At 61.1% G+C, this 57,671-nt stretch carries 45 protein-coding genes, 1 tRNA gene and 2 pseudogenes (2 of these 48 cut by a window edge); 28 read left to right on the top strand and 20 right to left on the bottom strand.

The features are described from left to right. A protein-coding gene (locus ACODSN_RS07585; RefSeq protein WP_489054339.1) for a zinc-binding dehydrogenase crosses the window boundary here: on the bottom strand, nt 1-718 show its 5' portion. Its footprint begins 398 nt before the window's first position; the window shows 718 of its 1,116 coding nt (coding positions 1-718); it begins with the start codon at nt 716-718; its stop codon lies beyond the left edge, outside the window. After that, nucleotides 703-954, bottom strand: coding sequence for a hypothetical protein (locus ACODSN_RS07580; RefSeq protein WP_489054338.1), 252 nt, complete (start codon nt 952-954; stop codon nt 703-705). Before ACODSN_RS07580 ends, ACODSN_RS07585 begins: the two co-directional genes overlap by 16 nt. On the opposite strand from ACODSN_RS07580, the gene ACODSN_RS07575 reads away from it, so the two are divergent. From ACODSN_RS07575 to ACODSN_RS07555, 5 genes are all read left to right on the top strand, one after another. Continuing rightward, on the top strand, nt 953-3,847 hold the full coding sequence (locus ACODSN_RS07575) for a TonB-dependent receptor plug domain-containing protein (protein WP_489054336.1): 2,895 nt from the start codon (nt 953-955) through the stop codon (nt 3,845-3,847). The genes ACODSN_RS07580 and ACODSN_RS07575 overlap by 2 nt on opposite strands. 30 nt (nt 3,848-3,877) lie before the next feature. Continuing rightward, complete coding sequence (locus ACODSN_RS07570; protein ID WP_489054335.1) at nt 3,878-4,756, top strand: crotonase/enoyl-CoA hydratase family protein; 879 nt, start codon at nt 3,878-3,880, stop codon at nt 4,754-4,756. A 141-nt stretch (nt 4,757-4,897) separates the two neighbouring features. Then, on the top strand, nt 4,898-5,647 hold the full coding sequence (locus ACODSN_RS07565) for an SDR family NAD(P)-dependent oxidoreductase (RefSeq protein ID WP_489054334.1): 750 nt from the start codon (nt 4,898-4,900) through the stop codon (nt 5,645-5,647). 374 nt (nt 5,648-6,021) lie between these two features. After that, complete coding sequence (locus tag ACODSN_RS07560) at nt 6,022-7,143, top strand: cytochrome P450 (RefSeq protein ID WP_489054333.1); 1,122 nt, start codon at nt 6,022-6,024, stop codon at nt 7,141-7,143. A 30-nt stretch (nt 7,144-7,173) separates the two neighbouring features. Further along, a complete protein-coding gene (locus ACODSN_RS07555) occupies nt 7,174-7,821 on the top strand; it encodes a peroxidase-related enzyme (RefSeq protein ID WP_489054331.1) in 648 nt (215 codons plus the stop codon). Between the two features lie 157 nt (nt 7,822-7,978). On the opposite strand, the gene ACODSN_RS07550 is transcribed toward ACODSN_RS07555, so the two are convergent. From ACODSN_RS07550 to ACODSN_RS07540, 3 genes are all read right to left on the bottom strand, one after another. Continuing rightward, nucleotides 7,979-8,944: an acyl-CoA dehydrogenase family protein gene (locus ACODSN_RS07550; RefSeq protein WP_489054329.1), complete on the bottom strand. Its 966-nt coding sequence runs from the start codon at nt 8,942-8,944 to the stop codon at nt 7,979-7,981. Nucleotides 8,945-8,957: 13 nt separating this feature from the next. Further along, complete coding sequence (locus tag ACODSN_RS07545) at nt 8,958-10,103, bottom strand: acyl-CoA dehydrogenase family protein (protein WP_489054327.1); 1,146 nt, start codon at nt 10,101-10,103, stop codon at nt 8,958-8,960. Between the two features lie 117 nt (nt 10,104-10,220). Then, on the bottom strand, nt 10,221-11,120 hold the full coding sequence (locus tag ACODSN_RS07540; protein WP_489054326.1) for a LysR substrate-binding domain-containing protein: 900 nt from the start codon (nt 11,118-11,120) through the stop codon (nt 10,221-10,223). Between the two features lie 141 nt (nt 11,121-11,261). On the opposite strand from ACODSN_RS07540, the gene ACODSN_RS07535 reads away from it, so the two are divergent. Beyond that, nucleotides 11,262-12,068 carry a crotonase/enoyl-CoA hydratase family protein gene (locus ACODSN_RS07535; protein WP_489054324.1) on the top strand — a complete coding sequence of 269 codons (807 nt, stop codon included), beginning with the start codon at nt 11,262-11,264 and terminating at the stop codon, nt 12,066-12,068. Between the two features lie 122 nt (nt 12,069-12,190). Beyond that, nucleotides 12,191-12,991 (top strand): IclR family transcriptional regulator, encoded by an 801-nt coding sequence (locus ACODSN_RS07530; protein ID WP_489054323.1) that lies wholly within the window; start codon nt 12,191-12,193, stop codon nt 12,989-12,991. A 60-nt stretch (nt 12,992-13,051) separates the two neighbouring features. Here the strand turns inward: ACODSN_RS07530 and ACODSN_RS07525 are convergent, their stop codons facing one another. Both ACODSN_RS07525 and ACODSN_RS07520 read right to left on the bottom strand, forming a co-directional pair. Next, nucleotides 13,052-14,212 carry an acetyl-CoA C-acetyltransferase gene (locus tag ACODSN_RS07525; RefSeq protein ID WP_489054322.1) on the bottom strand — a complete coding sequence of 387 codons (1,161 nt, stop codon included), beginning with the start codon at nt 14,210-14,212 and terminating at the stop codon, nt 13,052-13,054. 31 nt (nt 14,213-14,243) lie between these two features. After that, on the bottom strand, nt 14,244-15,161 hold the full coding sequence (locus tag ACODSN_RS07520; protein ID WP_489054320.1) for an HpcH/HpaI aldolase/citrate lyase family protein: 918 nt from the start codon (nt 15,159-15,161) through the stop codon (nt 14,244-14,246). Between the two features lie 322 nt (nt 15,162-15,483). Between ACODSN_RS07520 and ACODSN_RS07515 the strand changes: the two genes are divergently transcribed. Then, complete coding sequence (locus ACODSN_RS07515) at nt 15,484-16,347, top strand: enoyl-CoA hydratase/isomerase family protein (protein ID WP_489054319.1); 864 nt, start codon at nt 15,484-15,486, stop codon at nt 16,345-16,347. Here ACODSN_RS07515 and ACODSN_RS07510 read toward each other — a convergent pair. Both ACODSN_RS07510 and ACODSN_RS07505 read right to left on the bottom strand, forming a co-directional pair. After that, the gene (locus ACODSN_RS07510; protein ID WP_489054317.1) at nt 16,296-16,664 is read right to left on the bottom strand and encodes a VOC family protein; all 369 of its coding nucleotides are present in this window, start codon (nt 16,662-16,664) and stop codon (nt 16,296-16,298) included. The genes ACODSN_RS07515 and ACODSN_RS07510 overlap by 52 nt on opposite strands. Before the next feature lie 94 nt (nt 16,665-16,758). Continuing rightward, nucleotides 16,759-18,837 (bottom strand): TonB-dependent receptor, encoded by a 2,079-nt coding sequence (locus ACODSN_RS07505; protein ID WP_489054315.1) that lies wholly within the window; start codon nt 18,835-18,837, stop codon nt 16,759-16,761. Nucleotides 18,838-19,297: 460 nt separating this feature from the next. Between ACODSN_RS07505 and ACODSN_RS07500 the strand changes: the two genes are divergently transcribed. The 4 genes from ACODSN_RS07500 to ACODSN_RS07485 all read left to right on the top strand — a co-directional run bounded on the left by ACODSN_RS07500 (nt 19,298) and on the right by ACODSN_RS07485 (nt 24,952). Continuing rightward, entirely contained in the window at nt 19,298-20,659 is a 1,362-nt protein-coding gene (locus tag ACODSN_RS07500) for an MmgE/PrpD family protein (protein ID WP_489054314.1), read from the top strand. 38 nt (nt 20,660-20,697) lie between these two features. After that, nucleotides 20,698-21,036 (top strand): molybdopterin dinucleotide binding domain-containing protein, encoded by a 339-nt coding sequence (locus ACODSN_RS07495; protein WP_489054313.1) that lies wholly within the window; start codon nt 20,698-20,700, stop codon nt 21,034-21,036. A gap of 281 nt (nt 21,037-21,317) precedes the next feature. Next, nucleotides 21,318-23,702 carry a TonB-dependent receptor gene (locus ACODSN_RS07490; protein WP_489054312.1) on the top strand — a complete coding sequence of 795 codons (2,385 nt, stop codon included), beginning with the start codon at nt 21,318-21,320 and terminating at the stop codon, nt 23,700-23,702. Nucleotides 23,703-23,863: 161 nt separating this feature from the next. After that, nucleotides 23,864-24,952: an LLM class flavin-dependent oxidoreductase gene (locus ACODSN_RS07485; protein ID WP_489054311.1), complete on the top strand. Its 1,089-nt coding sequence runs from the start codon at nt 23,864-23,866 to the stop codon at nt 24,950-24,952. 107 nt (nt 24,953-25,059) lie between these two features. On the opposite strand, the pseudogene ACODSN_RS07480 reads toward ACODSN_RS07485, so the two are convergent. From ACODSN_RS07480 to ACODSN_RS07470, 3 genes and pseudogenes are all read right to left on the bottom strand, one after another. Then, a pseudogene (locus ACODSN_RS07480) lies at nt 25,060-26,652 on the bottom strand (FdhF/YdeP family oxidoreductase); the annotation flags it as partial. Between the two features lie 75 nt (nt 26,653-26,727). Continuing rightward, complete coding sequence (locus ACODSN_RS07475) at nt 26,728-26,976, bottom strand: hypothetical protein (protein WP_489054309.1); 249 nt, start codon at nt 26,974-26,976, stop codon at nt 26,728-26,730. 16 nt (nt 26,977-26,992) lie between these two features. Next, nucleotides 26,993-27,243: pseudogene (locus tag ACODSN_RS07470) on the bottom strand (transposase); the annotation flags it as partial. A 235-nt stretch (nt 27,244-27,478) separates the two neighbouring features. On the opposite strand from ACODSN_RS07470, the gene ACODSN_RS07465 reads away from it, so the two are divergent. The 3 genes from ACODSN_RS07465 (at nt 27,479) to ACODSN_RS07455 (ending at nt 31,091) form a co-directional block, all read left to right on the top strand. Next, entirely contained in the window at nt 27,479-28,309 is an 831-nt protein-coding gene (locus ACODSN_RS07465) for a 23S rRNA (adenine(2030)-N(6))-methyltransferase RlmJ (protein WP_489054308.1), read from the top strand. Nucleotides 28,310-28,444: 135 nt separating this feature from the next. Next, a complete protein-coding gene (locus ACODSN_RS07460; protein WP_489054306.1) occupies nt 28,445-28,765 on the top strand; it encodes a hypothetical protein in 321 nt (106 codons plus the stop codon). 640 nt (nt 28,766-29,405) lie between these two features. Continuing rightward, nucleotides 29,406-31,091 (top strand): carboxylesterase/lipase family protein, encoded by a 1,686-nt coding sequence (locus ACODSN_RS07455; RefSeq protein ID WP_489054305.1) that lies wholly within the window; start codon nt 29,406-29,408, stop codon nt 31,089-31,091. 66 nt (nt 31,092-31,157) lie between these two features. On the opposite strand, the gene ACODSN_RS07450 is transcribed toward ACODSN_RS07455, so the two are convergent. From ACODSN_RS07450 to ACODSN_RS07440, 3 genes are all read right to left on the bottom strand, one after another. Further along, nucleotides 31,158-33,317, bottom strand: coding sequence for a beta-glucosidase family protein (locus ACODSN_RS07450; RefSeq protein WP_489054304.1), 2,160 nt, complete (start codon nt 33,315-33,317; stop codon nt 31,158-31,160). 12 nt (nt 33,318-33,329) lie between these two features. After that, nucleotides 33,330-34,601 (bottom strand): sugar MFS transporter, encoded by a 1,272-nt coding sequence (locus ACODSN_RS07445; RefSeq protein ID WP_489054302.1) that lies wholly within the window; start codon nt 34,599-34,601, stop codon nt 33,330-33,332. 94 nt (nt 34,602-34,695) lie between these two features. Beyond that, nucleotides 34,696-36,960, bottom strand: a complete 2,265-nt coding sequence (locus ACODSN_RS07440) for a TonB-dependent receptor (RefSeq protein ID WP_489054301.1) — start codon at nt 36,958-36,960, stop codon at nt 34,696-34,698. A gap of 139 nt (nt 36,961-37,099) precedes the next feature. Between ACODSN_RS07440 and ACODSN_RS07435 the strand changes: the two genes are divergently transcribed. Then, nucleotides 37,100-38,092, top strand: a complete 993-nt coding sequence (locus tag ACODSN_RS07435) for a LacI family DNA-binding transcriptional regulator (protein WP_489054300.1) — start codon at nt 37,100-37,102, stop codon at nt 38,090-38,092. An 810-nt stretch (nt 38,093-38,902) separates the two neighbouring features. Further along, complete coding sequence (locus ACODSN_RS07430; protein WP_489054298.1) at nt 38,903-39,874, top strand: diguanylate cyclase; 972 nt, start codon at nt 38,903-38,905, stop codon at nt 39,872-39,874. A gap of 144 nt (nt 39,875-40,018) precedes the next feature. Here the strand turns inward: ACODSN_RS07430 and ACODSN_RS07425 are convergent, their stop codons facing one another. Further along, nucleotides 40,019-40,627, bottom strand: coding sequence for a TetR/AcrR family transcriptional regulator (locus tag ACODSN_RS07425; RefSeq protein WP_489054296.1), 609 nt, complete (start codon nt 40,625-40,627; stop codon nt 40,019-40,021). 180 nt (nt 40,628-40,807) lie between these two features. Here ACODSN_RS07425 and ACODSN_RS07420 point away from each other — a divergent pair, with 180 nt between their 5' ends. The 5 genes from ACODSN_RS07420 (at nt 40,808) to ACODSN_RS07400 (ending at nt 45,153) form a co-directional block, all read left to right on the top strand. Beyond that, nucleotides 40,808-42,310 (top strand): phosphotransferase family protein, encoded by a 1,503-nt coding sequence (locus ACODSN_RS07420; RefSeq protein WP_489054294.1) that lies wholly within the window; start codon nt 40,808-40,810, stop codon nt 42,308-42,310. Between the two features lie 48 nt (nt 42,311-42,358). Continuing rightward, nucleotides 42,359-43,471, top strand: coding sequence for an Rv3169 family protein (locus ACODSN_RS07415; protein ID WP_489054292.1), 1,113 nt, complete (start codon nt 42,359-42,361; stop codon nt 43,469-43,471). 80 nt (nt 43,472-43,551) lie between these two features. Beyond that, a complete protein-coding gene (locus tag ACODSN_RS07410) occupies nt 43,552-44,121 on the top strand; it encodes a cytochrome c oxidase subunit 3 (protein WP_489054291.1) in 570 nt (189 codons plus the stop codon). After that, complete coding sequence (locus ACODSN_RS07405; protein WP_489054289.1) at nt 44,118-44,384, top strand: cytochrome C oxidase subunit IV family protein; 267 nt, start codon at nt 44,118-44,120, stop codon at nt 44,382-44,384. The genes ACODSN_RS07410 and ACODSN_RS07405 overlap by 4 nt, the downstream gene beginning before the upstream one ends. A 64-nt stretch (nt 44,385-44,448) precedes the next feature. Then, nucleotides 44,449-45,153, top strand: coding sequence for a hypothetical protein (locus ACODSN_RS07400; RefSeq protein WP_489054288.1), 705 nt, complete (start codon nt 44,449-44,451; stop codon nt 45,151-45,153). A gap of 756 nt (nt 45,154-45,909) precedes the next feature. On the opposite strand, the gene ACODSN_RS07395 is transcribed toward ACODSN_RS07400, so the two are convergent. Continuing rightward, nucleotides 45,910-45,983, bottom strand: a tRNA-Cys gene (locus ACODSN_RS07395). Between the two features lie 215 nt (nt 45,984-46,198). Here ACODSN_RS07395 and ACODSN_RS07390 point away from each other — a divergent pair. The 5 genes from ACODSN_RS07390 to ACODSN_RS07370 all read left to right on the top strand — a co-directional run bounded on the left by ACODSN_RS07390 (nt 46,199) and on the right by ACODSN_RS07370 (nt 53,239). After that, a complete protein-coding gene (locus ACODSN_RS07390; protein WP_489054287.1) occupies nt 46,199-46,831 on the top strand; it encodes a protein-L-isoaspartate O-methyltransferase family protein in 633 nt (210 codons plus the stop codon). Nucleotides 46,832-46,841: 10 nt separating this feature from the next. After that, nucleotides 46,842-48,284 carry a TolC family outer membrane protein gene (locus ACODSN_RS07385; RefSeq protein WP_489054286.1) on the top strand — a complete coding sequence of 481 codons (1,443 nt, stop codon included), beginning with the start codon at nt 46,842-46,844 and terminating at the stop codon, nt 48,282-48,284. Between the two features lie 91 nt (nt 48,285-48,375). Further along, nucleotides 48,376-48,894, top strand: a complete 519-nt coding sequence (locus ACODSN_RS07380; protein ID WP_489054285.1) for a DUF2497 domain-containing protein — start codon at nt 48,376-48,378, stop codon at nt 48,892-48,894. Between the two features lie 100 nt (nt 48,895-48,994). Continuing rightward, nucleotides 48,995-51,754, top strand: coding sequence for a valine--tRNA ligase (locus ACODSN_RS07375; protein WP_489054284.1), 2,760 nt, complete (start codon nt 48,995-48,997; stop codon nt 51,752-51,754). A gap of 33 nt (nt 51,755-51,787) precedes the next feature. Then, on the top strand, nt 51,788-53,239 hold the full coding sequence (locus ACODSN_RS07370; RefSeq protein WP_489054283.1) for an MATE family efflux transporter: 1,452 nt from the start codon (nt 51,788-51,790) through the stop codon (nt 53,237-53,239). On the opposite strand, the gene ACODSN_RS07365 is transcribed toward ACODSN_RS07370, so the two are convergent. Next, a complete protein-coding gene (locus ACODSN_RS07365; RefSeq protein ID WP_489054281.1) occupies nt 53,240-54,898 on the bottom strand; it encodes an ATP-binding protein in 1,659 nt (552 codons plus the stop codon). A gap of 227 nt (nt 54,899-55,125) precedes the next feature. Here ACODSN_RS07365 and ACODSN_RS07360 point away from each other — a divergent pair, with 227 nt between their 5' ends. Further along, the gene (locus ACODSN_RS07360) at nt 55,126-56,205 is read left to right on the top strand and encodes an acyltransferase family protein (RefSeq protein WP_489054279.1); all 1,080 of its coding nucleotides are present in this window, start codon (nt 55,126-55,128) and stop codon (nt 56,203-56,205) included. A 15-nt stretch (nt 56,206-56,220) separates the two neighbouring features. On the opposite strand, the gene ACODSN_RS07355 is transcribed toward ACODSN_RS07360, so the two are convergent. Then, nucleotides 56,221-57,225 carry an LLM class flavin-dependent oxidoreductase gene (locus tag ACODSN_RS07355; RefSeq protein WP_489054278.1) on the bottom strand — a complete coding sequence of 335 codons (1,005 nt, stop codon included), beginning with the start codon at nt 57,223-57,225 and terminating at the stop codon, nt 56,221-56,223. A gap of 55 nt (nt 57,226-57,280) precedes the next feature. Continuing rightward, a protein-coding gene (locus ACODSN_RS07350; protein WP_489054277.1) for an Hpt domain-containing protein crosses the window boundary here: on the bottom strand, nt 57,281-57,671 show its 3' portion. The gene runs 50 nt beyond the window's last position; the window shows 391 of its 441 coding nt (coding positions 51-441); its start codon lies off the right edge, out of view; it ends in the stop codon at nt 57,281-57,283.

Raw genomic sequence — 57,671 nt, 5'->3', positions numbered from 1 at the left:
CGACCGCGCTCACCTGTGATGAATCGATGACGTCCGTTGCGCCAAATTTCCGGGCGAGGTCGAGCTTCGCCTGCTGGATATCAACGCCAATGATTGTGGTCGCACCCGCCAGTTTCGCGGCCTGAATCGCGTTCAGCCCGACGCCGCCGCAGCCAAACACGACCACGGATTGGCCGGGTGCAACCTTGGCGGCGTTGAACACCGCACCACAACCGGTCACGACCGCGCAGCCGATGATCGACGCCTGCGGGAAGGGCATGGACTTGTCGATCGCAACCAACTGGTTCTCGTGGATCAGTGCCTGCTCGGCGAAGCCGCCAAGGCCCTGCAACTGGCCCAGGCATCCGCAATCATCATGCAATCTGCACTCGGCGGCCGAAGCATCGCGGTCGAGCGCGCCGGGGTTGGAACAGGCGTTGAGATTGCCGCGAAGGCAGGCCGGGCAGTGGCCGCAGGGCTGCAGTGCAGCGGCGACGACATGGTCCCCGATCTGAATGCGCGTAACGAGAGGACCAACCGCTTTCACGACGCCCGCAATCTCGTGGCCAAGGACGATCGGAGTGGACACGCCCATGCCGGTTTTCGCGACGGTGATGTCGCTATGGCACAATCCCGAAGCACGCACTTCGACAAGCACTTCCCGGCCCACCGGATTGGACAGCGTGACCTGTGCTATTTCAAATGGTTCGCCAATTTCCCGGATCACTGCTGCGCGCACGATGTTGCCTCTCCTTGTCCATGCTCAAAGGCATTTCGAACGATATGAAACAGCACCCGTGCCATTGATAGATCAATGGCGGGATCGCGATCAGATATTTGACCAGTATTGCATACGTAATCTTGAAAAGCGGGATATTGCTGCAAATCCAAAACAGGATCAATTGAAAAGAACAGGCCGCGACTAAACAGGGCGCCGCAAAAATTCAAATATAAATCACTGGAGGGGATCGTCATGAACCGCAAGGTCGCTTTTTCTATTGGTTCGCTCGCAGCAATTATAGCAAGTCCAGCTCTGCTATTCGCTCAGGAACCATCTGGGTCGCAAGTGGAGTCGCCCGCCCAGAATAAAACCCCGGTAGATGTTCCGGACATCATCGTTACCGGCACGCGCATCATAAGAGACGGGTCGCAGGCTCCCTCTCCGATGACTGTTTCAGCAGCGGAGGATCTCAACAAGGTCGCGCCAACATCCCTGATAGCAGGTCTCACCCAGTTGCCGCAATTCAGCGGATCGCTGACCAACACCAGCGCGCGATCGATCGCGGCGATCGTCGGCAATCATGGGGACTTCGTGAATCTGCACGCCATCGGCGCGGTGCGGACCCTTGTCCTGCAGGATGGTCGACGCCTTGCACCGACCACGTTTTCGGGACTGGTCGATACCTCCATCATCCCGCAGCTTCTCGTCAAACGGGTCGAGGTCGTGACCGCCGGCGCCTCTGCCACCTATGGTTCCGACGCGGTGTCGGGCGTCGTCAATTTCATCCTCGATGACAAGTTCAAAGGTCTCAAGGGCGTCGTTCAGGGTTCCATCGCCTCACGCGGCGACAATGCGAATTACCGGGTGGCGCTCGCCTATGGCGCGCAGCTGGGCGACAGGATTAATATCGTGGCATCGGTCGAGCGCTATCAGACCGGCGGCTTCAAATTCCAGGATCGCCCGCCCTACGGCAATTATAATATTCCGGTCGGCAGCGTTCCGGGGGGTGGCACGCCAGGACTCGCGGCCAACCCGCTCGTCGACGGCCGCAACATCCGCTTCGCCCTTGCGACGGCTGGCGGGAACATCCTCAGCGGGCCTTTCGCCAACTATGTGTTCACGACCCCGGGTGTCTATCGCCCGATCGACGTTGGAACCAGAACGGGAAGTCCCGGCTTGTTCACGGGGGGCGATTACCATAAATGGGACGGTCAGTGGCAGGCCGTTCCGGCCACCACCAACACGGCGTTTTTGCGGGTCAATTTCGAAGCCAGCGATGATATCACGGCGTTTGTTCAGGTGAACGGAGCCAGGACGAAGCAACGTTATGCCGATGGCGACGGACGGGTTGGTCAGGGCCAGACTCTTTATCCGCTCAACAGGACCTATTTTACCGAAAATCCCTTTCTTCCCCCGGCAATGGCTGCTGGCCTCGGCACCGCGGGCCAGTCGTCGTTCAAGATGAGCCGCATGATCCTTGAAACGGCTGACAATGGCACGCATGACAATAACGACTATTATAATGCCGCTATCGGCGTGAAAGGGAATTTCGGCCAGTTTCGATGGGATCTGACCTATCAGCATTCCTGGTCGAAATATCGCAGCCGGAGCATGGATATGCGGCAGGACAGGCTTGCGGCCGCCACCGATGCGGTCCTCAGCCCGTCTGGCCAGATCGTCTGCCGACCCACGCTGGACCCCGATCCGGCGGTGCGGGCAAGATTTTCCGGTTGCGCCCCGCTCAACCTCTTCGGTCAGGGCGCTCCTTCTGCCGACGCGCTGGCCTATGTTCGCGACGTGTCGGAATATGCCGCGGTTACGAAGCTGGACAATATCGCCGCCAACATCACTGGCGATCTGTTCAACCTGCCCGCAGGTCCGGTGTCGGTGGCGGTCGGCGCGGAATATCGCAAGTCCAGCCTGAACATAACGAGCAATTCCAATCCGCTCATACTCGCCGATCCGACGGGGCTGCGTAATCTGCCGGCCGGTGCCGCGCGGTTCCTGCTCAACAATTTCGCCACGGCGAACGGCTCCTACAATGTGAAGGAAGCCTACGGAGAAATCGCGATCCCGATCTTCAAGGATCAGCCTTTCGCCAAATCTCTGGAATTGAACGGCGCAGCGCGCATCACCGACTATTCCACCAGTGGCACGGTGACGACCTGGAAGGGCGGCGCGGTTTGGGAGGTCATGGACGGCCTGCGTTTCCGCGCCACGCGGTCCCGCGATATTCGCGCGCCCACCCTGTTCGATCTCTATAATCGCGGCGCGGCGATCGATGCCACTTTCTTCGATCCGCATCTACAAAAGCAGATCGTCGTATCGCGCGTCACTCGCGGTAATCCGGGCCTCAACCCCGAAGTCGCCAATACCCTGAGTCTTGGTTTCGTAGTGCAGCCCCGCGCGGTGCCTGGCTTCACCCTTTCGGTCGATTATTATGACGTCAGGTTGAAGGGGGCGATCCAGACGCTAAACACCGATCTCGCCGCAAGAACTTGCGAGGCCAGTGGCGGCACCAGCCCGCTCTGCGCGCTGATCGTGCGCAATCCGGCCTTGCCATATAGCGACAGGACGGATGCCAATGCCGCCAGGGCGATCATCAATACGCCCGCCAATCTGGCAGGCATCAAGACGAGGGGCTTCGATATCGAGGCGAGTTATCGGCATCCGCTTTTCGGCGGCGACCTATCCACCCGCCTGTTCGTGACCTATGTAGACCGTTACACCATCCAGGACAGCGCGTTGCAGGCGCCGGTAGAATTGGCCGGCTGGACCGAAGGCATTATCTCATCCGTTGGAGCCTCGGTTCCCAAGGTGCGCGCCAGCCTCCAGACTACATTTTCTACCGATCGTTTCAGCGTGACCGCGCAGGAACGCATGGTCGGGCGCATGAAGCGCGGGCCGATCAACATCTGGGCCGAGCGCGATCTGCCGGCGGTATTCTACACCGATCTCACCCTGTCCTATCAACTGGCCGAAAATCGCGGGGGAAGCGAATTGTTCGTTACAGCGAACAACCTGTTCGACCGCAAACCGCCGTTCATCGCGACGGGACCCAGCCCAGGCTTGTATATGGCCACTTTGACGGACGTCTATGATACGGTCGGCCTGGCTTTCACTGCGGGCGTCCGGTTCAAATTCTGAGGACTGGACGCGGAAAGGCGAGGATGAAGGATGAAGCCGTTCGAAACGCTGGGTTACGAAGTCGAAGATGCCATCGCGACCATAACGCTCAACCGGCCCGATCGGATGAATGCGCTGACCAGTGAAATGGCCAATGAACTCATCGCCGCATTCGATGCGACCGATGCGGACGACGCCGTCAGGGCGGTAATCGTCACGGGCGCCGGGGACCGGGCGTTCTGCGCAGGCGCCGATATCGGGCAGGGCCGTGCGCTGTTCGATTATAGCCAGCGCGAGGATGCGCATGTCAGGCCGGTCGTCAACGGGGTTTATCTGGACATGGGCGGCCGGGTGGCGCTGCGCATCTTCGGTAGTCTCAAGCCCGTGATCGGCGCGGTGAATGGCGCTGCGGTAGGGTTCGGGGCCAGTATCCTGCTGCCGATGGACGTGCGGATCGCGACGGACGCCGCGCGGTTCGGCTTCGTCTTTGCACGGCGAGGCATCGTGCCGGAATCCGCCTCGTCCTGGTTCCTTCCCCGCATAGTGGGCATCTCGACCGCGTTGGAATGGTGCTATTCGGGGCGGGTATTCACCGCTGGCGAGGCGCTTGAACGGGGGTTGCTCCGCTCAATGCACGCGCCGGACCAGTTGATGGCCGTTGCACGCCATTTGGCCCATGATTTTATTGATGATTCAGCGCCAGTATCCCTGGCCATGACGCGGCAGATGATGTGGAAGATGCTGACCGCCGATCATCCCATGGACGCGCACCAAATCGACAGCCGGGGTGTGATGGAGCGGGGCCGCTCTGCTGACGCGCTGGAGGGCATCACTGCTTTCCGTGAGAAACGAAAGGCACGCTTTTCGGACAGGGTGTCGGCGGACATGCCGTCCTTCTTCCCATGGTGGGATGACCGCCCGTTCGAATGAAGCCGAAGCGAACGGGCCACTATTGCACATATGATAAAGCGCCCGTCGGGCGATTTACCGCGTTGCCACCCCTGTTTGGGAGCGGCAGCTTCTGACACGATGGTCGCAACCATGAGGCTATGACGAAATGAGAGGATGAACATGACGGGACGGGTCGAAGGCAAGATCGCGATCATTACAGGGGCTGCTTCGGGCATGGGGGCAGCGGTCGCGCGACTCATGTATGCGAACGGCGCCTCTCTTGTCATGGCGGATATCTCCGACAACGTGATCCGGCTCGCCGCGGAACTGGGCGACCGTGCGGTCGGCATCGTCGGGAATGTCGGCGCCAGCGCGGACGCGATTGCGATGGTGGACCTTGCCGTGTCCAGCTTCGGCGGGGTCGACATTCTGTGCAATATCGCTGGCTATACTGGCGATAATCGCGGGACGCTGGTCGATTGCAGCGACGAGAATTTCGACACGCTCGTCGCCGTCAATTTCCGTGGTCCTTTCATGACAATGAAAGCCGCCATCCCCCATATGATCGCGCGGGGCGGCGGTTCCATCGTGAATGTCGCGTCTACGGCGGCGCTCAAGGGATATCCTTCGCTCGTCGCCTATGGCGGGGCGAAGGCGGGCCTCGTCGCTCTGTCGCGCGGCGCGGCGGTCGAATTTGCCGCGCACAATATTCGCGTCAACACGATCTGTCCGGGGCCGCATGAAACGCCGATGCTGCTGGCGGCGATCGAGGCAAATCCGGCGTCGAGGGAAAAGATCATCGGCAGTGTTCCAATGCGGCGCCTAGGGAAAGCGGAGGAAATAGCGCAGGCGATTTATTTCTATGCCAGTGATGCGTCCGCTTTCGTGACCGGCACCGTGCTCCCGGTCGAAGGAGGGCAGACGGCTTGAGAGTCGCGCCGGGCGCCTCTCGGCGGCTTCACATTACATACGTACTAAGGCCTTGCCGTAAATCCTGAATGCTGGATCGTCCCAGGATTCAACCTTATCATGCTCGTCCTGCCAGATGTCGGGTCGCAGCGATTGGCGGCACGCGGATTGCTATAAAGAGCGACGAAATACGTCTGAAATTCGAGCGGAGAGTAGAGATGGATACGAAAACATTGCCGGACCGTTTTGGTGAACCGGCTATACTCAAAGCTCCATATGACTATTATTCGCAGCTTCGCGACGAGGAGGAAGTATTTTTTTCCAAGGCGCTGAATGCGTACGTCGTATCCAGATTTGCGGACAGCGAAGCGGTTCTCAAGAATATAGCCGTTTTCGTGAACACTCCGCCCACCAATCAGGCGACCGCTATGGCCGCCTACACCGAGCGCTATTTCAAACTCTACGACGAGGCTGGTGTACCCCGTCGCGTCCCTGTGCTGGCCATGACGGACGGCAATCTTCACCTTCGCTACCGCGAGCTTATCAACCCGCGCTTCATGCCGTCCGCGATCAAGCGCATGGATGATGCGCTTGTCGGCGTTGTGGATGGGCTGATCGACAGCTTCATCGAGCGCGGCGCGGACGGCGATGGCTCGGTCGAACTTTACCGGGAATTTGCGCTGCTGGTCCCGCTTTATTTCTTCTGTGATACGCTTGGCGTGCCCCGTACGCATATCCAATTGATGCAGGACGCAGGCGCCGCCTCCATCGCGCTCGTGACCGGCGGTCTGCTGGACGAGGATGGACGGGTCGCGGCGCATCTCAAGCTGATTGAATTTGCGAAGTTCATCCAGGAGAATATCCAGCGGCTGCGCGCAGCACCTGACGACAGCCTGCTCAGTCACATGATCCACAGCGAAACGCGCGACGGAGATCGCCTGAGCGAACAGGAGGTCATATCGATGTGCGCCACCCTGAACACCGGGGGTAATGAAACCACGACCAACGGGCTTGGCAATACGCTTTATGCGGCGATCAAGGATCGTGAGATACTGCAACGGCTCGCCGACAATCGCGATCTGATTCCGAAGTTCATCGAAGAGGTAATGCGCTTCGACAGCCCTATCGCCGCCGCCACGCGCTGGGCCAGTGAAGATGCGGTGATCGGCGAAACGCGCATCCCCAAAGGTAGCTGCGTGCATGTCCGCCTGGCGTCGGGCAATCGTGACGAGGCGAAATACAGCCATGCCAGTGAGTTCGACCCCGAGCGCAGCAATGTGCGCAATCATCTGGGTTTCGGGCATGGCATCCACTATTGCGTGGGGGTCCACCTGTCGCGATCGGAGATTAGAATAGGGCTGAGCCGGCTGCTTGATCGGCTGGAGGATATGCGCCTCGATACCAGCAAAGGACCCATCGAATATGCCGAGGCGGGCATGGTCCATGGATTGCAGGCCCTGCCGATCACATTCCGCAAGCGCCCGGACCGACCAGTAACTGATCCGGCGTCCAATTGATCGTGATGAACGCGAATAACGAGGGGTATTATGCCAGATAATAATGGGTGCCCGGCATCGGACAGCAGGTCGAGCGATCCCAATTCGACATTGGCGCCGGATTTCAAGTCCAGCGATCCATATTGTTGGTTGCCGGGCGATCCCGCCTATCAGCTCCCCCAGGAATGGCTGGAGAGTCCTGTACCCGAAAAGCACTCGATACGAATTCTCGCCTCATATGAAGAGGCCGGCTTCAACCGAATGGCGGCCTTCATGGGGCCGGCGTTCAGGGATCCGTCCTACGGAGAACTCAGCCTTGCCGAGCGAGAGTTCATCGGAGTTGTCGTTTCCTCGATAAATCATTGCGTTACATGCCTCATCATCCATCAGCACCTGCTAGGCGATTATATCGGAGACCATGGTCGGGCGAAGCGCATCGCCATCAATTATAGGGTGGTCGCGCTTTCCAAACAGGAACGCGCAATTGCGGATTTCTGCGTGAAAATCACCGAGCAGCCTGGCAGAATGGAGCCGGTCGATTTGCAGAAATTGCGCGATGTGGGCATCAGCGACCGGAAAATATATTATATTGTCGAGATGGCCTCGATGTTTAACATGACGAACAGGCTCACGTCAGGCTTCGGTCAACGTCCCGATGACGAGTTCATGGACGAAATCGCGCCAGCGGCATCTGAATAATCCCCAAAGCTTTGGGGCATGCCGTCGTTGGCGAAGTCGCCAATTCTCGGCATGCCATGCCCTCTGGAAAGGGTTCGTCTCAAATCTGTCGAACGGCTGACGATGGAACGCTGGCTGCGGCTGACCGTTGCCAGCGTCGCGATAGGTGAGGCGATCCTCAGGCGAAGATTTCAGTACGGACCCAATCGACGGTTACATCGGGCGAGGCCAGCCGTGCAGCCCCAAGCAATTTTTCCCAATAACCTTCCGACCCGTCGGCCAGACGCCATTCATGCAGTCGGCGCGTGAGCAGCTGAAGATCATATTCCTCGCTGATACCGATAGCGCCATGGACCGCGTGAGCGGCTGCCGCGATACGCGCCGCCGCCGCCGATGCGGTCACCTTTGCCGTCGCCGCGACCGCCAATGGTACTTCCAACCCCTTCGAGAGGCCGACCTGCGCGGCAATGCGGCAGGCGATCATGTCTTCACCCATGACCGCCAGCATGTGCTGTAACGATTGCTGACGTCCGATTGGCTTGCCGAACTGGACCCGTTCATTTGCGAACAGGGTCGAGATGTGCGTCAGCCGTTCAGCCGCGCCGGCGATCAGGGCAGCGCGCACGACCGCGGCGATCGGGCGAAGGCCGTTGACGGGGCGGGGGAGGGGCACGCCCGACGCCGTGCCCGTCAGGCGCATGGAGAGTGAATGATGCGCGCCGGTTGGCACGGGGGATAGTGCATCCATGGGGGTAAGGCGCAACAGTTCGCCATCGTCGATCAGCGCATGGGAGGCAACGGCTGCACAGGGTACAGGCTGAGCCGCGCTTGTCACCAATATGATGGGACCTTCCGGTCTTTCCACGGATGCTTTGGCGAGCAATGCCCGCGCAACCATCGTTTCCGCAACGGGCAAGGGCACCGGCTGCGCGCCAATCGCCTGAAACAATGGCTCGACCTCGGCAGGCGCCAGCCCGGCGCCGCCATGCTCCTCATCGACAAGCGCGTCCAGAAAACCAGAATCCAAGAAGGACTGCCACATCTGGTCGGGTGCCCCGCCGGACTCGATCGCGCGAAGAGCCGCCGGCGGAGCTGCAACTTCCAGAAGGCGTTTGAAAGGTTCGAGCAGTTCAATCATGTCCATGGTCATTCCCTTCTCAACGCAGGCCCATGCCACGCGCGATGATGCCGCGGAGGATTTCGCGCGTGCCGCCGCGCAGGCTGAAACTGGGGGCTATGTGCGTCACATAGGTCAAGGTGCGGTACAGATCGCTGCTTACGGCTTCGTCGGGATGGGACGCCAAATCGTCACCGATGACGACTGGCAGCAACTGTTCGAAGCCGGTGCCGCGATCCTTGACGATGCTGGCTTCCAGCACCGGGCTTTCGCCCGCCGCAAGCCTTGCTGTGCAGGCGATGGACATGGCGCGAAGAATCGCAAGCTCTGCTGTCAGTCTTCCGACCAGTCGCGATGAATCGTCGCGTCCGGCGGTTTGCAGATGTTGCACCCAGGCATCGAGCAGGATGACGCTGGAATAAATCCGCTCAGGCCCCGAACGCTCGAAGGCGAGTTCGGCCGTGACCTGTTTCCAGCCGTCGCCCTCATTCCCGATCAGCGCATCCTCACCCAGCGCGACATTGTCGAAGAACACTTCGCAAAAATGCGCGTCGCCCGTCAGATCTACGATTGGCCGCACGGTGACGCCCGGTGCTTTCAGATCGACGATTAGTTGCGACAGGCCGCCCTGCCGATCCGCCGGTGTTCCCGATGTGCGCACCAGCGCGATCATATAGTCGGAATGAACGGCATTGGTGGTCCAGATTTTCTGTCCGTTCAGCAGCCATCCGTTGGCGGTTCGTTCCGCACGAGTGCGAACGCCGGCAAGATCCGATCCGGCGCCCGGCTCGCTCATCCCGATACAGAACAAGGCTTCGCCTCGGCAGATGCGCGGAATGTAAAATTGCCGTTGCGCTTGCGTGCCATAGTTGAGGATGAGCGGCGCGCTCTGCCGGTCGGCGATCCAGTGCGCGGCTACCGGCGCGCCTGCGCTCAGCAGTTCCTCCACCACCACGAAGCGCGCGAAGGGGCCGCGATTCCGTCCGCCATAATGTTCAGGCAGAGTCAGGCCCAAAAATCCTTCCGCGCCCAGCATCCGGCTGAATTCCGCGCTGAACCCCTGCCAAGACCGGGCGCGCCGGTCGACCGGCATGCTGGCGGTGTAGCGGGTAATCAGGTCGCGCACCGCCGGACGTAGCGCCTCATCGGCTTCCGGCAGGGACGCCATGGAAAATGTATCGAACATGCCGGCTTGGCTCTCCTCTCCATCATGGCGCTGTCGTGGCGTCCACGCCGCGCCTTGCCATGATCGACGGTCATGGGAACGGAAGAGGTAAGCCGGCCAGCCGTTCGATTCAAATATTCAATCGTCGGAAAGCGATAGCAAATGAATATCGTGCGCTTCTCGCGCGGTGGCCACGAAATTGCGGGCTAGCGGACCCATGTCGCGAGCATAGGCCATACCCAGCTCGATCGGGATCGGCTCCGCCAGACGGACTAGGCGCAGGCGATCGCTGGTCAAGCGAGCGCTGCGTCCGGGCACCAGCGCCACGCCCAGCCCGGCTTCGACCAGGCTGAGCAATGTCTGGACCTGCGTCGCCTGCTGCTGGATGCGGGGCGTAAAGCCCGCGCGTTGACAGGCGATATGGGTGATGGCGTTCAGGATGCTGATGGGATTGAACAGGATGAACGGCCGGTCGGCCAGTTCAGCCAGCGCAATGCTTTTCTGCCCAGCGAGCGGATCGGTGGCTTGCAGCGCCACGACCAGCTCATCACGCTCGATCACCTCGACGCTGACGGGCGCGGTGTCGATTACGGGCAAGCGGATAAAGCCCACATCGATCCTCTGGGCAGTGATGGCCTGAACGATTTCCACGCTCGTCATTTCTTCCAGCGCCAGTTCGACATCCGGAAAAGCCTTGCAAAAGGGCGGGACCACGCGCGGCAGGAGATCGTTGATCGCCGAGCCGATGATCCCCAGCCGCAGGCGTCCCCGCAAGCCCGACGCGCCTTCGCGCACGACCTCGCGAAGCTGCTCGGCCGCCGCGATCGCCTCGCGCGCGCGCGGGAGGGCGGCCCGCCCGGCGGGTGTCAGCGTCACGCCCCTTGAATCGCGCAGAAACAGCAGTTCTCCAAGTTCGCTTTCCAGCTTGCGGATCGCGACGGTAATAGGCGGCTGAGAGACGTTCAGCCGTTCGGCCGCCCGGTGGAAATTCCGCGTTTCCGCGACGGCGACGAAGTAGCGCAGCTGGCGCAAATCCATGATATATGACGCCTATCGCTATAAGTGGAATCAATATTAGAGCATATTGGTGAAACGCACTAGATCATTGCGCAAAGCGACCCATCGCGGAAAGTCAGTCTCCGCGCAGAATGATGGGGCGCCATGGCAGAGGATTGTCCCATGAATGAAACGCCTTTCCTGCTTGTCGAAAGAGACGGGTCCGTGGTCATCGCCACGCTCAACCGGCCCGAAACCCGCAACGCCATCACCGAAACGGCGCATAGTGACGAGATCGCGGATTTCTGCGCCCGGATGACCCGCGATATATCGGTCCGCGCCGTCGTCCTGACCGGTGCCGGGTCGGCGTTCTGCGCCGGCGGCAATGTGAAGCATATGCATGAGAAGAAGGGGATGTTCGAAGGCTCTCCGCAGACGTTGCGCAATGCCTATCGCACCGGCATCCAGCGTATTCCGACAGCACTGTATGAGCTGGAAGTGCCTGTGATCGCCGCCATCAATGGCCCGGCCATTGGTGCGGGTCTCGACCTCGGTTGCATGTGCGATGTCCGCATCGCGTCCTCCGCCGCGCTGTTTGCCGAAAGTTTCGTGAAGCTGGGCATCGTTCCGGGCGATGGCGGTGCATGGCTGCTGCCCCGCATCGTCGGTATGGCCCGTGCGACGCTGATGACGCTGACCGGCGATACGATCGACGCAGCCAAGGCACTGGACTATGGGCTTGTCGGCGAAGTCGTGCCGCCCGAGCAGGTGCTGTCTCGTGCGCTGGCGGTTGCCCACTCCATCGCGGCCAATCCCGGTCACGCCACCCGTCTGGCGAAGCGGCTGCTGCGCGAAGGCCAGGATATGAAATTGGGGCCGCTGCTGGAACTCTCCGCCGCCTATCAGGCGTTGGCGCATCATACGCAGGACCATGACGAAGCCGTTGCAGCCTTCCTGGAAAAGCGCGCGCCGTCCTTTGAAGACCGCTAGCTGCCGGACGGGCGATGGCACGGTGAGCGACGACCGGGCTTGCCAAGCGGGATGATTGCCTATGTTATGGCCTTATGGTCCGGGGGCGGATCGATAACCGGATTTGAGACGAGGCGAGAGGAATGGCTCTGCGTTCCATAAAATCGGCGGAGCGGACGCTGGCGCTGTTCGAACTGTTTTCGGCGAAGCAGCGGCCGTTGACAGTGGGCGAAATTTCGCGGTTTCTGGCGGTGCCCCAACCCAGTGTGACGATGCTGGTGCAGAATCTCGTCGCCCTGGGCTATCTCGATCAGGATCGCTACGCCCGCACCTACGCTCCGACGATCCGCATCGCCCTGATCGGCAGCTGGATTCATCAGACTTATGTGCAGGATCGCCAGCTGGAATGGCGGCTGGATAATCTGTTCAACGCCGTACAGGAAACGACGTTCATCGGCATCCAGAACGGCGTGCATGTTCAATATATCCTGTTCATCAAGGCAGAAACGCCGCAGCGTTTCGACGTGCAGGCGCGCATGGCGCGCCCGCTCGCCACATCGGCGGTCGGAAAGGCGCTGCTTAGCCTGAAGCCTGATGACGTAGTGCGCAGTCTGGTGCACCGTGCGAATGATGAAGCGGTCGATCCGCGTCACAAGATGAGCCCGCACCAGATCATCGCTGAAATGGAGGAGGTGCGGAAGAATGGTTATGCCGAAACAAGCGGTAATGTTCTGGACGGCATCGCGGTAATCGCCATGCCGATCCGGCCGCTGCTCGGGCAGTCCCCGATCGCGGTGGCGGTCGGTGGCCAGGTCGATCGTATGAAAAGCAAGAAGGCCCTCATTCTTGAGGAACTCAGGAAATTCTCCACTGCCTTGTCGGCCGATGAAAATATCCGCCAATCGGCCGCTCTCGCCGGTCCGGAGCCTGACGGCGACGGGTGATCCGCATCACATCGCCGCCGCCTCGACCATCAGCAGGCGTGATGGCCATATCCCTTAGGGTCAGAGCCGCTCCACGATCGTCACATTGGCCATGCCGCCGCCCTCGCACATGGTCTGCAAGCCATAGCGCTTGCCGCGCACTTGCAAAGCATGGATCAGCGTCGCCATCAGTTTCGTTCCGCTCGCCCCCAATGGATGGCCGAGCGCGATCGCGCCGCCATTGACATTGAGGCGGGCCGGATCAGCATGATGATGTTGCAGCCAAGCCATCGGCACCGATGCGAAGGCTTCGTTGACCTCGTACAGGTCGATATCCTCGATACGCAGGCCGGCGCGTTTCAGCGCTTTTTCGGTCGCGAACAGCGGCTCTTCCAGCATGATGACCGGATCGCCCCCGGTGATGGTCAGATTGACGATCCGCGCGGATGGAACGAGGCCATGATCCTTGAGCGCGCGTTCGGACACGATCAGCGCGGCGCTGGCGCCATCGCAAATCTGGCTCGAAGTCGCGGCCGTGATCGCGCCGCCGGGCGCGAGCGGTTGCAGGCCGGCCATTGACTCGGGCGTCGAATCATACCGGATACCTTCGTCGCGGATGTGCATTTCGGTCGTGCCGTCGGGCAGGGTGATTTCGATCGGGATGATTTCATCGGCGAACGCGCCCGCTTGCGTCGCTGCAACGGCGCGCCGGTGGCTCTCAAGCCCGAACGCATCCATCTGCTCGCGCGTGAAGCCCCATTTGGCCGCAATCATTTCCGCTCCCTCGAACTGGCTGAACCGTTCGATGCCGAATTTGGCGAGCACGCCCGGCGTACGTGGATTGCCGCTCTCGGCCGGAACGCTCAGGCCCAGTGCGGCACGGGTCATGCTTTCCACGCCAGCGGCGACGACGACGTCCTGCGTGCCGGACATGACGGCCTGCGCCGCGAATTGCAGCGCCTGCTGGGACGAGCCGCACTGGCGATCGATCGTCACCGCCGGCACACTCCGGGGCAGGCGCGATTCCAGGATGGCGTGACGCCCGATATTGAGCGCCTGCTCCCCCGCCTGGGTGACGCATCCCATGATGACGTCCTCGATGGCGGACGGATCGATTTTCGTGCGATCGACCAGTCCGTTCAAGGTCTCGGCTGCCAGCAGCGCCGGATGCATGCCCGCCAGTCGTCCACGGCGACGCCCGCCCGCAGTCCTGAATGCGTTTACGATATAGGCCTCAGCCATATGCCTCTCCTTTATGCCGCGATGCGGGTCTTTACATCCCGATCAGATCGGCCTTGATCAGCGTGTTGCGGACCAGCCGGACGGTGGCGGCGTCGATCATCGCGCCATCGACCTGGGCCGCGCCCAGCCCCTGCGCTTCGGCCTCGCGATAGGCGGCTTCCAGCTTGCGGGCATGGGCCACCGCTTCGGGCGCGGGCGTGAAGGCGTCGAGCGCCCAGTCGATTTGCGCGGGATGGATCGCCCACTTGCCGACCATGCCCAGCGACCGCGCCTGCACGGCCTGCTCGCGATAGGCCTGCTCGTTCCTGAAATTGCCGAACGGACCATCGACCGCGTCGATGCCGATGGCGCGGGCCGCCATCGTGACCCGGAACCGCGCATAGTGGAAAATGTCGCCCGGATAGGCGCCGCCTTCGCCGATCGCCCGCGTGTCGATCCCTTGTGAGGCCGAATAATCGCCCATGCCGAAGATCAGGCATTCCATGCGGTCGGTGCAGGACGCGATCTCCTCGACATTCTGGAGCGCCTCGACTTCCTCGATCAATACTTCGATGCCGATGCTGCGCTCCAGTTTCAATTTCTGTTCCAGCTGGCACAGCATATGGTGGAGGAACAGCACGTCCCCGGCATTGCGCGGCTTGGTGAGCATGATCGTGTCGATGTTGCGCCCCGCTTTTTCGACCAGCGTGATGATGTCGTCATGGCACCATGGCGTCGTAACGTCATTGATGCGCACGCAGCGCGTCTTGCGGCCCCAATCGAGTTCATTCAGCGCATGGGCGATCAAATCCCGCGCGCCAACCTTGGCGGAAGGCGCGACGGCATCCTCCAGGTCACAGAACACATGGTCCGCATGGGACGCCGCGGCCTTGGCCAGCATCTTCTCGCTGCTCCCCGGCACGGAAAGCTGCACTCGGCGCAGACGGGCGGGACGGATATAGTTGCTCACTGAAATTCCCCACATTACATTGTATTCGGCTCGTGAAACCCTGCGATCGAAACGAGGCGGGTCTGTCCGAGAAGATTGCCTTGATACGGTGCCGCCGCGCAATTTTCACGGCGGATTCCCGCTTATCGGCGGAGGCATTACAAGGGGAATATCATGGGAGGATCGATGCTGTGTGCCGCTCCCGGCTCACCCGACCCCACTCGCTCCAAGCCAATTCACATGTAATGCATTGCCGCCGGACAATGTCTCACATTGTCATTCATCAAGTATTAGCCGCATTCTGTCGCCGACCATAAATGCATGAAGAGGTTCGCAAGACGCCATGAGCGACATCCTGCTGGAAAAGCGTGACGGTGGCGCGTTCGTGACTTTCAACCGTCCCGAAGCCCGCAATGCCCTTAATCCTGACATGCTGCTCGCGATGCGTCATTTCGTCGATGGTATCCGGGACGATCCGCAGGTGCGCTATCTCGTGCTTGCGGGCGCGGGCGGCCATTTCAGCGCGGGCGGGGATCTTGCCGTCTATGCTGAGACGCTTTCGCTCCCGGCGGCTGAACGCCGCGCGTTTTTCGAAGCGCGCGTCGGCGGGAATGGAGCGTGCTTCCTTAGTCTGGAGGCATTGACACTCCCGGTCATTTCGCTGGTTAGAGGCGCGGCGGCAGGGGCGGGGTTAAGCTTCCTGCTCGCGTCCGACTATGTCCTTGCGAGCGAGGACACAACGCTGGTTTTCGCCCAGACCCGCGTCGGATTGCCGCTCGACCTGTCCCTGACCTACTATCTGCCGCGCGTGGTCGGCGTCAGGAAGGCGCGGCAACTGGCCTTCACCGGCGCGAGCCTGAACGCCGATCAGGCACGGGAGATCGGCATCATCGACGAGGTTCATGCCGCAGACGCGCTGGATGGGGCTTTGACGGCTCTTGTCCGATCGTTCGCTGCCACGGCGCCGGCGGCGGCGGCGCGTACGAAACATCTCATCAACGGCAGTAGCCGCTTCGGGCTTGCGGAACAGATGGATCGAGAGGTGATGGCCGTCGGCCAATGCGTGACCGAACCGGATTTCCGCGAGGGGGTGGAAGCCTTTCTGGCCAAGCGCCGCGCGGTGTTCACGGGGGCCGCGAAGCCTGATCCCGGTTCTCAATCCATCACGAAGGCGTTGAGCTTGTTGCCGTCGGGATCGCGAAAATAGGCGGCGTAAAATCCTTCCACGCGCGGGCCGGGCGCGCCTTCGTCGCTTGCGCCATTGGCCATTGCGATCTCGTAAATCCGCCGGACCTGTTCATGGTCCCTGGCTTTGAAGCCCACCATCACGCCATTGCCGACCGTCGCCGGTTCCTTGTTATAAGGCTTGGTTATAGTAAGCCCCGGCCAGACGCCATTGGCTGCCCAGACGATCCCCGTCTCCATTTCGATCATCCGCGCCGCGCCCAGTTCCGCACAAATCTTGTCGTAAAAGGCGACCGCGCGCGGCAGGTCGTTGGTGCCCAGGGTGACATAACCGATCATCGTTCGTCTTGCTCCTTGATCGAGCGGAAGTAAAATGTCGAAAATCCTCCCGCAGCGCATGTAGCCGCTGCGGGAGGCTGTGTCGAAGAGAGGTTTAGAACTTCACCGTCGCCTCCGCGCCAAATGTACGCGGCGGTGCATATTGGCCGGTATCCTGGCGAATCGCCGAGAAGAAAAGATAGCCGCTTTTATAAGCCTTATTCGTGATATTCTTGACGAACGCCCGCAGGACATAGCGGTCATTGGGGCTGGTGTATGTCAGGAAGGCGTTCTGAAGGCTGTAGGCCTTCTGCTGCGATCCCGCCGTCGGGAATTCGCTATAGTCCACCCGGCCGCTGAAAACGGACTCGCCACGGACGAGAAATTTGCCGTCATTGTTCAGCATCACATCATATTCCAGCCCGACATTAGCCGAATAGGGCGGCGCGCGATTGAGCCTGTTGCCCGAAGCATCCGACAGGCGATCAGCATCGGATCTGGGATCGAAGGCTCCACATGCGCCAATGAACAGCTTTTCATTACAATTGAAAAACTCGTCATATTTCGCCGACTGGATCATTCCCGACGCATCCAGCCGCAAATGTGTCGCCAATTGCGCGCTCAGCGATGCTTCCACGCCATATACTTTGGCGCGCGCTGCATTCTCGATCAATAGCGTTCCCGCATCGATCACCTTTTGCACCTGCAGGTCCTTGATGCGGTAACTATAGCCGGCGATATTGAACCGGACCCGATTGTCGAAGAATTTCGCCTTCAGGCCAACTTCCACGCCGCTGATTTTTTCGGGGTCGAACTCATCCATGCAACTCGACGCCGCAAAGCCACCTGCCTTGAACCCTTTGCTATATTGCGCATAGAGCATCGAACTGTCGGTGACGTCATATTGAACGCCGACGCGCGGTGTCCAGCTATTCCATGACTTGGATGCGGACGGCGCGGGGCACACATCGACGCCGTCGAACAGGACGTTGGTCGCCGCGGACTTCTTGTCATGATTGAAGCGAATGCCGGCCTGGAGGCGCAGGCGGTCCGTCACGGAATAGGTGTGGTCGGTGAACGCAGAATAGGATTCGCCGTGGATGGGACCTTCAACCGAAAAAATGAACAGCGGATTGCCAAAAAAGGCCAGGTTGAACGGCGAATCGCCCTGATGATTGAACTTGTCATTATAATAGAAGGCCCCGAATATCGACTTCAACTTGCCGTCGAAAAGGGAGGCGTTAAGGTTGAGTTCCTGACTGAACGTATCGCTGCGAAACCGGATGTCGCTTTCGACGACCAGGGTCCCGCTGGCGTCGCCGTCGAGTCTCAGATGGTTGCGGAAGCGCTGATATCCGGTGATCGATTTCAGGCTGACATCATCGGACAGCGGAACATTGATCGTCCCGATCAACTGGAGATATTTGGTGCGATCCAGCGACCTGTAGTTGGTATATACCTCGCGTGGATTGAATGACTGCGGGTTCAGCGCGGCCTGAATGAAGCCCTCCTGCGACGGGCCGAAAGCAAGGGTGGTCGGGGTATATTTGCTGTCCAGATAGATCGCATCCAGCTCGATCCCCGCGCCACCCGGAAGATCGATGTCCAGCGCGGCTCGCCCGCCGGCGACGCGGCTGGTCTGCAAGCGCGACTGCGGCGCGCCTGGCTGAAGATTTTTCGTAAAGCCCTTGTCGCGATTCTCGAACACGCCGGAAGCCAGCAAGCGGACATTGTCCGACAGCGGGCCGCTCACCCGGCCCCTGACGCCCAATGTTTCGTAATTGCCGACGCTGCCCGTCACTTCGCCCTGAAAGCTGCTCGATGGCCGCTTGAGGATATAGTTGATGACGCCGGCCGTCGCGTTGCGTCCGTAGAGCGTACCTTGCGGGCCGGACAAAACTTCCACGCGATCGAGATCCACCAGCGCGGAATCGATCGTGCGCGATCGCGGCTGATATACGCCGTTAATGTGGGTCGCGACGGACGGGTCCTCGGCCCCGGACGTTACCCCGGTGCTGATCCCGCGTAGCGCGATCAGGGTCGCGCCGAAGGTTTCACCCACGACGAGGCCGGGCACTTGCGATTGCAATGCTGCCACATCATTGATCTGGCGCGTTTCCAGTGCTTCGGAACCGAGCGCTGTGATAGTCGCGGGAACCTTCTGAATACTTTCCGCTCGCTTCTGCGCTGTCACGACAATTTCAGGAATGCCGGCAGAAGATGCTGAATCCACAGCTGCGGGCTGCTGAGCCTGGGCAACGCTCGGGACCATCATGATCATCCCGATCGAGCCATATAACAAAGCTATTTTGGTCGTCATCTCACTCCCCTTTGAGGTGCCCGTCCGTTCGCTGCGGACATCTGTTTTCCAGGCCCGAATATTATGCCGTTGTCTGACGCGTCGGCAAGTCATCCACAAAGGCATTACATTTGTATTTGGGTCCTAGGTGCTGACCGGTCGGATCGCTTCATTACTCATGCAATCGGAATACAGGTCACGGCGATTAGGCTTGCTAATCGACCCCGCCGCATCCCTAGAGTGGCAAATCTGATAATAGCCATCTATGTGGAGAGCGACTGTGTCCGAGATGCAAGTTAGGCCCTTGCGCCCGCATCCCATCCCAGGCCTGCTTGAAGGAGGCGGGGTTGACGATATGGGCAGCGGCAGTCAACCGGCACCGCCCAATGCGGGCCTCACAAGGCTCCTGGCTCGAACGGCGCTCGGCTATCACTCTGCCGCCATGCCCGCTGACGCCCTGATGGTCGCCAAGCAGTGCATTCTGGACTGGTTTGCCGTCGCCTTGCCCGGCGCGCGGGAAGACAGCGCCGTGCTGCTGGTTGACGAGCTGGAATCGGATGGCGGAGGCCCATGCACAGTAATCGGCCGACGCTGCCGCCTGTCGGCACGAGATGCGGCACTCGCCAATGGCGTGGCGTCACACGCGCTTGATTTCGATGACGTCAACCGCACGATGCAGGGACATCCGACCGTGGCGACATTTCCGGCTGCCCTCGCCGTATCGGAGGCTGAGGGCAAGAGTGGTCGGGATTTGCTAACCGCCTACATTGCCGGCTATGAGATCGCCTGCATCGTCGGCGCCCAGATGGCCCCATCCCATTATGGCATGGGGTTTCACGCGACGGGCACGATCGGTGCCATTGGCGCGACCGTGGCCGCTGGCCTGCTGCTCGAACTGGATGAGACGCAGATGGCACACGCGATCGGCCTGGCGGCGACGCAGAGTGCCGGACTGAAAGCGATGTTCGGCAGTATGGCCAAGCCACTCCATGCCGGGAAGGCCGCCGCCAATGGTGTGTTCGCGGCAAGACTGGCCTCGAGGGGGTTCACGGCGCATCCTGGCGCACTGGAGGCGGATCAGGGGTTCATCTCGACCTTCAGCCTGGAGCCGTCTCGCTCCCCCATGATTCCTCCGCCAGGCACTGAGATCGTCAAGACGCTCTTCAAATACCACGCAGCCTGTTACATGACTCATTCGACCATAGATTGCCTTATCAAATTGCGAGAGCAGGAAAATTTTTCGTCGGACGCCGTGGTGGCTGTCGATATTCATGTTGCGCCGGGTCACCTTGCGGCGTGTAACATTCCCGATCCGGCTAATGGTCTTGAGGCCAAATTCAGTCTCAGGCACGCGGCCGCTCTCACACTTTGCCGACGGGACAGCTCGGCCCTTGAGACTTTTTCGGACGAAAGCGCTTCCGATCCCGAGCTTGTCGCCATGCGGCAGCGCGTGTCAGTTCACGGGGACATGCCTGCGGGTGGCGCGGTTCGGGTGATCGTCCAGACGAATGCCGGCGCCCGGCACGAGGCTGATCATGATACCGGCGTCGTCGAGGGCGATCTCTTCCGCCAAGGGGAGAGGATCGAGTCCAAGTTCATGAGCCTGGCAGTTCCCGTGATTGGGACCGACGCCGCCAAAAGGCTTCTCAGGGGCGTTTCTGATCTCGACCAAAGCGTTGCCCTGAGCGATCTGCTTCGCGAGGTCGGGGCAGAATAGTTAAGCCCTCGCCTGAGCTGTTGTGGGATAATGCCGGGTTGCACAATGTTCCCTCGCTGGTGAGTGATCGCCGCCGACATTATGCGCATATCAACCCCGAAGATGCGAAATCATTGAATATCGAGGATGGTGAGATGGTTAGCATTTCATCCCGTGCAGGACAGGTTTATGTCCCAGCTAAATATTCGCCTCACATGAAAACCGGGAACGTCGCATTGCCGCATGGCTGGGGTCATAAGGGCCGCTGGAAGCGCGCAAACAATCCGGGGCGACGTAAACTCCGATATATTGACGGGCAGGGAATGGATGACATGGAATTGCTCGCCGGGATGTCGACCCTCAACGCCATCCCGATACGAACTGACAAGATATCGTGACCGTTCCGACGCCAGTGTAAACTCATCGCAGGGTCTCTATTTGACAACGATGACACAAAACACCTGAGCAGTCACGGCAAGAGGCCATAGTCGATCATCTTCAATTGCAAATGTAATTATAACGCGCCACGACCATTTTCCAATGGTCAATAAAGTTTGGCCTCGGCAGAATGCTCAACCTAATCCTGCATTATAAGCGCTCAATGATATGAGCGATGTGTGTCGCTCGACAACGCACAAGAAAACTAAAAAAGACCATTGAATTAAAAGGAGGAGAGGGGATGAATAAGTGGATACTTCTGACCGGGGCTGCAGCGTTCTGCGTCATCGGAGGCGGCTCGGTTTCCTTCGCAGCCGATCAGCCTGCGGGTATAGTGCCGCCATCGGCTGACGCTGAAGCGCGCGACGTTTCGCAGGATATTATCGTGACGGCACGCCGGAAGGCTGAGTCCGACATGGCCGTTCCTGTCATGGTAACAGCGATCAGCGGAGATACGCTGGCAAATCAAGGGGCTGTCGATATTTACAAGATCAGCCAGCTTGTCCCCCAACTTGAGATCAGCCAAGGCCCATCGGTTACAGGCGGCGTGCTGGCTCTTCGAGGTATCAGCAGTGGTATAACAAATTCTTCGGATCAGGCGGTCTCTATCAATATCGATGGCGTGCAGGTTTCCAATGCCGTCGCGCTTCGCATAGGGCAGTTCGATTTGGCCCGAGTCGAAGTGCTGAAAGGACCGCAGGCATTGTTCTTCGGGAAAAATAGTCCGGCGGGCGTCATCTCCTTTATTTCGGAAAGCCCCGGCACAGAGTTGAATGGGTACGTCAGGACATTCTATGAACTGACAGCGGATGAATGGAGAACCGAAGGCGCCATAGGTGGGCCGGTTACCGATAGTCTTGGTATCCGCCTGGCCGGATATTATGACAATATGGAAGGTTATTTCCGCAATCCTTTGCCGCGGGATTATGCTCCGGGCGTTGTATTCGGCCCTCGATCAAAGCGCACTCCCAATCGTGAAGAATGGGGCGGGCGTGCAACAATCGCATTCAAGCCAGACGACAACTTTTCGGCAGTCCTCAAAATGGCGATAGCCAATGTATCCGGGACCTCTTCCTTCAATGAATTCCAGAGGATATCCTGTCCAACCGGAGGTATGGCCGGGCCGGAGTTCCTCCCAGGGCAGAATAATTTCGACTGCACCCTGAACCGCACGGTGAATCCTTTAGGCACCGTTTCGCCAGCCGTCGCTGCCCTCGATCCCGTGTTCAAGGGCGAGGACTATGACAAGACCCGGCAATATCTCGGTAGCCTGAATGTCGAGTATAAATTTTCTGATCTGACGCTGACTTCCATCTCGGGATTCTACAAGAGCAATTACCGCGGTCTTAATCTCAATTCAGGCCCGGTCTCCAATGTCGTCCTGCATTTGCCCATCGACCGCCGCGATCTGTCTCAGGAATTGCGGCTGGCGAGCAGCTTCAGCGGGCCGCTGAACTTTACGCTCGGTGCCTATTTCCAGGACGCGCATCTGGACTACCGACCCAGCGCCTATCGCGGTGCCGGCGCGCCCGGCGCCGCTATCGGACGCTTCGATAATAATTGGTATTCGCTCAGGGGTACGACCAAGTCCGGCTTCCTCCAGCTGGCCTATGCGATTACTGACCAGATCGAATTGTCGGGAGGCGTCCGCTACACCAACGAGCGCAAGCGGGAGCGAGTATATTCCAAGTTTACGGGCGCGGACCGGACATTCTTTTTCACGCCGAGCGAGATCGAGTCTAACGACTGGTCTCCTGAAATCAGCTTGAATTACAGGCCCACGCAAGACATTACATTCTTCGGGTCGTACAGAAAAGGATTCAAGTCCGGTGGATTTGCAACTCCCACCGTCGCAGTAACGACAACCCCGTCGGTCAATGCGTTCCGGCCGGAATATACCAAAGGCGGCGAAGTCGGAATGAAGTTGCGGCTGTTTGATAGGTCACTACGAATCAACGCCGCAGCCTATACCTACAATGTCAGTGATCTTCAGGTGTCGTCGGTCAATCCGACGTCGGGGACGATCACAACGCAGAATGCTGCGGCCGCAAGAGTTCGGGGCGTTGAAGCCGATTTTACCTTCAATCCGCACGGTATTGATGGTCTGACGATCACGGGCGCGATCGCTTACAACCAGGCAAGGTACAAGAATTTCATCGCGACTTGCTATGGTGGTCAAACCATTGTGCAAGGGTGCAATCAGGTCCCGATTTCGGGTCGCTTCACTTCGCAAAACTTGGCCGGTGGTCCCCTTTCCTTTGCGCCGGATTGGTCCGGCAACTTGAGCGCCAATTATGTGTTTCCATTGGGGAGTGAGTTCAAGGCTGGATTGGGCGGCGGCGTAAGATTCAACAGCACTTATTATGCCGCAGGCGATTTGTCGCCTGAGTCCGTATCCAGGTCTGTTCAGTTCCTCGATCTTCAGGCTCGTATCATGGATGCAGCGGACAAGTGGGAGCTTGCTGTGATCGGACGCAATCTCACGGATAAACTTCGTCCGACACTGGCTTTCGATACGGCGTTTACTGGTACGACATCAGGCTTTGCGACTGGGACGCGTGCTGATGTCGGCGCGTTTGCCAATCGGCCTCGTGAGGTGATCCTCCAGTTTACTTACAAGTTCTGAGCAGTCTGGCCATGCGGCACCGGCACCGGCACCGGCACCGGCACCGGCTCTGTCGCATGGCCAATTTGCCTAGACTGACGTTGTCACCGGACCTCCTCGGGATATCCGTACTTAACAAATCCTGAGCGCTGTTTCCGCTTAACAAAGCCAATGAGGGCATAATGGCCAAAATTGAATTCTGGACCAATCTCACAGCGAAGGAGCCCCGTTCAGGGGCACAAGAGGCGGCCCGACTGGAGGCTGATGGCTGGGACGGTGTTGCGATGGTGGATTCACAATGCATGTTCCCCGATGTGTGGACATATCTCACTCTTTGCGCTCAGGCGACCTCGCGAGTGAAGCTCGCGACGGGCGTGACGAATTCCATTACCCGTCATCCTTCCGTGACCGCGTCGGCTGCTTCGTCCTTGCAGTTGATTTCGGGAGGCCGCGCCGTGCTCGGCGTCGGGCGCGGCGATTCCGCTCTTGCCTATATCGGCGCATCGCCAATGCCGATCGCTCAGTTCGAACATCATCTGGCGATCCTGCAGCAATATCTTCGTGGCGAAGACGTTCCTATGGACGTGGCGAGTTCCTTGGTGCCGGGAGCGCGGATTGGCTTTGCCAATCTGGCAATTGGCACGGGTCCTAGCGGCAGCAGGATCAAGTGGCTTTCCGATTTCGACATGCCAAAAGTGCCGCTCGAAGCTTTCGCGACAGGTCCTAAAGCGATTGAGGCAGCGGCGCGAACAGCCGATTCTGTGATTCTAGGTCTCGCAGCCGAACCGAATCGCATTGGTTGGGGGATCGACATCGCCAAAAAGGCGGCCGCGGCTCACGACCGGATGCCCGACGCCTTGAAAATCGGAGCATATGTCTGCGTGGTTCCGCATTCTGACGTCACTGTCGCTCGCAGGCTTGCGGCCGCTACCGTTGCCACCATGGCCCGATTTTCCGTAATGAACAGGCGCGTGATTGGCCCGGCAACGGACTGCCAGACTGAAGTCATGCTAAAACTGGCTGAAGTGTATAATATGAACACGCATGGGAAAGGCGGCGCTCAAATAGACGTGCTTAATGCCGATTTCATTGATCAGTTCGGCATTGTCGGCCCGGTGGAGCACTGCATCCGGCGGATCCGTAAATTAGGGGAACTTGGTGTAGACCGGCTGATGCTGTTCTTGCCTCTTTCCAACGATCCCGAAATAGAGACGTCATACAGGCTGCTGGCTAGAGAGGTGCTACCCGCTGCCAGAGAGGCTGGCAGCTGACTTCGTGCCGCACCCGGTTATGCGGGCGCGGCCGGATTTCCGGCGCAAGCGCAAGGCGAAGGATCACGCCTGCCTTCGTTCGGTGGCTGCCGACCTCCAATATCTGTCTGTTCGTCCAGCTCGGTGCGCCCGAGACAGGGCAGCACGATGGTCTCCTTCGCCAGCAACAGACAGGTGCGATTGAACTTCGTCAGGATATTGACCGACAGATCGAGCTTGCGGAAGGCCTCGAAACAGGCTTTCGGATCGGGCATGGCGACAGCGAGATTGCCGCCCAGCGAGATGCAGACCTTCGACCGCCCCTCCCGCATGGCCAGCAGGGACTCTACCGCCGCATGACCATGGGCGCGCGGGCTGGTGATGCCGAAGCGGGCATCGAGCCGCGCCAGCATCGTCTCACCGGGAATTTCCGTGATCCCCACCGTGCGGTCGCCCTGCACATTGCTATGGCCGCGTAGCGGACAGATGCCCGCGCCAGGCTTGCCCATATTGCCGCGCAGGAGAAGAAGGTTGGCGAGCTGCTGCACATTGGCTGTGCCATTTTCATGCTGCGTAACGCCCATGCCGTAGCACAAGATCACGCGCTCGGCCTTCCAATAGGTCTCCGCCATGCCCTCCATCGCGTCGCGCGAAAGGCCGGAGCGGCGGACGATCTCGTCCCAGCCGGTCGCAGCTATGTCCGCGCGCAAGTCCTCAATGCCCAGCGTATGCTCGGCGATGAACGCGTGATCGAGCAGGCCCGCACCACCTGCCGCCAGATCGGCCGCATCGCCCTCGAACAGCGCCTTCATCATGCCCTTCAACATCGCACTGTCACCGCCGACGCGGACCTGATGATAGGCGGAGGCGAGCTGTGTGGAGCTGGGCGATAGCATCTCGGTCGGATGCTGCGGCGACTTGAACCGTTCGAGGCCGCGTTCCTTGATCGGATTGGCGACGACAATAGGCGTACCACGGCGCGCGGCCGCGCTCAGCGTCGTGAGCATGCGGGGATGGTTGGTGCCGGGATTGTGCCCGATGCAGAAGATGGCGTCCGCCTGCTCGAAATCATCCAGCGTCACCGTGCCCTTGCCGATGCCGATTGACTTGGGCAGCCCCACGCTGGTGCCCTCATGGCACATGTTGGAGCAATCGGGGAAGTTGTTGGTGCCATAGGTCCGCGCCATCAGCTGATAGAGGAACGCCGCCTCATTCGACGCCCGGCCAGAACAGTAGAACTCGGCCTGATTGGGATCGTCCAGCGCATTGAGGCCCGCGCCGATGCGAGCAAAGGCCTCGTTCCAGCTGATCGCCACGAAATGATCACTGTCGGAATCGTAGCGTAGCGGATGGGTCAGGCGACCCGCATCCTCCAACTGATGATCGCTCCATTCCCATAGCGCGGTGGCGCTGTGCCGGGCGAAGAAATTCGCATCGGCCCGCTTGGCCGTCGCCTCCCATGTGACGGCCTTCGCACCATTTTCGCAGAATTCGAAGGAGGATGTCCTGACAGGATCGGGCCACGCGCATCCGGGACAGTCGAAACCCGTCGGCTGGTTCATCTTGAGGAGGGCGCGCATATCGGTGGAGGCGCCCATCTGGTCGCGCACGGCCAGCGCGACAGCTTTCAGCGCACCCCAGCCACCGGCGGGGCCATCATATGGCTCTACGCCAGCGACAGGATCATGCCCCGTGGCTGGATCCAGGCCGTTGTCGCTCATGCCTTTCTCCTCCAGATGGCCCTTCATACGTGTTTCGGCTGCCCCCATCAAATCGAGAGATGCTATGCCTGATAGTCAATGACTATCAAAAGCGCCGAAATGCTCTGGCAGCTTCAACGCCCGTGCGGCAGCGAGGACGGCCTGTGTGACTGCCGACGGGACGCTGTGGTCCGGCAGGACAAGCCCGATCCGCGCTGCAGGCAGAACAGGATCTATGGGGATGGCCTGTGTCGATGGTGGCAACAGCTTCTGATAACTTTTGGGAAGAATCGCTGCATATCGCCCCGTCGAGACGATGGCGATTAGGGCGTCGAGGCTGTCCACCGTGAGGCTTTCGCTAAAAATCCCGCTCTATCAGCAACTGCCCGATCTTCGCGTGCAGCTTGTCCACCTCGGCGTCGCTGGCCGCCCTGGCCGCTTCGCCCCCACCGGAAAACGTGCTTGCCATATCCTCAATCGCTTGGCGCTTCCACGCCGCGATCATCGCGTGGTGGACGCCGTGCTTGGCAGCCAGCTCCGCCAGCGTCAGATCACCTCCAACGCCACCTTCACCTTGAAATCCGCGCAGTAGCACTTCCTCCTCGTTTTCATTCCCGTACCCGTCCGTCAGGTGGGGAGTAGCTTAACACCCTGTCCAGATTTCCGGCCCACCTCACAACGGCAGCAAGGGGTCGTATCATTTACGCCCCGACTCTATGCGAGCACCGGATTGGTTGCTTCGCCTCGCGCTCGGTTTCCGCCCCCAGCAATACCGACGCGGCCATAGCTTGGCTTTGCAGAAGGTCCAGCAGCTCGTAGAGGCAGATCGTCAGGATTTTGAATCGCAATGAATTATCGCCATTCCTTCCATGCCGGCAACAGCGCCGATGTCGTAAAGCACAGCCTCCTGATCGCCCTGGTGCGGGCCTTGCAGCACAAGCAGGGCGCGCTGACTCTGATCGACACCCATGCCGGCTGCGGGCTGTACGACCTTGGCGGCGACGAAGCCCAACGGACCGGCGAGGCCACGCAGGGCGTGCTGCGCGCCTTTGCTGACCCGAATCCCTTGCTGGACGACTACCGAGCCGCGGTGCAGGCGGTGAATATGGGTGGCGAACCGCACCTTTACCCCGGCTCGCCGCAGATTCTTGCGCAGCTTTTGCGCCCTCAGGATTTCCTGATCCTGAACGAAAAGCACCCGGAAGACGCTTATACCCTGCGCGGCGTGATGCGGGGCAGCAGCGCGGCCGTGCATGAACGCGACGCCTACGAACTTTGGCTGGCTATGGTGCCGCCCCGCACCGCGCGTGGCGTGGTGGTGGTCGACCCGCCCTATGAGCAGACGGACGAACGCGCGCGCATCACCGCCACCCTTGCCGCCGCTCACCGCAAATGGGCGCATGGCGTGACGGTGATCTGGTTCCCACTGAAAGACCGCGCCACACATTGGCAGTGGAAGGAGCAGTTACGCAAGCTTCGCATCCCGAAATTGCTGCGGGTGGAGCATTGGCTGTACGACAGCGAACAACCCGGAATCTATAACGGCGCGGGACTCTATATCGTCAATCCGCCCTACGCTTTCACGCAGACACTGCCGCCACTGTTGGAAGCTTTGCGCGCGGCGCTGGCGCCCGACGGGCATAAGGGCGAGATTATATGCGATTGGCTGGGCGATTAAGACAAACCTTCATCCCACGCTTCTCCCAGAGCGGAATTGCCGCGTTTAAGGTTGCAAACGCATTGACTGACGGCGTCGAGAAAACCCTGCGATATCATGGATGGAGTACCGCTGCTGACATGCTAAGGGTATGACATGTTTCAAGCACCCGGCCGCAGCGGCACTGTCGAGATCGACGGTTTCAAATATGATTGGGAACTCCTGAGCGAGCCTCAATTGTCTTCCTCCGATGGCTGGAAGGGAATGACGGTTTCCCTCCGTCAGAGAGATATGCCGCGCGAAGCCGTGCTGGAATTTCCGCCACCCAAGCGCCTGATGAGAGGATTGCCGAAAGGACGTTTGCACATCAACGATGCGATTGCTTCGCGAGGGGTCCGGGCAGCATTGTCGGCAGGATGGGATCCTGCGTCGCGAGGCAAATCCACGGTTTTCATGGTTGATGCCAACGGCGACTAAGGGGGCGTAAATCGTGCCCCAGCCGTCGCAGCTATTAAAGGGATCGGTGGGCATCATGCCATGCGCCCGCTCATGCACCCCGGAAGCGGTCGGTTCGCATCTGAGAGACGAAATCTCGGCGTCGAACGTCTGCAAAGGGTCGGATCGGGTTAGGTTCCAGTTTCGCAGATTACGTGGCTTTGGCCGATAAATTTATCGTGATTGGTTTATATAATATCGATTATGTTCGGTAAAGACGAGCTGACAAAAGCCGTTCGTGCGCAGGTCGCCCGACTTGGGGACTCTCTTGCATTGCAGGAGGGCGACGGCGCAGGCGATGCTCATGGCCACTGAGGCCCGTCCCTGGCCCCTGATAATGAATTTCGGCTCGAAGCTCGAATCGCGCTTGAAACCGATGGCCCGCGAGCAGGACTCGACTGGCTGCCTCGAGACGCCTGATGACCCAGAAACGCTTCGGCTGATCGCACCACGCATCTCGGCGAACATACAGAAGACGAGTTGGTTGACGAAATGGGCGACGCAGTGCGCCTCGTGCCTGCGCTGATGCTGGGCGATCCTCGTCAGTCAACGTTGACAAACCGTCGGCCAGAATGGCACTGCAACGCGGCAACAGGCAGTGAAAGTCAGGGAGGGATTTCAGGTGAATATCCGCAGCAGCATGTTCGTGCCCGTTTCCCTGTTGGCGCTGGCAACGGCAGGCGCACCCGTTGCCTTTGCCGCCGATCGGCCGGCCTCGCCGGTTGACGAGACGATGACCGACGTTCACCGCGCCGGACCGCTCGCATCCAAGCCTCCGACCGCCGTGACTGACGCCGGCCGTGTGCGCGGCGTCGCGCAGGGCGAGGTGATCGCCTATCGCGGCATTCCCTTTGCCGCTCCGCCGGTCGGCGACCTGCGCTGGCGTGCGCCCCGGCCCGCCGTCAAGTGGAGCGGCGTACGGGACGCCAGGGAATATGGCCATGACTGCATGCAGAAGCCGTTCGACAGTGACGCCGCGCCGCTCGGCACGACGCCGTCGGAGGATTGCCTGGTGCTGAACATATGGCGGCCCGCTCAGGCTTCGGCCCGCCCGTTGCCGGTGATGGTCTGGATCTACGGCGGCGGATTCGTCAACGGCGGCTCATCGCCCGCCGTTTATGCCGGTGATCGTTTCGCGCGGCGCGGCGTGCTTGTGGTAAGCTTCAACTACCGTCTGGGCCGCTTCGGCTTTTTTGCTCATCCGGCCCTGAGCCGCGAGCATCCCGAGGAACCCAAGGGCAATTATGCCTTGATGGACCAGATCGCCGCGCTGAAATGGGTCAAGGCCAATATCGCGGCCTTTGGCGGCGATCCGGCTAATGTCACCCTGTTCGGGGAGTCGGCGGGAGGGTTTTCGGTCAACGCACTCATGGCCGCGCCCGACGCGCAGGGGCTGTTCCACAAGGCGATCGTCGAGTCCGGCGGCGGCCGCGACGCACGGACCAAGCCGCGCCCCCTGCGCGGTGATGGGCCAGACCGCCCCTCCGCCGAAACATTGGGGCTTTCCTTTGCACGTCGGCAAGGCATCGAGAGTGAGGGTGCCGCCGCGCTCGCCAGACTCCGCGCGCTGCCCGCCGATCAGGTGATCGACGGCCTGAACCTCGCCAGCCTGTTCGCGGCCTCTGGCAGTTCCGCCGGCTCCGGGGATTTCGCGGGTCCTATCCAGGACGGCAAGATCATCGTCACATCGCCCGAGACCGACTATCGTGCCGGGACGATCGCCCGGGTTCCGGTGATCGTGGGCGCCAACAGCGCCGACATCGGTTTCAGCCGCGCCAGCACCATCGATGAGGCGATCGCCCCCCTCGGAGGCGACCGGGCGGCAGCGCGTGCGGCCTATGATCCCGACCACAGCGGGGATGCGGTGCTGGTGGGCACGCGGGTCGCCATGGACGCGACCATGATCGAGCCGGCCCGCTTTGTCGCCGCCTCGGTCGCAGCGGTCGGCCAGGCCGCCTATATGTATCGCTTTTCCTACGTCGCCCAGGCCCTGCGCGACGAGTGGAAGACCGGCGCGCCCCATGCGACCGAAATCCCCTATGTGTTCGACACCGTTTCGGCCAAATACGGGCCGGCGTTGACCGCTCAGGACGAGGCGGTAGCGCAGGCCATGAACGCTTATTGGGTGAATTTCGCCAAAAACGGAGATCCGAACGGTCCGGGCCTGCCGGCATGGCCGCGCTACGAGGCCGGGACAAAGAAGCTGCTGGATTTTGGCGCCGGGGGGACCCCTAAGGGAGGGTCGGATCCCTGGCGGGTGCGGCTAGATCTGACGGAGGCGGCGGCGGACGAGCGCGCCGCGCACTGATCCGCCGGTCGCGGCTGGCGGTGTTGGTGGGGTTCGCCGCTTGACGTCACCCCGCCCGCACCGCCGTCAATCTTTCCATTGTTTGGCGGGCAGTCGAATGGTGATGGGTTTGCCGAGTTTCGCTGCGTTTTCGCCGAGCGCGAAGCTGTAACTGCCGCCCGCTATCGACCAGCCGCCATCCTTCCAGTCGGCCAGCAGGCGATTGTCGACGTCGATCGTCACCTGACGGCGCTCGCCCGGTTGCAGCGCCACTTTTTGGAAGCCGGCGAGCCGTTGGAGCTTTTCGCCATTGCGCTCGATCAGATAGAGCTGCGGCACATCCGCCCCGGCGCGGTCGCCGGCATTGCGGACCGTAAAGCGCAGCCGCACCGACGCGCCCGCCCTGGCCGACAAAGGCCCGTGGGAAAAGCTGGTGTAGCTCAGACCATGGCCAAAGGAGAAGAGCGGCATCTGGCCCGACTTGGCAAAGGCGCGATACCCGACATCCGCGCCCTCGTCATAAGCAACCTTGACCGGCGTGCGATCCGGCAGGCCAAGCCCCGGCAGCGCGACGCGCGGATATTGATCGATCGAGGCGGGATAGGTGATCGGCAGGCGGCCCGAGGGATTGATTTTGCCGGTGAGAATATCGGCGATCGCCTGCCCCCCTTCCTGCCCCGGATACCAGGCCTGCAACACGGCTTTGGCCTTATCGAGCCAGGGCATCGTCACGGGATTGCCCGTTTCGAGCACAACCACCATATTGGGGTTGGCTTCGGCCAGCGCCGCGATCAGGTGATCCTGCCCCTGCGGCAAGGCGAGCGAACCGGAATCGATGCCCTCGCCTGCCCACTTGGTCGCAAAAACGATCACCATATCGGCCCTGGCGGCATAGGCGGCCGTCGCTTCTGGGGAATAGCCGTCCTGGAATTGGAATTTGGCTTTGGGCAGCGCCTCGCTCAAGGCCTTAAGCGGCGAGCCGGGCATGTAGAACTGGCGGCTGAATAATGCCATCGGCCCGTCGACGCTTTGGTCGATAATGCGCGGCGCGCCATTGGAAGGCGTGACCTGGCTGGACCCTCCGCCTGACAACACGCCAAAATCAGCGTTCCCGCCAACCACCAATATGTTTCGAGCCGTCGCGGCGAGCGGCAATATACCGTCATTCTTGAGCAGGACGATGCCGCCGCGCGCTGCATCGAGCGCGACCTGCGCATGCGACTTGTAATCGATCGGCTGTGGCTCATAGGCGCTGGTAATGCCGACCGCGAACAGGCTGCGCAGGATGCGACGCACCGCGTCGGAAATACGGCTTCTGGGCACCTCCCCGCTGGCGACGAGATCGGCGAGCGGCTGGCCGAACCAATGCTGCTTGTCGAGTTGATACCCCATCTGCTGATCGAGGCCGGCCTTGATATAGGAGACGTCATCGACCGCGCCCCAGTCCGACATGACCCAGCCCTTATACTTCCATTCATCCTTCAGCACGTGGTTCAGCAGATGGTCGTTGTCACACGCCTTTTGCCCATTGACCAGATTATAGGCGCACATCGCCGCCCCCGGTCGACCGATCTCGATACCGATCTGGAAGCCCAGCAGTTCGCTTTCCCGCAGCGCGCTTTCCGCGATCACCGAATCCGCCGTATGACGCAGGGTTTCCTGTCCATTGAGCGCAAAATGCTTGATGGTCGACACCACGCCCTGCGACTGGGTGCCGCGGATGGCGTGACCGACGAGCGTTCCGGCAAGCAAGGGGTCTTCACCCAGATATTCGAAATTGCGGCCGTTGCGCGGATCGCGCGCAAGGTTCATCCCGCCGCCGAGCAGGATGTTGAACCCCTTGGCGCGGGCCTCAGCACCGACGGTCGCGCCGATGCGTTCGGCCATCGCGGGATCGAACGATGATGCCAGCGACAGGCCCGACGGCATCGCTGTGGCGACATCATCTTTGCGCAACTGGGCAGGGTTGGCGACGCCGAGGCTCGCGTCGGTCGCAAGCTGGGACGGTATGCCCAGACGCGCGATCCCAGGCACATATCCCGCCGTCGCGGGCACACCCTTCGGCACATCTGCTTCAAGCCCCGGAAACGAAATCGGCATGATGCCGGACAACAGGCTGATCCGTTCGGCGTCGGTCATCTGCGCTTCGATCCGCGCGGCTTTTACGTCGGCATTCTCCTGTCCGCTTTGCGCCATCAGCGGCTGCGACGCGAGGAGACTCGACAAGGTAAGCAAGACAGCGCGCATGAATGTCCTTTCTCAGGCGGGATTGCGGGCCGACCAGCCGTAAACCGCGATCAGCAGGTAGCAGGCGGCGGGAATGGCGAGTGCCGCCGCCAGCGATGTGGCATCGGCGACCGCGCCAGTCAGCAGGGGAATCAGCGCGCCACCGACGATGGCCATGCAGAGCAGGCCGGAACCCTGTGGCGTCTGCTCCTCCAGACCTTCGATTCCCAGACTGAAGATCGTCGGAAACATGATCGCGTTCATCAGGCCGACGGCCAGGATCGCATAGCCGGCGACCGCGCCCGCGCTCAGCGCCGACAGGGCGATCAGCATGACCGCGCCGATACAGACGGCTCCCAGGACCAGACCGGGCCTGAAGCGCCGAAGCAGCACGGCGCCGACAAAGCGGCCCACCATCGCGCCCCCCCAGTAGAGAGCGATCATGGTTCCAGCCATTTGCTCGCTCAGCCCCATCACGCGGTCCTGCGTAAGATAGTTGACGAGCATCGACCCGATCGCGACTTCCGCCCCGACATAGAGAAAGAGCGCCGCCACGCCCCCCGCCAGCCGCTTGCGCCGCAGCAGGGCGAACGAACCGGCCAGACTTGCCGATGCGCCCAGTCCGCCGGTGATCGCGGAACGCCGCAGGAAGAAGAACAGCGCCACGGCCAGCAGTATCACGGCAATGGCGATATAGGCGTGGCCGATGACCGCTGACTCTTTGGCCAGGAAAATGGCGCGTTCCACGGGCGCAAGGCTGGCGGGGTCCACCTTGCTCATCGAGCCGAGGATGATCAGCGCGCCGACGGGCGGAAATATCGTGGTGCCGAGCGAATTGAACGCCTGCGCCAGCGTCAGCCGGCTATGCGATGTCGACGGATCGCCCAGATTGGCGATCAGCGGGTTGGCGCCGACCTGCAGGATCGTGATTCCGGCGGCCAATACGAACAGCGCTGCGAGGAACGAGGAGTAAATCCCCGACGACGAAGCGGGGACGAACATCAGGCAACCAACGGCCATGGTCGCAAGCCCGATGACGATACCCTTGATATACCCGATCCGCGCGATCAGCGCGCCGGCGGGGATCGAAACGATGAAATAGGCCATGAAGAAGGCGAACTGGCTCAGCATCGCTTCGGTATATGAAAGCGAGAACAGGCCCTTGAGCTTCGGGATCAGAATGTCGTTGAGGCTGGTCAGCCCGCCCCAGATGAAAAAGAGCGCGACGACCGCCGCAACCAGCGCGCGAGACGCGGGAGCCTGGCTGGAGCTTGACTGACCATATCCCGGAATCAATGTCGTCACCGCTTTCTCTCTTCCATGTTGAGTCAGACGGGGCGGACCGCGATCCATGTGGATCGTGGGCCACCCCGGTTCCGACATGAGGGATCGAACGGTATCAGAATTTCACGCCGGCGCGCGCGCCATAAGTGCGCGGATCGGAAATCTGGGAAAAACCAAAGAAGCCGTTGGTTGCCGTCGAAAGAACGATATTATTCTCGAGATTCTTCGCGAAGCCCTGGACATACCAGCGGTCACCGGGCGCGTTGTACGATATGAGCACATCCGTCTTGGTATAGCCGGGAACGCGGAACTGGGTTTGCGTTCCGAGCGCGGCGAGTTTAAAGTCGTCCGAAACGCGCGTGCGCACGCCCGCCTGGATATTGGCGCCGTTAGCGAGTTCGAAGCTGTGCGTGTAACCGGCGGTGACCACGACAGACGGTGAGCGGTCGAGCTTTCTGCCGGCGAAATTAACCGTCGGCGTGAGCTGGTAGTCATCATAGCGCGCATTGAGCCACGCCATCGAGAAGTCGACCTTGCTCGATGGCGCTGGGGTAATCACGCCTTCAAGCTCCACGCCATCGACCTTTGCGGCCGCCGCGTTGGAAATGCGCGTGCATGGGCCTGCGCCGCAGGTTGCAATCTGATTGAGCTGGATATTCTTGTAGTCATAATGAAAGGCCGAGGCGTTAAGCCGCACAGCGTTGTCCAGGAACCGCGTCTTGATGCCCGCTTCATAAGAGGTCAGCGTTTCCGGCTCGTAGTAAAGCTCGCTGGCGAGGAGGCCGCAGGTTGGGCCTGTGCCGGTAGCGCAGCCGTCATTAAATCCGCCGGCCTTGTACCCGGTAGAGACGACACCGTAGAGCAAGGTGCGATCATTGAGATCGAAATCCGCGCCGAGACGCCAGGTCACCTTGGAAAAAGATGCGGCGGCGATATTGGGCGTCGCTGAATCGCCGGGCTGATCGCATGCGACGGTGCCGCAAACTACCGTAGCGCCATCACGCGACTTCTTGTCGTGCGAATAGCGAATGCCCGCTGTCAGGCGGAAATTGCTGGCGACTGCGTAGGTGGCCTGTCCGAACCCGGCCCATGATTCGGCGATTGTCGGATCCTGAGGAAAGCCATATACATAGCCTGGCGTGCCTGGAGTGGGCGAAAGCACGCCAAAGTAAAGCGCGCTGATGCTCGACCGTTCCTTGAAATAATAGAGTCCCGCCTGCGCCTTGAGCGGACCATCGCCGACGGAGAAACGAATTTCCTGGCTGTTCTGCCAATAGTCTCCAACAACATTGTTACGTATGGCACCTCCGAAGCTCAATAGAGATGCACCGTTTTCACGACGCTTGAATTCCCGATAGGAGCCGAGATAGTTGAGCGTGACCGGCCCCAGATTATAGCTGAAGTCCGCCATGACGCCCCAGGTCGAATTGTCGGCATTGAGAGGGGTGTTCACAGGCGCGTTGATCGTACGCAGTTGATCGGCGGTTTTGCTGGTCCCGTTGTAGATCGGCTCGACGCCCGGCGTCTCGAAAGTCCGATAGAAATTGCCCGTCGGGAGGAAGTTGAACGGGTTGCCCTTGATCGACGAATAATCGCCGCGGATCAGCAATTCGCCGTCGCCCAGGTCAAACAGGGCGGAAAGGCGGCCCGATAGATTTTTCTTGAACGGATCGAGCGGCGTCGTGAAGGCCGGTCCCCGGACCAGATAGCTGTCGCGACGGTCGTAATTGGCCGTGGCCCGGATTGCGACGGCGTCGCTTACAGGGATGTTGAGCACACCCGTAATCTGCCGCGTATCGAAATTGCCATAGGATGCATCGAGCGAGCCGCTGAACTTGCCCAGCTCCGGCTTGTTGGTGATGACGTTGACGAGGCCGGCGGTCGTATTGCGGCCAAAAAGCGTGCCTTGAGGCCCCCGGAGCACTTCGACGCGCTGGAGGTCGAAGAAACTTACCTCCTGCGCCTGGGGACGCGCGATATAAATCCCGTCGACCATGAATGCGGCGGACGGATCGCCTTTTTCAGTATTGTCCGAACTGGTCACGCCGCGGATGGTGATCTGCAGGCCATTGTTGCGATCGATCGACAGGTTGGGGACCTGCTCGGCCAGCGTCGTGGGGTTGGTGACACCCGCCGCCGTCAGCGCTGCTCCGCTGACCGCCGTCAGCGCGACCGGGGTTTTGGAAGCCAGTGTTTCGTTGCGGGTCGCGGTGACGATAATCTCCCCTTCGGGAACATCCGCAGTTCCGCCCGCCTGGGCCAAGGCGCCGGACGGAATAGAAAGCCCGGCGACCAACGCGATTATGGACACCCGAAAGCAATGACTGGTCATGCGTAAAACTCCCCTCCTGATGTGCAGAGACCATTCGCCCGGCCCCATTTATCCGGGATCGTAATCATCGATGCCAACGTTGGCAAGAGGAATTGGCCACGTTGACAATTGGTTCGGATAGTCTGAAAATTCTCCCAGGAGAGCATTGGGCCGTATGAGCAGGGACACAAAACCGACATTGCATGACGTGGGCGCGCTTGCGGGTGTTGCGGCGCGGACGGTTTCACGCGTTATCAATGGCGAGCCGGGCGTTTCGGCCGAGACGAAGGAGAAGGTTCACAAGGCTATCGAGCAGCTGAAGTTTCGCCCGAATTTGGCGGCCAGAGCCTTGCGAAGCGACCGGTCTTTTCTGGTCGCCATCCTGAACAACAATCCTTCGCCGCATTATGTGGCCGATGTCGTGCTCGGCGTTTCGAGAGTCTGCCGGCAAACGGGCACCTTCCTCACGCTTGAGGAATTCGCGCCCGAAGACACCGATATCGCCAAAAGCATAGAGGAACTGGTCGACAGCGTCGGCCTTGCGGGGGCAATCCTTCTCCCGCCACTGACCGATGATGCCGCCCTTCTCGATCTCCTTGAAGCGCGCGGGATACCCATGGTGCGCATGTCGCCGGCCAGTGACGCCGCAAGAACGGATGCCGTATTCGCCCGTGACGGAGACGGGGTACGACAATTGGTCGAGCATCTCTATCAGCTAGGGCATCGCAGGTTCGCCATTATCGGTGGACCGCCCAGCCATAGCTCCTCGCACATTCGGATGGCCGCGTTCAAAGAGGCACTGACAGCTCATGGCATCAGCCCGGCCGCAGTCATCTTCGAGCAAGGCGATTACACCTATGATTCGGGTGCGGAGGCGACGAGGCGGATATTGCACCCGTCCGCAGAGCCTCGGCCTTCCGTCATTTGCGCCGCCAATGACGAGATGGCGGCCGGCGTGATCGGTGTCCTTGGCGCCAACGGCATAGCTGTACCGTCTGACATCGCGGTGACGGGTTTCGATGACAGCGAGATCGCCCGCATGATCTGGCCAACTTTGACCACAGTCAGGCAATCGATCGTGGAACAGGCGACCTCGGCCGCGCATCTGCTGCTCGACCGGAGCAGCGTGAAGGACGGCCCGCAACGCATCGAACAGGATGTGGAACTCGTCGTCCGCAAAAGCACCCCTCGGGACATATGAGGGGCGTCGCGGCGGACAGCTCCTTCACGCCGGTGAGGCAGCGCACCGGCACGGTGCCTGACTATGTGTTTGATGGTGCGCTCCTTCGAGGGAATGGAAGGAAGCCATGTGGGACAGGTACGTCACGGGAGCTCCACGACCACGCACGCCGTCCGAGCAGCAATACAGCGATCGCAAGCTTCGCTCGCGACGCTGAGCCTGGAACTGTGGATCCATGCCGAGCATCAGCGACAATGTAAGGGTCGCGGGCGACCTCTGCATGTACGGACAGACCTTCCTGCTCTCGCCGACTGCCACGGGCTCGGCGGCATTCCGTAGAGATGTCGGGCTTCTACGCCGACACAATTCGCAAGGCGCTTGGCATATGCGGGTGACCTTCGATACGGCGGGCGTTGGGGTAAATTGGAGGCTAAACGGCGAATTTGGTTCGTTGCGCGACCGGCGGTTCACTCTGCTGAAACGAGACCGACTGTTCATTAGCGTCGTGGCGCGATTCGTCGAATACGAGCGACCGCGCAGGGTCGTTTGTGGGCCGCCCGGTTTTCGGATTGAGATCGCGGATTGCTGACCAATTTACATAGTTGGTGGGTCACTCTGGCGTCAGATGAACATAGCTCGGTAGGGATGCTAGCGATAATTGGGCGCAGGCCCGAGGTTGGCAGGCAGGTGCCCTATATCCAGAATCAAGGATGATGAATTTTGAGGTAATTTCTGAAGCATTCTTCGGCAGAACCGTCTCCGGCATTTCCTGCCGCCGCACACTGTTTTTTAAGCATCTCGGCCTAGGCTGCTCCATTTAAGGATTGGGCTGTGACGTTCTTCAGCGATTTTCTTCGGCGGATTCCTTCTCGTGCGTCTGCCCAGCCGATTGATGAATCCGTGTATCGCGTGCTTGCCGAGCAGGCGTCCGATGTTCTCGCCCACTTTGGACCCGACGGGATGGTAACATACATATCGCCCTCGGTGGAGCGCATGCTGGGCTACAAGCCGGAACAGGTGGTCGGCACTGACATGGTGTGGCTCGTTCCCGATGAGGACAGACCTGCGCTTGCCCAAGCGTTAGCGCATCATCGGAGCGGGCAAACGGTGCGGCTCCGTCACCAGACGCGTCTGTTGTGCGCTGATGGCACTTCCATCTGGGTCGAGGGTAACTCCGTTCTCTCCGAGGACGGGACGGGATCGACTATCCTCGTCCTGCGCGACATCACTGATCTTAAACATGTGGAGGAGAAATTAGCCGTACTTGCCCTGGAGGACGGTCTGACAGGGCTGGCAAATAGGCGATCATTCGACCAGACGCTCGATCTCGAATGGCGCAAGGCCGTGCGCGATATGTCTCAGCTTTCATTGCTGCTTCTGGATCTGGACAATTTTAAGCTGTTTAACGACGAATATGGACATCAGGCAGGCGATGATTGCCTGCGCAGCGTGGCGGCTGCTACCCGTTCCGTGCTTACCCGACCCGATGACCTGGCCTGCCGCTACGGCGGCGAAGAGTTCGCCGTCATTTTGAGCGGAACGAACGCGGATGGAGCGACGGAAGTTGCCCGCCGGATCGGACATGCGATCGAGGCTTTGCAGATACCACATCTTGGAAACTCCGCCGCGCCAGTCGTGACCGCGAGCATTGGAATTGCCACTGCCCTTGCTCGCGTGGGAGGTACGATGCGGATGCCGGAAGGGCTTTTACAAGCCGCCGATCACGCCCTCTATCGGGCTAAAAGCGAGGGGCGCAACCGCTTCTCCAAATCCCTAGTATTTGCGCCCGGTGTAGAGAATTAAACGTACACCGTGAGGTCGGACTCGCTGGCTAAGACGTAGCAGGACAACGGTGAGGCCATTGGTGGTCCAGCTTCAATTGGATAGTTTCGTGACTACCTCGGCTAACGGCACATTTCTCGACCCGGCTGTGCGCGCCTGAACGTCTTAGATGGCCAGCGCTCCTCGAAGGGCGTGCTTTAGCGTCGCGGCGAGAAGGCGATGGTCGCTGGCCGGACGAATGCACATCTGGACGGCCAGGCCACGCGCCATCACCAGCAGGGTTTCCACACGCTCGTCGATTTCCTGCCGCGTAAGGTCTTGCAACAGCGGTTCGATGATCGTCCGAAAGGCGACACGGATGCGGTCGTCCACGCGCGACAACAAGTCGAGAAATTTCGGATTGTGGCCAGCTTCCGCAATGATGTCCAACGTCAGCGCCGTCCGATCATGACTGTAGAGCGACATGATCTGGTTGGTCAGCGATTCAATGGTCGTAGCTTTGTCGTGGGATACATGATCCCCCAGTTTCGTGATCCCCAGCATGAAATCTTCGAAATCGCGCTCGCAAAGCGCAATCATGATTGCTTCTTTGGTATCGAAATACTGATAAATGTGCCCGCCGCTCATCGACGCCTGGGCAGCGATCCGGCTCAAACTCGCCGCGTGGAAGCCATCGACGCGAACGCAGGCGCGGGCAGCATCGAGTATCTGGGTCTGACGCTGCGCGCGGTTTTCCAGTCGCTTGGTCGGCCGATTTGTTTTCGTCATCGTCATCTTCTCCAGCCGCTTAGCAAGGGCGCACGGCATTTCCTAGCCGTCAGCGCGCTCGCCGTAAACTCGAATGGTCAACCATTCTTCGTTGACTGCTGGGGGGATGGCTGATATCAGCGGCCATCGTTTCCGCACAATTAGCGGACGCAAAAAATAACTCCCGCCTGGAGAGAGCCGAAACTTATGACGATGCGGCAGAACGCGATCAATCCGCACAAGCGGCGTCTGTTCGACGCCTTGGCAAACGCGGCAGGACGCATGGCGAGCCGTTTCGCCATCCCGGAGTCCGACATGGATCGGATGTCGGTGGCAACGGTTGCGGGCGAATTGCTCCGCCGCGATAATCCGGCCCAACTTGTCGACCTCTATGCTTCGGGTTACGCATTGGCGGCGCATATGGCGGCGTTGATCGAGCGCCAGACGGCGGATGCGGACGCACTTGAGAGGTTCCGTCAACTGGCGCCGACCATCGATGTAGCGAGCGACTATGTCGAGGCGCAGGATAGCCTTCTCGCACTGAAGTCGGTCCTGTCGTCGCTGGTGGCCGGTTCAGCCTATCCGGCGGACCCGGGCGGCGAGATGAAGGGCATCGTCACGTCGCTGTGCCGCTGGGAGGAACAGGTCCTCAAGCTTCCTTCCGCCGAACAAGCGGCAGTCGGGCAGCAGCGGGACTTCAGGCAGAGCCTGGAAACATCGGCGCGCGCACAAGGTGGCGCATTTGCGCAAGCGCGGGTGGTGGAGTTCACCAGCCTGATCGGCGGCTTTTCCAATCTAACGACGCTGTTCACGCTTGCAGATGACAAGGGGGGGCGCTGGGACCTCGTCGCGCGGGCCAGCACCGGCCTTCCGCTCGGCATCGAAGGGCGTACGATCGACGGTGAATATTTCCTGCTCCGCTATCTGCATCGCCACGGCGCGGCGGTAGCGGAGCCGATCTGGCTTGAGCGCGACATCGAAAAATATGACGCCCCGTTTCTCGTGATGCGCAAGCTGGAAGGGGAGAATTTCGGCACGGTCGTCGAAGCGCAGCGGCTCAACCCGGCGCAGCTTCGCGCGCTGGCGACGCAACTCGCGACGATCCACGCCATTCCGCTCGACGGATCGGACCCGGATTTGCGGCAAAGCCTTGTCGATGCGGACCTGGTGGGCGCTTCGACGAGCGAAGCGATGGACGCCTATCTCGACCGCTGGATCAGATTGTGGCGATCGACCGGGCTTTCGTCGCCGACGATCGAAGCGACGCTGCACTGGCTGCGCGCCAATCTCCCCCAGGCCGCAGAGCCGCCGGTGCTCGTCCACGGAGACTATGCGCTGCACAACATCATGATGCAGGGCGAAGATATTAGCGGTGTCCTGGACTGGGAATTATCGCATCTGGGCGGTCGCGCCGAAGATCTCGCGGGATTATGCGCCACATTCTCGAGCGAGGATGACGTCAGTCAGTTCATGGTCGATTATGTCGAGGCAGGCGGGAAGCCGGTGACGGAATTCCAGATCAAATACTGCAACGTTTTCCGGTTTTTCATCATGTATGTGGTCATGTCGGAATCCGACCTGCGCTTTTATTCGCTGCCCCAGGCCTATCCCGAGCTACTGGTGCTGGGGTCCTTCGTCCAGTTGCCGGCGCAGCGCATGGCGCAGGCAATCGAGGAAGCGGAACAGGCCAAAGCGCGCGCATGCGCGTGACGGGCCTCCGCCATGGCGTGAAAAAATCTTTTATTCTGGAAGGATAGCATGATGGCTCTGACGAAATTCGACGATTATTTCATTCATCAGACCGGCGATACGATCGATACCGTCGCCAACAAGAGCGAAAGCTTCATGGATCGCTGCTGGTTCGGCTGCCACGGGCAGGATGGGCGAACCTACATCGCTGCGGGCCTTGGCACCTATCCCAATGTCAGCGGCCACGGCGTCATCGATGGTTCTTTCTGCGTCATTCGTGATGGGGTGCAGTATAATTTCCGCGCGTCGCGCCATATCTCGCACGAGAGCAACGAAACGGATCGCAACAACAGTTATGTCGGGCCGCTGTCGGTCGAGATCATCGAGCCGATGAAGCGGCAGCGCTTTTCGCTCGGGGAAAATCCGCATGGCATTTCCGGCTCGATCGACTTCACCGCCCGCGTCGCGCCGTTCCTCTACAACAAGCTCGACGTGCCCAGCCATCCGATGACCCATTTCACGCAGATGGGCTATTTCGACGGGTCGATCACGATCGAAGGCGAGACTATCGAACTCAAGCGCTATGTCGGCGTGCGCGATCGCACCTGGGGCGTTCGCGGCAAGGGGCTGATGCGCCATGTCGAGGCCTATTTCTGGATCATGGGCCATTTCGACGATTGCGTCCTGAACTTCACCTTTTTCCACGTGCCCGTGGATGGCAATGATTATCAGCTGGAAGACGGCGCGATCATGTATGATGACGGCCGCGTGGTCCGGCTCGTCAAGGCGCGGCACAATTTCCATTTCGACGAGGATACGACGGCACAGGGCAGCACGCGCTTGTGGAGCCAGGCCGAATGGGAATTCACCGACGAGCATGGCAAGATCTGGACGCTGGAGGCCAAGGCTATTCACGCGCCCTTCTACAATGCGGGGCAAGGCTATGACGATCGCCATGGCCTGGATCGCGGGCCGCTGTTGGTGGAAGGCGAAACGTGGGATTTCAACCGCAACAGCACGCTTCAGTCGCTCAGGCGCCCTGGTGACGACGACCGCTGGCATTTCGACATTCAGGATCGTCTGGCCAACTTGACCCTGAACGGCCAGAAGGGCGTCGGTCTGGTCAACAATGTCTGTGGTCCGCGCGAAGGCTGGCAATATAATCCCACGCTGGCCGGCTGAGACAATTGTCACCCGATGCAGGCGATGAGCGCCTGCATCGGGTGATGCTGGCTCATGCTGATCGGGCGGGGAGTTGCGGGATGACCAATAGAGCAGGGCGGATACCCGGCGAGGGCGGCATCTGGGCGCTGATCGCCGGCGATATGCTGTTCTTCACCCTGTTTTTCGTTGTTTTCGCCAAAGCGGCAGGAGAGCAGCCGGCGCAATTCGCGGCGGGGCATAGCCTGCTGGATGCGGGCCTTGGGCTGGTCAACACCTTACTGTTGTTGACGAGCAGCCTCCTCGTCGCGCTTGGCGTGGAGCGTGCGAAGCGATCCGGCCGACCGGCCCGCACGCCCATCCGCCTCGCCATGCTGTGCGGGGCCGGGTTTGTGATCGTCAAGATCGTAGAATATAGCGCCAAGATCGCGCAGGGCATCACGCCGCTATCGGGCGATTTCTTCGTCTATTATTTCGCCTTCACCGGCATCCACCTGTTCCATGTATTGCTGGGCCTGGCGGCGCTGGGCTGGGCGCAATCGCAGCTTGCCTCGACCCCGCTCGCCGACGACCGCATAGCGCTGATCGAAAGCGCCGCCCTGTTCTGGCATCTCGTCGATCTGCTGTGGATTATTCTGTTCGCACTTTTTTACGTGCTGGAACCGCTATGATCGACAAAGGGGAGGGCCGGCTCGTTTTGTGGTGGGCGGTGCTCGTCGCCGCCACGCTCGCCTCGGTCGAAACGCGAGGCGCGTCGGGGAGCAGCGCGAAAGCGATCGCCATGGCCGTGCTGATTATCGCCTTTGCAAAGGCGTGGATCGTGATCCTGCAGTTCATGGATGTGCGCTCCGGCCCGACCCTGCTCAAACTGGCGCTGGGAAGCTGGACTATGGCCGTCTGCGCCGGGCTGATCGGACTATGGGCTTTTCGATAAATGGTGGCACAAAGGCGGTATCGGCCGCCCGCCAAGCAATAAGACAGGCATCGGGGAGTATATCATGACCACGCAGCGCGCCCAGTCGATCATTCTGTGGTCGTCCATCATCGCCGTTTCGCTATGGGGCTTCGGCTATATCTGGCTGATGGGACTGTTTCCGCTGCCCGACGCGACACTGGGCGCGCAAGAGGTCGCCTCCTTCTACGCGGCCAATGCGCTCAAGATCAAGATCGGCGCGATGATCTGCTCATGGACGGGCGCCTGGCAGGTGCCCTTTGCGGTCGTGTTGTTCGTGCAGATGGCGCGGCTGGAAAAAGGCGTGCCGGTCTGGTCGATCCTGCAACTTGCGACAGGCGCCATGTCCTCGCTCTTTCTGGTTCTGCCGCCTCTTTTTTGGGGCGTCGCCGCATTCAGCGCCGATCGCGCCCCGGAACTGACCCTGCTCATGCACGAGCTGGCCAACCTGACCTTCGTCACGACGCCGCAGTTCGGGCTGTTCCAGTTCACCGCCATCGCGATCGTCATCCTGACGCAAAGGACGGATGTGGACTCCGCTTTCCCGCGCTGGAGCGGCTATCTGACGATCTGGACGATGTTCGCCTTTGAACTGGGCGCGTTCGGCTTCCTGACCAAGGTTGGCCCCTTTTCATGGAACGGCCTGTTCGTCCTGTGGGTGCCGGTGTGCGTGTTCAGCGTCTGGTTCGGCACCATGTCGCTCCTCCTGCTCCGCGCGCTCAAACGCCAGAGTACGGCCGTCGACGCCTGACGGTGCGGCTAGACGAGGGCGACGCGCTCGTGCCATTGATCCCGCCGTTTGCGAATGACCATGCCACATTGTTTTGAAGGACTATAGTTGAAGGGCGTCCGAGCAAATTAAGGCTGGTCCATAATGGATATTATCGCCCCAGGTCGAATACTTGCTTAGCCAAGAATAACAGTCTGATTGACGGAACCACTCCAAAGATCTCAATTGAATATTAATCTAAATCAATATTTATTCGCGTGCGCGCAAATCTATAAGCGATCGTAGGTCGGGAGGGCGCAGGGAATGGGGAGGGGGTACGCTCGGCAGCGCCATAGCAGTGCAACGCGACGGTGGCTGCGACGCCGTGGTCGGTAGCTTCACCGCATCGGCCATCGCAACGGTGTCATATGGACCAGTTCATCCCTATATTGGCCTAATGCGTATGACTGCCCTTAACGCGCTGTGCTTCGTCGTCACCAAGTGGAGGAAGTCGTTTTCCGTCAAGGGGTTTGACGGGTGGTTTCGCGAACAGTGCGACGCGGCGCGCCTGCCGCAATGTAGCGCCCATGGTCTGCGCAAGGCGATCATGCGACGAATGGCGGAGCCTGGTCACAGCAGACGCTTAAATCTGGGTCCGGTCACGTTCGCGATGAAGAGGCCCGAATCTATGCCAAGCCGCCAATCAGCAGCGCATGGCCGATGATGTCATAGTCGCGTCTTGGGAAGTCTAACCCTTGCGTCCAAACCCGCAGAAAACAGGGTCAAACTATGACACGGTGGAGGCCCGAGCCGGAATCGAACCGGCGTGCAAGGATTTGCAGTCCTCTGCGTCACCACTCCGCCATCGGGCCTTCCGTCGCGGTGGACGCCGCAAATGTGCGGCTTTCCCGGTAAAGTCAAGCGCGACCCGGTGCCCGTCGGATAATCTTCTCCAAGAATCTGATATTGCCCGTGCAAAGCCGCTTGGCGCGGGGAGCGTGCTGATTTAGAGGTTCGGTTATCCCTTTGCTGTATTGTATCATCAATACAGTTGTGCCAAGCCCGTGACGGCGGGCAAGGAGTTATCGTGACCGAACAGAATTTTTCCTCGATGCGGGCTGCCATGATCGAAAGCCAGCTGCGCACCAGCGATGTCGATGATCCGCGGGTCATTGCGGCGATGGCACATGTGCCGCGCGAGACTTTCCTGCCGGAAACACGGCGCGCCATGGCCTATATCGACCGGCCGGTGCCGCTGGATGGCGGCCGGGCGCTCAATCCGCCGCTGGTGACGGGGCGGCTGCTCAAGGAGGCGCAGGTCGCGCCCGGCGAGAAGGTGCTGCTGATCGGCGCAGCGACCGGCTATGCGGCGGCGCTGCTGGCCAGGCTCGGCGCGCAGGTGACGGCGGTTGAGACAACCGATGGGCCGGACGTCGCCGTAGCGGGCGTGGATGTCGTGCGCGGTTCGCTGGTGGACGGTGCGCCCGATGGCGCGCCCTATGATCTGTTGGTCATCGAAGGCGCAGTAGAGGAAGTTCCCGCCGCGCTCGTCCAGCAACTTGTCGATGGGGGCCGGGTCGTGACGGGTCTGCTGGAACGCGGCGTGACCCGTCTGTGCAGCGGCAGCGTCGTTGCCGGCGCGCTCGGGCTGACCAGCCTTGTCGACATGGAAATGGTGGTGCTGCCCGGTTTTGCGAAGCCGGAACGCTTCGTTTTTTGAGACGGGACCGATGACGGCCAAGCGACTTTCCCCCCTGCGGTCCGCCGCCATCGCCCTGTTGCTGCCGTCCTCCTCCGGTATCGGGATCGCGCATGCGGAAACGCTTCAGGGCGCGCTGGCCAGAGCCTATCAATCCAACCCGACCCTGACCGGCGCGCGCGCGGGCCAGCGAGCCACCGACGAAAATGTGCCGATCCAGAAGGCCGCGGGACGGCCCAATATCGGGGCCAGCGCGGAATTTCAGGAACTGGTCGTGCGTCCGGCCAGCAGTTTCATTTCGCCGCATCGTTCGGCCAATGCTTCGGCGAGCATCAGTGTGCCGATCTATTCGGGTGGGGCTGTGCGCAATGGGGTGAAGGCGGCAAAGACGCGCGTTGAAGCGGGGCGGGCCGATCTGCGTGCGACGGAAGCCAGCATCTTCGCCCAGGTGGTCGCCGCCTATATGGATGTGATCCGCGACAGCGCGATCGTGTCGCTCAACCTCGCCAATGTCAAAGTGCTGGATGTCAATCTTCAGGCGACGAACGATCGCTTTGAGGTCGGCGATCTGACCCGCACCGATGTCGCCCAGTCGCAATCGCGCCTGGCGCTCGCCCGGTCCGATCTTCAGACGGCGCAGGCGAACCTGATCGGCAGCCGGGAAAATTATATCGCGCTCGTTGGCGCGGCGCCCGATGATCTGACCCCGCCGCCTGCGCTGCCGGGGCTACCCGCGACGCCGGAAATCGCGGTGCAGGTCGCGCTCGCCGACAACCCCGATATCCAGTCCGCGCAAAAGGCGGCGGAGGCGGCGCGCTACGACGTCCGCGTGGCCAGGGCCGGGGCGCTGCCCACGCTGACCGGCTTCACGCAGGGCAGCTATACCGATTATCTCGACAATGCGCTGGCGGCGAACAAGCAGGTCGCTGTGGGCGTGACTGCTACCTTGCCGCTCTATCAGGGTGGCCGTCCGGCCGCTCAGGTGCGACAATCGCAGGCCTTGCAATCGCGCGCGATGGAGCAGGAGATCGGGGTCGAGCGCGGCGTGATCGCGCAGGCGCGCGCGGCCTATGCGAGCTGGCAGGCGTCGTTGCTGACCATCCAGTCGAGCCAGACGGCGGTCGATGCCGCCAATCTCTCGCTGGAAGGGGTGCGGGCGGAAAATTCGGTGGGCAGCCGCACCATCCTCGACATCCTCAATGCCGAGCAGGAAGCGCTGATCGCCAATGTCCAACTGGTGTCGGCGCGGCGGAACGCCTATGTCGCGGGCTTCAGCCTGCTGGCGGCGATGGGCCATGCGGAGGCGAAGGATCTGGCGCTGGATGGCGGCGCGCTTTACGATCCGGTCGTCAATTACGACCGGGTGAAGGGCAAGTGGTTCGACTGGGATTATGATCCCGCGCCTGCGCCTGTCGCGACGCGCACCGTTGACTCGCCCGCGCAAAACGCCAATGTGGCGGCGACAGCGCAATAGTTACGGGCGATTAACCGTTCCGGGGCTATTTCAGGGCGCGTGATGTGCCGCCGGACTTCGGTGGCCGATCAGAAGGCGGAGCGGGGGAACCATGGGCGACATGAGCAAGGAACCCTCGATGGAAGAGATACTCTCGTCCATCAAGCGGATCATCGCGGAAGAGGGCGAGGACGTCATTCAGTCCGCCCCCCGTCGCGGCCGCGCAGCGGCCTCCCGTTCCTTTGTCGAGCTGGGTGTGCCCGCGCTGGAGGAGGACGAGGATGCAGCGTCCGACGAAGTTCTGGAACTAACCGACGAGATCGCGGTAGAGGAAATCATGCCAGCGCCCAAGCCGACCGGCCGTCCGAGCCGCACTCCCGCCGTCTCCGCGCCCGTTGCTTCGGCGGCCGATGATTCGATCCTGTCGGTGGAAAGCGAAGTCGCGGCGCGGCATTCGTTGTCGGCGCTGTCCTCGATGCTGATCGCACCCGCCGATGGGGGAGACAATACGCTCGACGGTCTCGTGCGGTCGATGTTGCGCCCCATGCTCAAGGAATGGCTGGACGCGCGCCTGCCCGCGATGGTCGAGGATATGGTGGCCAGGGAAATCGCGCGCATCACCGCGCGGTAAGAGTGCTGGAATGACGGGCGAAGGCGACTTTTTTGCCCCCGCGCCGCTTTTGTGAAAAACCGTTTCCCACTTTTTCGCGCGATGTTCTAAAGCGCGTGCCATGAGCGAATTACCCAAGACCTTCGACCCCGCAGCAATCGAATCCCGCTGGTATGCCCATTGGGAAGATCATGGCCTGTTTCGACCGGAGCGCCCAGACGCGCAGCCCTTCACTATCGTCAACCCGCCGCCCAATGTGACCGGGTCGCTGCATATCGGCCATGCGCTCGACAATACGTTGCAGGATATTGTGATCCGTTACGAACGGCTGCGCGGCAAGGATGCGCTGTGGGTGGTGGGCACCGACCATGCGGGTATCGCCACCCAGATGGTGGTCGAGCGGCAGATGGAGGCGCGGCAGGACAAGCGCACCAACTATTCGCGCGAGCAATTCGTCGAGAAGGTGTGGGAGTGGAAGGCCGAGAGCGGCGGCGCGATCACGCGCCAGTTGCGCCGGCTGGGCTGTTCGATGGACTGGAGCCGCGAACAATTCACGATGGACCCGCATTTCAGCAAGGCGGTTATCAAGACCTTCGTAGAGCTGCATGCGCGTGGGCTGCTGTATCGCGACAAGCGGCTGGTAAACTGGGACCCGCATTTTCGTTCCGCCATTTCCGATCTGGAGGTGGAGACGAAGGAAATGCAGGGCGGTTTCTGGCATTTCCGCTATCCGCTGGCCGACGGGGGGCGTCTCGCCAATGGCGCGGATCATATCGTCGTGGCGACGACACGGCCCGAAACCATGCTCGCCGACATGGCGGTGGCGGTGAATGAGGACGATCCGCGTTACAAGGATGTGATCGGCAAGGAGATTCTCCAGCCGATCACCGGGCGACGCTTCAGGATCGTGGCGGACGAGCATGCCGACCCCGAACTGGGATCAGGCGCGGTGAAGATCACGCCGGGGCATGATTTCAACGATTTCGAGGTCGGCAAGCGCGCCGGGTTCAAGGCCGGCGACATGCTCAACATGTTCGATGCCGATGCGAATGTCGTCCAGACCGCCGACGGGCTGATCCCCGATCGCTTCCTCGGGCTGCATCGCTTCCGCAAGGATGGCGTTGATGGCGCGCGCGAACTGGTGGTGGCGGAGATGAAGGCATTGGGCCTGCTGGTGCCGCACATCACGAAGAATAAGGACGGCGAGGCGGTCGCCGCCGATTTCGAGCCGCGCGCGATCCAGACGCCGTTCGGCGACCGTTCGGGCGTGGTGATCGAACCATGGCTGACCGATCAATGGTATGTCGATGCCGCGAAACTCGCGGTCGCGCCGATGCAGGCGGTGCGTGACGGGCGGATCGAGATCGTGCCCAAAACATGGGAAAAGACGTTCTTCAACTGGATGGAAAATATCCAGCCCTGGTGCGTGTCGCGGCAGTTGTGGTGGGGCCACCAGATTCCGGTCTGGTATGACGAGGATGGCCATCCTTATGTCGCAGAGAGCGCGGAGGAGGCTCAGGCGCGCGCTGGTAACAAGAAGCTGGTCCGCGATCCGGATGTTCTCGATACCTGGTTCTCTTCGGCACTCTGGCCGTTCGCGACGCTGGGCTGGCCGAAGCAAAGCGACCTGGTCGCAAAACATTACCCCAACGACCTGCTCATCAGCGGCTTCGATATCCTGTTCTTCTGGGACGCGCGGATGGCGATGCAGGGGATGGAGTTCATGGGCGATGTTCCGTGGAAGAAGCTCTATCTTCACGGCCTCGTTCGTGCGGCGGATGGGCAGAAAATGTCCAAGTCCAAGGGCAATGTCGTCGATCCGCTCGGCTTGATCGACAAGTTCGGCGCGGATGCGCTGCGCTTCTTCATGGCGGCGATGGAGAGCCAGGGCCGCGACGTGAAGATGGATGAGAAGCGGGTCGAGGGTTATCGCAACTTCGCGACCAAGCTGTGGAACGCGGCGCGCTTCCTGCAAGCCAATGGCGTCACCGCGTCGACCTCCCGCGAAGCGCCACACGCGCAGGCGCCGGTCAATCGCTGGATCATCGCGGAGACGGTCGCGACCGTGCAGGCGATCGACACCGCCATGGCGGAACTGCGTTTCGATGCCGGGGCGAACGCCATCTATCACTTCGTCTGGGACCAGTTTTGCGACTGGTATATCGAACTGTCCAAGGGTTCGATGGACGACGAGACGCGCGCGGTGGCGGGCTGGGCGTTCGACCAGATCCTCGTCATGCTTCACCCCTTCATGCCATTCATAACCGAAGAGTTGTGGAACCTGACTGGCGAGCGTGCGCGCGAACTGATCGTGTCGGACTGGCCGGTGGCGCTGCATGAGGTCGATGTGCAGGCGCAGGCGGAAATCGACTGGCTGATCCGGCTGGTGAGCGCGATCCGCACCGCTCGCACCGAACTCAATGTGCCGCCGGGGGCCAAGCTTACGATGCAAATATCGGGTTGCAGCCCACTCACTTTTGAAAGGCTGAAACGACAAGAGGGAGCACTGCACCGCTTAGCCCGCCTGAAAAATATCATTGTCCTACCGGATGGGACCGGTTCAGCTCGGCTAGATGGGAAGCCGGTCGGCGATGCGATAGCATTTTTAGCTGCTCAAAGCAGTGCGGCGCAGATCGTCGTGGACGAGGCGACCTTCATCCTGCCGCTGGAAGGCGTGATCGACATCGCCGCCGAAAAGGCCCGGCTGGCCAAGGCGCTCGGCGCAGCGGAAAAGGAACGGGATTCGCTCGGCGGTCGGCTGTCCAATCCGAGTTTCGTGGAAAAGGCCAAGCCCGAAGCCGTCGCCAAGGCACGCGAGGATCATGCCGAAAAGGTCGCGGAGGCCGATCGGCTGAAAGCGGCGCTGGAGCGGCTGGGCTGATCGCCTGAAACCCGGCAAAGGAAGAGGATGCCCATGGCAAACGTCGATCGCAGGGGAAAAGACCTGACGCAGGGACCGATCGCGTCCACCCTGCTGCTGTTTGCAATTCCGACGCTGGCGTCCAATATCCTTCAGTCGCTCAACGGATCGATCAACGCGATCTGGGTCGGGCGCTTTCTGGGCGCGCAGGCGCTGGCGGCGACCGCCAACGCCAATATCGTCATGTTCCTGATGTTTTCGGTCGTGTTCGGGTTCGGCATGGCGTCGACGGTGATGATCGCGCAGGCCGTGGGCCGGGGGGATATCGACGCGGCGCGACGGGCCTTCGGATCGGCGGTGGACTTTTGCACGATATTGGGGCTGGTCGTCGCGACGGGCGGATGGCTATGGGCGCCCGATCTGCTGCGCCTGCTGGCCACGCCGGCGGAGGCTTTTCCGCTGGCTCTCGTCTATCTGCGGGTGATCTTCGTCGCCATGCCCGCGACCTTGCTCAGCGTTATGATGATGATGGGGCTGCGCGGCGCGGGAGACGCCCGCACGCCGCTGATCTTCATGATCGTCAGCGTCACGATCGACCTGGTGCTCAACCCGGTGCTGATCCTGGGACTGGGGCCGATCCCCGCCATGGGCATCGCCGGGTCGGCGGCGGCGACCGCAGCGGCGGGTTTCGTCAGCCTGATCGGCCTGATCTGCTACACCTATGCCAAGGACCTGCCGTTGCGATTGCGCGGCGCGGAACTGCATTATCTGCGCCCGGCGGCCAGCCAGTTGCGGATCTTGTTCGGCAAGGGCTTGCCGATGGGGCTTCAGATGATCGTCATGTCGGCGTCCGGGCTGGTGATGATCGGCCTCGTCAATCGCGAAGGGCTGGCGGTGACGGCGGCCTATGGCGCGTCGCAGCAGCTATGGACCTATCTCCAGATGCCGGCGATGGCGGTCGGCGCGGCGGTCAGCGCGATGGCGGCGCAGAATATCGGTGCCGGGCGATGGGACCGGATCAGCCGGATTACAGGCATCGGTCTTGGCTATCAGCTGCTCATCACCGGAACGATGGTGGCGGTGATGTTAGCGCTTCACGAGCTGTTGCTGGGGCTTTTTCTGGGCGATAATCCGCCCGTCATCGCGCAGGCATGGCATATGCAGTTGCGGGTGAGCTGGAGCTATATCGCCTTTGGTTGCACGATGGTGTTGTTCGGCGTGATGCGCGCCAACGGGGTGGTGGTGAAGCCGCTGCTGATCCTGCTGGCGGCGCTGTTCGGCGTGCGGATCGGCTTTTACCATCTGCTTTACCCGCATATCGGCGTGGACGCTTTGTGGTTCAGCTTTCCGGCGGGGTCCTTCGCCTCGCTGCTGCTGGCGTCGCTGGTCTATGCGCAGGGCGGCTGGCGCAAGGCGAAGCTGCTCGCGCCGGTGCATGAGGAAGAATGCCGCGAGACGGTCCATGCCGAAGGCGAGCCGGCGGGGCGGATCATCCCGGCGGGATGATTATCGTCCCTGACTGCGCCAGCGGGTGATGGTGCGGTCCAATATATCATGTTCGCCGCCGCATTGACGCCACAGGTCAGTGAAGCTGGGGTCGGCCGAAGCGGGGCGGCGCGCTTCTTCCAGATCGTCGAGACTGACGCGGATCGGCACCGCGACGCCCTCGCCGCAGATGATCGCCTCCCGGTTGCGCAGCGCCGGAATGGAATCGAGGAAGCCGCGCGCGCCTTCGGGCATGGCCGCCTTCACGAACGCCTGATCGCGGTCATTGTTGAGGCGCATCGAAATGATCGTGCCGCATTGCGACAACACACCCTCGGCCAGATCGGACGGGCGCTGGGTGATGAGGCCGAGGGACACGCCATATTTGCGGCCTTCCTTGGCGATCCGCTCCAATATGCGCCGCACCGCCTGTCCGCGCCCGACGGTGGAGTTGGGGATGTAGCGGTGGGCTTCCTCGCACACGAGCAGGATCGGCCGCTGCGGTTCGTCGCGCGCCCAGATCGCATAGTCGAACACCAGCCGAGACAGCACCGAAACCACGGTGGAGGTAATGTCCGATGGCATGGCGGATACGTCGATGATCGAGATCGGCTTGCCGTTGGACGGCAGGCGGAAAATCTTGGCGATGAAATCCTGCATCGTGTCGGCGACGAGCATGCCGGAAAACATGAAACTGTAGCGCGGATCGGCCTTGATCTCCTCGATCTTGGTCTTGAGCCGCATATAGGGCAGCGACCCGGTGCCCTTGTCGAGCTTGCCCATTTCATTCTGGAGAATGTTGGTCAGGTCGGACAGGAGATAGGGGATCGGCGAGTCGACTGTCAGCCGCCCGATGCTTTCGGCCAGGCGGTTCTTCATGCGCGCGGCGAGCAGGCATTTGGCGAGGATATCGGAGTCGACCGTGCGCTCGGCCCCTTCGGAGGTGACGAACACCTCGCAATGCTCCTCGAAATTCATCAGCCAGTAGGGAAGGGCGAGATTGCCGATATCATAGACCGCGCCATTGTTCGCAAACGCCGCGCCATATTCGCCATGCGGATCGATCATCACGATATGCCCCTGCGGCGACAGATCGCAGATGCGGTGCAGGATCAGGGCTGCGCTGGTCGATTTGCCGGTGCCGGTCGACCCAAGCAGCGCGAAATGCTTGCCCAGCATCGAATCGACATAGAGCGCGGCGCGCGTGTCGGTAGTGGGATAGACGGTGCCGATCTGCACATGGGGCCGATCGTCGGCGGCATAAATTTGCTGCATATCGACGCCGGACACCGGGTGGATTTCGGTGCCTGGCGTCGGATAGCGCGTGACGCCGCGACGGAAGCGATAGATGCGCCCGGTCAGCATTTCCTGATCGCCTTCACCCAGGAAATCGATGTCGGCGATGATGCTGGACGCATTGTCGCGATCCAGCGCCAGCGCCCGGATGCTCGCGATCAGCCAGCTGGTGCCGACCCGCATCTTGACCTGGCTGCCCACCTGTCCCGCCATCGCGATGCAGGGATCGGGGTCCTGACCCAAAATCGCGAGCCGCTGTGCATCGATCATCACCTTGGAACTGGAGCCGGCGATCTGGAATACCATGCCCATGGCGTTGGAGAGCGAAGGGTGGGCCGACGCGCCGACATGGGAAAATGAAGCAGCGCCCGGCATGTGCGTCATGAGCCTTTTTCGTCCTTCATGCCGGACGAACCTCCGGCGCACGCGGACGGTCTAGCGCGATTTGGTAAAGATAGGCTTAGCCTGACGTTCGTACGGCGGGCCGGTCTGTTTGGCAGCCCGGCGGTTAAGCAAGCGTTTCTCTAGCACCATTATGGATGATATTGCGCTCGCGAACGGAACGGCTCTCGCCCCGGCGCATTCAGCATAAGCATCATCAGGATCATTGCTTGACCGATACGATTACCGCTGACGCCGCGCGCCGCTCCGATGCGATCGCCATTGCGCGGGTCATCTGCATTGTCGGCGTCGTCTATGTCCATGCCTGGACCGGGGTGCATGGCGAGATGCTGGCGGCCTTGCGAGGGACGCCGCAGGAAGATTTGCGCTGGGTCCTGATGGAATTATTCGGTCACAGCGCCGTGCCGTTGCTGGGCCTGATTTCCGGATGGCTGGTCGGTGGATCGTCCCGCACGCGTGATTGGATCAGCCATGTGGGGCGCAAGGTGCGCACCATCCTGCTGCCGATGATCGTGTGGAATGCGCTGGCGATCCTGCTGGTGTCAGGCGCGGCGTGGCTGGGTTCGCTGTCGGCGCCGCAACCGCATTCGGCGGGGTGGATCATGCAGGAACTGCTGATCGTCAGCCGCAATCCGGACATCAATGTCCAGATGCCGTTCCTGCGGGACCTGTTTCTGTGCATGCTGGCCGCGCCGCTGCTGGTGCGGCTGCCGGGTTGGGCGCTGCTGCTGGTCGCGGCGTTGGCGGGACTTTGCCATATATTCGGAGTGGGGCCGCCGGTGCTGTTGCGCGCGGCGATCCTGTTTTTCTTCACTCTGGGCATCATCGCGCGGCGGCTCGATTGGGCCGACCGGGCGGTGGCCATGCCGCTGGCGTTGGCGGTGGCGCCCTTCGCGCTGCTGATGCCCGTGCAGCTCGTGCTTGAAATGAAGGGCATCGCCGAACCCGCTTTGTGGCGCGCGATACTGGATCTGGCCGTGCGCGTTGCGGCGGCGCTTTTCTTCTGGCGGTTCGCGTGGGGGATAGCGGGGACGGCGGCGCGCGGAGTGTTGCTGCGGATCGAGCCGTTCGCCTTCTTTTTCTTCTGCGCGCACCTCATCCTGATCTGGCTCGGCGGGCCGGTGCTGGGGGCGTTATTCGGCCCGATGGGATCGCCACTCTATCCCGCCTATCTGATCGCGCAGCCGCTGATCGTGCTGGTGGCGGTCATCCTGCTTGGGACGGCGCTGAGCCGGGCGGCGCCCTATTTCGCCGGACTGTTGAGCGGGGGACGGTTGCGCCGCGCCTGACCGTCGTCCGACCCGTCAGGCAGGTTCGCGTACGCTGAGCGCTCGCGCCGCTTCCATCGCGATCGTATAGCTGCGCTTGCGCGCCTCGAAATCGAAGATCTGGCTGGCGACGATCACTTCGTCCACTCCGGTGCGCGCGATGAAGGCCGCCAGATCGCGCTCTACATCGGCCTGTGTGCCGATGCTAGAGGCGGACAGCACATCGTTCAGCATCGCCTGTCCCTGCGGCGGCAGGCTCTCATAATAGCCCTCCACCGGCGCCGGCATCCGGCCATGCTCTCCGGTGCGCAAACGGATGAAGGTCTGCTGCATCGTACTGGCGAGATAATGGGCCTCTTCTGCAGTCGGCGCGGCGAAGATATTAAATCCGGCCATGGCGTAGGGGCGGTCGAGCTGCGCCGAAGGGCGGAAGTCGCGGCGATACACGGCCAGCGCCTGATCGAGCGCGGCAGGCGCGAAATGGGATGCAAAGGCATAGGGCAGGCCGAGCGCCGCCGCCAGTTGCGCGCCGTACAGGCTGCTGCCCAAAATCCAGATCGGCACCTGTGCGCCGGCACCCGGCGTCGCCTGAAAGCCCAGCCGATCGTCGCCGGCGAAATAGGCCTGAAGCTCCATCACGTCGCGGGGAAATTCATCCGGCCCGCCCGACAGCGTCCGCCGCATGGCCTGCGCGACCCGCTGGTCCGATCCGGGCGCGCGCCCGAGGCCAAGGTCGACGCGGCCGGGGAACAGCGCGTCCAGCGTGCCGAACTGTTCGGCGATCAGGATCGGGGCGTGGTTAGGCAACATGATGCCACCCGCGCCGATGCGGATATGAGAGGTCGCTTGGCCAGCATGCGCAAGCACGACTGCGGTCGCGGCCGACGCGATACCGATGGTGCCGTGATGTTCCGCTACCCAATAGCGCTCATAGCCCAGTGCCTCGACATGGGCGGCGAGGCTGGCGGCATTGGCAAGGGCGGTGGCGACGTCGCTGCCTTCGGCAACGGGCACCAGATCGAGTATGGAAAATCGTGTCATGGGCCGCATATGGGGGCAAGGCCGCGCTTATTTCAATAAGCTTCGAACCGCCGGATCAGACCGCGCGGCCGAATCCCTGGGGAGAGGGATCGACCCGACGGCCGAATGTGACCGGACGCCGCGCCGCCAGCGGGGTGGCGTCGCGGTTCAGCAACGCCATCGTCTCATTGAAGCAGGGGCGCAGGGCGACCACGATCTCGATCAGTTCCTCGGGACTTTCGCGAAATTCGACGCAGCGCCGCGCGACCATTTCGATTTCTTCGGCCATAGCGCTCAGCCGATAGGCGCAGAATTGCGCCGATTCTCCCTTGAGCGTATGGGCCGGAATAACAAGGGCAACGGCATCGCGCGCGCGGAAGGCATTTTCCACGGTAGTAATGGATTTTTCACCATCTTCCCGGAAATAGCCGAGAATGCGTGGGAACTCCGCCCCCAATTCCGCACGG

Source organism: Sphingobium sp. FG11 (assembly GCF_057809915.1).
The sequence above is the reverse complement of the archived record's forward strand: the minus strand, read 5'-3'. Positions and strand labels throughout refer to the sequence as shown.

Bases quoted from the DNA above. Each gene is read 5' to 3' on its own strand.
- ACODSN_RS07575 (WP_489054336.1), top strand. From the start codon at position 953: ATGAACCGCAAGGTCGCTTTTTCTATTGGTTCGCTCGCAGCAATTATA.
- ACODSN_RS07580 (WP_489054338.1), bottom strand. From the start codon at position 954: ATGACGATCCCCTCCAGTGATTTATATTTGAATTTTTGCGGCGCCCTG.
- ACODSN_RS07570 (WP_489054335.1), top strand. From the start codon at position 3,878: ATGAAGCCGTTCGAAACGCTGGGTTACGAAGTCGAAGATGCCATCGCG.
- ACODSN_RS07565 (WP_489054334.1), top strand. From the start codon at position 4,898: ATGACGGGACGGGTCGAAGGCAAGATCGCGATCATTACAGGGGCTGCT.
- ACODSN_RS07555 (WP_489054331.1), top strand. From the start codon at position 7,174: ATGCCAGATAATAATGGGTGCCCGGCATCGGACAGCAGGTCGAGCGAT.
- ACODSN_RS07550 (WP_489054329.1), bottom strand. From the start codon at position 8,944: ATGGACATGATTGAACTGCTCGAACCTTTCAAACGCCTTCTGGAAGTT.
- ACODSN_RS07545 (WP_489054327.1), bottom strand. From the start codon at position 10,103: ATGTTCGATACATTTTCCATGGCGTCCCTGCCGGAAGCCGATGAGGCG.
- ACODSN_RS07540 (WP_489054326.1), bottom strand. From the start codon at position 11,120: ATGGATTTGCGCCAGCTGCGCTACTTCGTCGCCGTCGCGGAAACGCGG.
- ACODSN_RS07535 (WP_489054324.1), top strand. From the start codon at position 11,262: ATGAATGAAACGCCTTTCCTGCTTGTCGAAAGAGACGGGTCCGTGGTC.
- ACODSN_RS07530 (WP_489054323.1), top strand. From the start codon at position 12,191: ATGGCTCTGCGTTCCATAAAATCGGCGGAGCGGACGCTGGCGCTGTTC.
- ACODSN_RS07525 (WP_489054322.1), bottom strand. From the start codon at position 14,212: ATGGCTGAGGCCTATATCGTAAACGCATTCAGGACTGCGGGCGGGCGT.
- ACODSN_RS07515 (WP_489054319.1), top strand. From the start codon at position 15,484: ATGAGCGACATCCTGCTGGAAAAGCGTGACGGTGGCGCGTTCGTGACT.
- ACODSN_RS07510 (WP_489054317.1), bottom strand. From the start codon at position 16,664: ATGATCGGTTATGTCACCCTGGGCACCAACGACCTGCCGCGCGCGGTC.
- ACODSN_RS07500 (WP_489054314.1), top strand. From the start codon at position 19,298: ATGGGCAGCGGCAGTCAACCGGCACCGCCCAATGCGGGCCTCACAAGG.
- ACODSN_RS07490 (WP_489054312.1), top strand. From the start codon at position 21,318: ATGAATAAGTGGATACTTCTGACCGGGGCTGCAGCGTTCTGCGTCATC.
- ACODSN_RS07485 (WP_489054311.1), top strand. From the start codon at position 23,864: ATGGCCAAAATTGAATTCTGGACCAATCTCACAGCGAAGGAGCCCCGT.
- ACODSN_RS07465 (WP_489054308.1), top strand. From the start codon at position 27,479: ATGAATTATCGCCATTCCTTCCATGCCGGCAACAGCGCCGATGTCGTA.
- ACODSN_RS07460 (WP_489054306.1), top strand. From the start codon at position 28,445: ATGTTTCAAGCACCCGGCCGCAGCGGCACTGTCGAGATCGACGGTTTC.
- ACODSN_RS07450 (WP_489054304.1), bottom strand. From the start codon at position 33,317: ATGCGCGCTGTCTTGCTTACCTTGTCGAGTCTCCTCGCGTCGCAGCCG.
- ACODSN_RS07440 (WP_489054301.1), bottom strand. From the start codon at position 36,960: ATGGGGCCGGGCGAATGGTCTCTGCACATCAGGAGGGGAGTTTTACGC.
- ACODSN_RS07425 (WP_489054296.1), bottom strand. From the start codon at position 40,627: ATGACGATGACGAAAACAAATCGGCCGACCAAGCGACTGGAAAACCGC.
- ACODSN_RS07420 (WP_489054294.1), top strand. From the start codon at position 40,808: ATGACGATGCGGCAGAACGCGATCAATCCGCACAAGCGGCGTCTGTTC.
- ACODSN_RS07415 (WP_489054292.1), top strand. From the start codon at position 42,359: ATGATGGCTCTGACGAAATTCGACGATTATTTCATTCATCAGACCGGC.
- ACODSN_RS07410 (WP_489054291.1), top strand. From the start codon at position 43,552: ATGACCAATAGAGCAGGGCGGATACCCGGCGAGGGCGGCATCTGGGCG.
- ACODSN_RS07405 (WP_489054289.1), top strand. From the start codon at position 44,118: ATGATCGACAAAGGGGAGGGCCGGCTCGTTTTGTGGTGGGCGGTGCTC.
- ACODSN_RS07400 (WP_489054288.1), top strand. From the start codon at position 44,449: ATGACCACGCAGCGCGCCCAGTCGATCATTCTGTGGTCGTCCATCATC.
- ACODSN_RS07385 (WP_489054286.1), top strand. From the start codon at position 46,842: ATGACGGCCAAGCGACTTTCCCCCCTGCGGTCCGCCGCCATCGCCCTG.
- ACODSN_RS07380 (WP_489054285.1), top strand. From the start codon at position 48,376: ATGGGCGACATGAGCAAGGAACCCTCGATGGAAGAGATACTCTCGTCC.
- ACODSN_RS07375 (WP_489054284.1), top strand. From the start codon at position 48,995: ATGAGCGAATTACCCAAGACCTTCGACCCCGCAGCAATCGAATCCCGC.
- ACODSN_RS07370 (WP_489054283.1), top strand. From the start codon at position 51,788: ATGGCAAACGTCGATCGCAGGGGAAAAGACCTGACGCAGGGACCGATC.
- ACODSN_RS07365 (WP_489054281.1), bottom strand. From the start codon at position 54,898: ATGACGCACATGCCGGGCGCTGCTTCATTTTCCCATGTCGGCGCGTCG.
- ACODSN_RS07355 (WP_489054278.1), bottom strand. From the start codon at position 57,225: ATGACACGATTTTCCATACTCGATCTGGTGCCCGTTGCCGAAGGCAGC.